This is a genomic window from Gemmatimonas sp. (genome assembly GCF_041689975.1).
GTDB lineage: Bacteria > Gemmatimonadota > Gemmatimonadetes > Gemmatimonadales > Gemmatimonadaceae > Gemmatimonas.
Genome location: NZ_JBDNFF010000008.1, coordinates 1 through 42,016 on the forward strand (window position 1 = coordinate 1; position 42,016 = coordinate 42,016).

General features: G+C 63.5%; 36 protein-coding genes. 11 read left to right on the forward strand and 25 right to left on the reverse strand.

The genetic code is table 11. From position 1 onward, the window contains the following. The 5 genes from ACESNG_RS00315 to ACESNG_RS00335 all read right to left on the reverse strand — a co-directional run. Positions 1-1,106, reverse strand: a 1,106-nt coding sequence (locus tag ACESNG_RS00315) for a family 1 glycosylhydrolase (protein ID WP_373067241.1), incomplete at its 3' end; no start/stop codon positions are given. Next, positions 1,107-2,687: a GMC family oxidoreductase gene (locus ACESNG_RS00320; RefSeq protein ID WP_373067244.1), complete on the reverse strand. Its 1,581-nt coding sequence runs from the start codon at positions 2,685-2,687 to the stop codon at positions 1,107-1,109. After that, positions 2,680-3,318 (reverse strand): gluconate 2-dehydrogenase subunit 3 family protein, encoded by a 639-nt coding sequence (locus ACESNG_RS00325; protein ID WP_373067246.1) that lies wholly within the window; start codon positions 3,316-3,318, stop codon positions 2,680-2,682. The genes ACESNG_RS00320 and ACESNG_RS00325 overlap by 8 nt, the downstream gene beginning before the upstream one ends. 11 nt (positions 3,319-3,329) lie before the next feature. Then, the gene (locus ACESNG_RS00330; RefSeq protein WP_373063268.1) at positions 3,330-3,647 is read right to left on the reverse strand and encodes a hypothetical protein; all 318 of its coding nucleotides are present in this window, start codon (positions 3,645-3,647) and stop codon (positions 3,330-3,332) included. Between the two features lie 128 nt (positions 3,648-3,775). Then, positions 3,776-4,651 (reverse strand): SDR family oxidoreductase, encoded by an 876-nt coding sequence (locus tag ACESNG_RS00335; RefSeq protein ID WP_373063266.1) that lies wholly within the window; start codon positions 4,649-4,651, stop codon positions 3,776-3,778. Between the two features lie 257 nt (positions 4,652-4,908). Here ACESNG_RS00335 and ACESNG_RS00340 point away from each other — a divergent pair, with 257 nt between their 5' ends. After that, positions 4,909-5,277 (forward strand): hypothetical protein, encoded by a 369-nt coding sequence (locus ACESNG_RS00340; protein WP_373067248.1) that lies wholly within the window; start codon positions 4,909-4,911, stop codon positions 5,275-5,277. Positions 5,278-5,713: 436 nt separating this feature from the next. Here ACESNG_RS00340 and ACESNG_RS00345 read toward each other — a convergent pair whose 3' ends face one another. The 3 genes from ACESNG_RS00345 to ACESNG_RS00355 form a co-directional block, all read right to left on the reverse strand. After that, the gene (locus ACESNG_RS00345; RefSeq protein ID WP_373063262.1) at positions 5,714-6,061 is read right to left on the reverse strand and encodes a cupin domain-containing protein; all 348 of its coding nucleotides are present in this window, start codon (positions 6,059-6,061) and stop codon (positions 5,714-5,716) included. Between the two features lie 153 nt (positions 6,062-6,214). Then, positions 6,215-6,373: a hypothetical protein gene (locus ACESNG_RS00350; protein ID WP_373063260.1), complete on the reverse strand. Its 159-nt coding sequence runs from the start codon at positions 6,371-6,373 to the stop codon at positions 6,215-6,217. Positions 6,374-6,844: 471 nt separating this feature from the next. Continuing rightward, complete coding sequence (locus ACESNG_RS00355) at positions 6,845-7,066, reverse strand: hypothetical protein (RefSeq protein WP_373063258.1); 222 nt, start codon at positions 7,064-7,066, stop codon at positions 6,845-6,847. Positions 7,067-7,072: 6 nt separating this feature from the next. Between ACESNG_RS00355 and ACESNG_RS00360 the strand changes: the two genes are divergently transcribed. The 4 genes from ACESNG_RS00360 (at position 7,073) to ACESNG_RS00375 (ending at position 8,875) form a co-directional block, all read left to right on the forward strand. Then, positions 7,073-7,306, forward strand: a complete 234-nt coding sequence (locus ACESNG_RS00360) for a hypothetical protein (RefSeq protein WP_373063256.1) — start codon at positions 7,073-7,075, stop codon at positions 7,304-7,306. Then, complete coding sequence (locus ACESNG_RS00365; protein ID WP_373067251.1) at positions 7,297-7,863, forward strand: hypothetical protein; 567 nt, start codon at positions 7,297-7,299, stop codon at positions 7,861-7,863. The genes ACESNG_RS00360 and ACESNG_RS00365 overlap by 10 nt, the downstream gene beginning before the upstream one ends. A gap of 140 nt (positions 7,864-8,003) precedes the next feature. After that, complete coding sequence (locus tag ACESNG_RS00370) at positions 8,004-8,342, forward strand: hypothetical protein (RefSeq protein ID WP_373067253.1); 339 nt, start codon at positions 8,004-8,006, stop codon at positions 8,340-8,342. Next, a complete protein-coding gene (locus tag ACESNG_RS00375) occupies positions 8,237-8,875 on the forward strand; it encodes a hypothetical protein (RefSeq protein WP_373067256.1) in 639 nt (212 codons plus the stop codon). Before ACESNG_RS00370 ends, ACESNG_RS00375 begins: the two co-directional genes overlap by 106 nt. A 156-nt stretch (positions 8,876-9,031) precedes the next feature. On the opposite strand, the gene ACESNG_RS00380 is transcribed toward ACESNG_RS00375, so the two are convergent. The 3 genes from ACESNG_RS00380 to ACESNG_RS00390 all read right to left on the reverse strand — a co-directional run bounded on the left by ACESNG_RS00380 (position 9,032) and on the right by ACESNG_RS00390 (position 13,797). Continuing rightward, complete coding sequence (locus ACESNG_RS00380; RefSeq protein WP_373063250.1) at positions 9,032-9,301, reverse strand: Uma2 family endonuclease; 270 nt, start codon at positions 9,299-9,301, stop codon at positions 9,032-9,034. A 297-nt stretch (positions 9,302-9,598) separates the two neighbouring features. Further along, a complete protein-coding gene (locus tag ACESNG_RS00385; protein WP_373063248.1) occupies positions 9,599-10,825 on the reverse strand; it encodes a RagB/SusD family nutrient uptake outer membrane protein in 1,227 nt (408 codons plus the stop codon). Then, a complete protein-coding gene (locus ACESNG_RS00390; RefSeq protein WP_373063246.1) occupies positions 10,825-13,797 on the reverse strand; it encodes a SusC/RagA family TonB-linked outer membrane protein in 2,973 nt (990 codons plus the stop codon). Before ACESNG_RS00390 ends, ACESNG_RS00385 begins: the two co-directional genes overlap by 1 nt. Positions 13,798-13,944: 147 nt before the next feature. On the opposite strand from ACESNG_RS00390, the gene ACESNG_RS00395 reads away from it, so the two are divergent. Next, positions 13,945-15,249 (forward strand): M24 family metallopeptidase, encoded by a 1,305-nt coding sequence (locus ACESNG_RS00395; protein ID WP_373063244.1) that lies wholly within the window; start codon positions 13,945-13,947, stop codon positions 15,247-15,249. Between the two features lie 25 nt (positions 15,250-15,274). Here ACESNG_RS00395 and ACESNG_RS00400 read toward each other — a convergent pair whose 3' ends face one another. The 12 genes from ACESNG_RS00400 to tssB all read right to left on the reverse strand — a co-directional run bounded on the left by ACESNG_RS00400 (position 15,275) and on the right by tssB (position 29,894). Beyond that, positions 15,275-15,577: a PAAR domain-containing protein gene (locus tag ACESNG_RS00400; RefSeq protein ID WP_373063242.1), complete on the reverse strand. Its 303-nt coding sequence runs from the start codon at positions 15,575-15,577 to the stop codon at positions 15,275-15,277. 6 nt (positions 15,578-15,583) lie between these two features. Continuing rightward, a complete protein-coding gene (locus tag ACESNG_RS00405) occupies positions 15,584-16,267 on the reverse strand; it encodes a DUF6931 family protein (RefSeq protein ID WP_373063286.1) in 684 nt (227 codons plus the stop codon). Positions 16,268-16,284: 17 nt separating this feature from the next. Next, a complete protein-coding gene (locus ACESNG_RS00410; protein WP_373063240.1) occupies positions 16,285-18,450 on the reverse strand; it encodes a type VI secretion system Vgr family protein in 2,166 nt (721 codons plus the stop codon). A 36-nt stretch (positions 18,451-18,486) separates the two neighbouring features. Next, positions 18,487-21,162, reverse strand: coding sequence for a type VI secretion system ATPase TssH (tssH, locus tag ACESNG_RS00415; RefSeq protein ID WP_373067258.1), 2,676 nt, complete (start codon positions 21,160-21,162; stop codon positions 18,487-18,489). A 63-nt stretch (positions 21,163-21,225) separates the two neighbouring features. Further along, positions 21,226-22,287: a type VI secretion system baseplate subunit TssG gene (gene tssG / locus ACESNG_RS00420; protein ID WP_373061938.1), complete on the reverse strand. Its 1,062-nt coding sequence runs from the start codon at positions 22,285-22,287 to the stop codon at positions 21,226-21,228. Then, positions 22,284-24,143, reverse strand: coding sequence for a type VI secretion system baseplate subunit TssF (tssF, locus tag ACESNG_RS00425; RefSeq protein WP_373061936.1), 1,860 nt, complete (start codon positions 24,141-24,143; stop codon positions 22,284-22,286). Before tssF ends, tssG begins: the two co-directional genes overlap by 4 nt. Continuing rightward, a complete protein-coding gene (tssE, locus tag ACESNG_RS00430) occupies positions 24,143-24,634 on the reverse strand; it encodes a type VI secretion system baseplate subunit TssE (protein WP_373061934.1) in 492 nt (163 codons plus the stop codon). The genes tssF and tssE overlap by 1 nt, the downstream gene beginning before the upstream one ends. A gap of 14 nt (positions 24,635-24,648) precedes the next feature. After that, the gene (gene tssA / locus ACESNG_RS00435; RefSeq protein ID WP_373067261.1) at positions 24,649-26,544 is read right to left on the reverse strand and encodes a type VI secretion system protein TssA; all 1,896 of its coding nucleotides are present in this window, start codon (positions 26,542-26,544) and stop codon (positions 24,649-24,651) included. A gap of 75 nt (positions 26,545-26,619) precedes the next feature. Next, complete coding sequence (locus ACESNG_RS00440; RefSeq protein WP_373061930.1) at positions 26,620-27,321, reverse strand: type VI secretion system accessory protein TagJ; 702 nt, start codon at positions 27,319-27,321, stop codon at positions 26,620-26,622. 15 nt (positions 27,322-27,336) lie between these two features. Beyond that, on the reverse strand, positions 27,337-27,828 hold the full coding sequence (locus tag ACESNG_RS00445) for an Hcp family type VI secretion system effector (RefSeq protein ID WP_373061928.1): 492 nt from the start codon (positions 27,826-27,828) through the stop codon (positions 27,337-27,339). A gap of 79 nt (positions 27,829-27,907) precedes the next feature. Next, positions 27,908-29,386, reverse strand: a complete 1,479-nt coding sequence (gene tssC / locus ACESNG_RS00450) for a type VI secretion system contractile sheath large subunit (RefSeq protein ID WP_373061926.1) — start codon at positions 29,384-29,386, stop codon at positions 27,908-27,910. A gap of 1 nt (position 29,387) precedes the next feature. Then, positions 29,388-29,894: a type VI secretion system contractile sheath small subunit gene (tssB, locus tag ACESNG_RS00455; protein WP_373061924.1), complete on the reverse strand. Its 507-nt coding sequence runs from the start codon at positions 29,892-29,894 to the stop codon at positions 29,388-29,390. Between the two features lie 204 nt (positions 29,895-30,098). On the opposite strand from tssB, the gene tssK (ACESNG_RS00460) reads away from it, so the two are divergent. Further along, positions 30,099-31,445 (forward strand): type VI secretion system baseplate subunit TssK, encoded by a 1,347-nt coding sequence (gene tssK / locus ACESNG_RS00460; RefSeq protein ID WP_373061922.1) that lies wholly within the window; start codon positions 30,099-30,101, stop codon positions 31,443-31,445. A gap of 13 nt (positions 31,446-31,458) precedes the next feature. Here the strand turns inward: tssK (ACESNG_RS00460) and ACESNG_RS00465 are convergent, their stop codons facing one another. Then, a complete protein-coding gene (locus ACESNG_RS00465; RefSeq protein ID WP_373067263.1) occupies positions 31,459-32,940 on the reverse strand; it encodes a hypothetical protein in 1,482 nt (493 codons plus the stop codon). 260 nt (positions 32,941-33,200) lie between these two features. Between ACESNG_RS00465 and tssK (ACESNG_RS00470) the strand changes: the two genes are divergently transcribed. Genes tssK (ACESNG_RS00470) through ACESNG_RS00480 form a run of 3 tightly spaced genes read left to right on the forward strand, consistent with a single transcriptional unit; the run spans position 33,201 to position 38,922 of the window. After that, positions 33,201-34,616, forward strand: a complete 1,416-nt coding sequence (gene tssK, locus ACESNG_RS00470; RefSeq protein ID WP_373061136.1) for a type VI secretion system baseplate subunit TssK — start codon at positions 33,201-33,203, stop codon at positions 34,614-34,616. A gap of 23 nt (positions 34,617-34,639) precedes the next feature. Next, the gene (locus ACESNG_RS00475) at positions 34,640-35,356 is read left to right on the forward strand and encodes a DotU family type IV/VI secretion system protein (RefSeq protein WP_373061135.1); all 717 of its coding nucleotides are present in this window, start codon (positions 34,640-34,642) and stop codon (positions 35,354-35,356) included. Between the two features lie 14 nt (positions 35,357-35,370). Continuing rightward, on the forward strand, positions 35,371-38,922 hold the full coding sequence (locus ACESNG_RS00480; RefSeq protein WP_373061134.1) for an ImcF-related family protein: 3,552 nt from the start codon (positions 35,371-35,373) through the stop codon (positions 38,920-38,922). A gap of 21 nt (positions 38,923-38,943) precedes the next feature. Here ACESNG_RS00480 and ACESNG_RS00485 read toward each other — a convergent pair whose 3' ends face one another. After that, entirely contained in the window at positions 38,944-40,698 is a 1,755-nt protein-coding gene (locus ACESNG_RS00485) for a serine/threonine-protein kinase (protein WP_373061133.1), read from the reverse strand. Between the two features lie 115 nt (positions 40,699-40,813). On the opposite strand from ACESNG_RS00485, the gene ACESNG_RS00490 reads away from it, so the two are divergent. Further along, the gene (locus ACESNG_RS00490; RefSeq protein ID WP_373067266.1) at positions 40,814-41,551 is read left to right on the forward strand and encodes a CsgG/HfaB family protein; all 738 of its coding nucleotides are present in this window, start codon (positions 40,814-40,816) and stop codon (positions 41,549-41,551) included. Positions 41,552-42,016: the final 465 nt, after the last annotated feature.

A 42,016-nucleotide genomic window follows, 5' to 3' on the forward strand; every position in this document is an offset into this window, starting at 1 on the left:
ACGGGAACGTTGTCGGCTCTCATCCTCAACACGTTGATCCACTGCTTCCATAACCATGTCGGCGCTTTTTCCGCTTCGAACACGTTCGTTTCCGTGTACATGACGGGTTTCCGATACCGGTTGTAATACTCCTTTGTGATCAGGTACCATCCCGTTACGTCATCCGCGACAATGGACGTCCCGTCGGGAAGCACAATGCTCTCGTTGCGGCCGTAATAGTCAATCCCCATTACCTGATATCCTGGTGGTTCGCCACGCATGAACCAGTGGTGTTCGTCCCGCGTGAGGCCATTGTCCATCATGTACATGCACATGTCCACGTCCATGTCGTGACCATACAGCAGGTCCAGCGCTACGAAACGCTGCTTGTTGCGCAGGATTATCTCTCGTGTGGGTTCAGAATGCGCATCATGCGCGTATTCAGCACTTTCACTCGTGACGATCACCGCATTCGGGCGAAGTTTGGCCAAGCGGTGCGTGGCCATGATGCTCGCTGCAACAAGATGCTTCATCGCCGTGACGAATGCGCGATCCGTCTTCAGCTGCTCATTCCACAGCCCGTCTTTCGCACTCATGCGTGCGGTGACGTAGATCTCGTTGATAGGCGTGTAGTAGCGCACCCACGGGTAGCGTGTCGCAACTGCCTCCGCATAGTCGGCGAAGTGGCCCGGCAACTCCGGATTCTGAAAGTTTCCGAGCCATTCCGGCACCCCGAAATGCATCAGATCGAGAATCGGGGTGATACCGAGGCGCTGCATCTCGCGCATCACGTTGTCGGCGAAATCCCAGTCGTACACGCCTGCGCTGGTGTTGATGGCGTAATAGGGAAGACCATAGCGCAGCACCTTCAACCCCAGATCATGCACGAGGCCGAGATCCGCCTTCCATCGATCGTAGTGACCGCACTCAGCGAGCTGATCGCGCCGCACGCGGCCGTGCTCGATGGTGGGATACGAACATTCGATTCCGGTGGCGAACATGAAGTTCCCGGGATCCGATGTGGGAAGGCCCTGACCATGCGACCCGGCAGCGCCACCAAACTCATCGCCGGTATTCTGCGCGCTGCCGTTGCGCCGGATCAGGTCGAGAAAACCCAAGGCACTCATCTATGCCTCCCGGCGCGCGGCCCGCGCGAGAAAGTGGTCAGCGGTGCGCAGTGCGATGGCCATGATTGTCAGGGCCGGATTCGCGCTGAGCGCGCTCGGGAACGTCGAATTGTCGGACACCCAGAGATTGGTGATGTCGAAGGCGCGACCGAATGGGTCGACCACGGCGTCAGAAGCGTCGGTACCCATGCGGCAAGTTCCCATGATGTGTGCATTGCGTGGATACGCCCAGACATCGTACGCGCCGGCCGCATGCCAGATGTCGCGCATGATGCGCTCGGCGTGCGTTGTCAGTGCGCGCTCATTCTCGCCGTTCGTGAAATGCACGCGTGGCTTGCGCAATCCACGAGCATCTGTCTCGTCTGACAACTCGAGAAAGTTGGTATCCGACGGCAGGCACTCGCCGAGAATGTTGATGCCGGCGGTGTGATTGTAGCCGCGCATGTGGGTGGTCAGTGCGTCGCCCCACAGGCCGCGTCCGCGTGTCACCTGCGAGGCGTACGTGACAGGCATGACACCGATACTCTGCAGTAGGTAACCGCCGACAAACGACGCACCAACCGGCCGATGCATGTCCTCGGAAATAAGTGCTCCCGGAATGCCCTTGTAGGGACGAACGTCCTCGTCAAAGCGGCCCCAGACCTGGAGCCCGGTGTGCGCCATGAAGTTTCGGCCGATCTGTCCGCTCGAGTTGGCGATGCTGTTCAGCAGCAGAAGGCGCGGTGTCTCGATAGCGCCGGCGCACAGAAACACGTTCGAGCATCGCTGTCGCGCTTCACCGCGCGCCGTCTGGTACACCACGCCGCAAAGTCGCCCTGAGCGATCGAATTCGAACCCGGTCACGAACGATTCAGTCCGCAGTTCGGCGCCAGCCGCCAGCGCAACGGGAATGAATGTGACATCCATGCTCGCCTTGGCGCCGGTGCTGCATCCTGCCTGGCAGAAGCCGCGGTTCGTGCACGCAGCGCGCCACCCAACGCCAGGTGAAAAATACGCTGCCGATAATGCAGCATTCGCGGCCGGCGACGTGCGGATGCCGAGTGCGTCGCACCCGCGTGTCATGAGCTGCGCGGGTCCGTTCAGCGGCAGTGGCGCGAGCGGATAATCCGTTTGACGCGGCGGACCCCACGGGTACGACGACGGACCGGAGACGCCGAGAAACGCTTCCAGCTCGTCGTAATACGGTTCAAGATCGGCATGCGTCAACGGCCAGTCGCGTCCGACACCAAACTCCGTATTGAGCAGGAAGTCGTCCGGCTGGGCGCGCGGCACGAAGGGCGTGTAATGCAGCGTCGACCCGCCAACGCCGATGCCGGAGTTGTTATTGCCAAAGGCGAGCGGATCCGCACCAGCGCTGAGCCGCTCGTCAGTCCAGAACAGCTTGCTCTGTGCTCGCTCGTCGGTCGCAAAGTCGACTGCCGGATTCCAATGTGCTCCTGCCTCGAGTCCCACCACGCGCAGGCCCGCGCGAGCGAGCCGTGCGATGATGGGTGCACCGCCGGCGCCGGTACCCACGACCACGGCATCGACAAGGTCCTCAGCCGCGTACTTCCGTCCGCCGTTCGCCGTTTCTTCACGCATGAGAGGTACGAAGGGGACGTGGTTCGCGATCTTCGAGCGCGTCGAGCGTCAAGGTGGTCCATTGCGGCAGATCGGCCATACCGGCATAGCCGATGTGCTCCTGCATCAGCGGGTGGCTATACGCACACTCTACGACTTCGACTAGCAATTCCTCAAAGAATCGAGCTGGAAATCCAGAAGGCCGAACGGATGGCGCATTACCGATGTGATTCGCCTCTTGAAGCATGTTATCCTGTAAATTGCCATCGAGAAGCGCGAACGGCGCGTCGTGTAGCGCGAGTGACAGCTCATCGATTCGCTTCAGGCCCATGCGATAGCAGTCACCGTCGGAGGGCATATCGTTGAAACGCCATCCGTTGCCCGTGCCGTCTGCCAGGCGCGCGTCGATCATGGCGGCGACCTCTGCACAAATCGACTCGGCTTCAGGCACAAATCTCACGCAGACGCAGCGCAGCGTCGCAAACATCGACGGCTCGAAGAAGCGTGGCTCCGTTGTGGTTGATGTCGCGATCCGCGCCAGTAGCGCCACGCGAGTGGCCGCACTGACGTGCGGGCCGTTAAGCAGGTCCCGCAGCGAACCGGCCGGGTAGCTGACATCTCGCACGGGCAGTGACAGCCGCTCGCGCTGCACGAAGGCGTCGTTCAGGAGTGCGCCATCGCAACGTGGGCAGCTTTTTTCTGTTGCGTCTCTTTCGCCTCTTCATTGCGTTCCGCGTAGGCACCAGCCTCCGGTTCCTTGTCCGGCTTCGCCTCCCACTTGTTGCACGCGCTGGAGCCGCTCACGATCAACGCCAGCGGCGCCAGCTTCGGATGCAGGCACAGCGCCACCCTGGGTGCCATGGCCTCATCGCGATACTCGGTCACTTCCCAGTAGGAGCATGTAAGACACGCGCCCACCGCGTCGTGCTCCGGCAACTCCACCGAGGTCTTGAGCTGCTGGTAGTGATTATAGCTTGGCATTGCCCGTGACTCCTATGTGGATGTATGTGGAGTGAAACGAATCCGTCTTCCGAGATCGTAGGTCAGTTGTACGCCAGCAGTTCAGGACCAACGCTGTGCAGAATTTCTGGCAGCGTACGCCATGACGCTCAGTCGCTGGCCGAGAGTCTGCCGCCGGTCACGTGGACAAGACTGCCGGTGATGAAACTTCCGTCGCTGGACGCGAGCAGCACGTACGCCGGTGCCAGCTCTTCTGGCTGTCCGGGACGCCCCAGTGCGACTTCATGTCCGAAGTGTTCAACGTCTTCGATAGGCATGGTGGCTGGAATGGCGGGCGTCCAGACGGGTCCGGGCACGACGCAATTGACTCGGATGTTGCGTTTTCCCAGATACAGAGCGAGGGATTTAGTGAAGGCGTGTATGGCGCCCTTCGTCGCAGTGTAATCGACGAGAACTGCATGGCCCGTGAGCCCAACGATACTGCCGGTGTTGATGATGGAGTCGCCATCGCTCATGTGCGCAAGAGCGGCCTGAGCCATGAAGAAGTACGCATAGATGTTGGTTCTGAACGTCCGATCCCAGTCCTCTTCAGTAATGTCCTCGAAGCGTGCGTTCGCCATCTGATAGGCAGCGTTATTCACGAGTACGTTGAGGCCCCCGAGCTCGGCGACAGTCTGCGCCACTGCTGACCTGCATTCGTCGGAATTCCGCACATCATTCTTCAGCAAAAGACAGCGTCGTCCTTTTGCCTGCACCATATCTTGCGTCATCTTCGCGTCACCATCGTTTACATCGTAGACGATGGCGACGTCGGCGCCCTCCATGGCAAAAGCAATCGCGACGGCCCTCCCGATTCCGGAATCGCCTCCGGTGATCAGCGCCACTTTGCCGAATAATTTGTCTGCCGCACGATAGTTCGACAGATCGGTGTCGGGCTGCTGATCCATGTCAGCCTGACTGGCCGGAAAGGGCAACTTCTGACCACGAATATCAGACGAACGAGGGCGCGTTTCGACAGCGTTCATATTCTGCTTTTTATCGGATTGCGGTGGATAGCCTTCGTGCCGTAGCTGCTTCGGAGCTCACACTCGGCTTCTACAAGAAGAATGGTCGGGCGTTGGTTTTCGCGTGGATAGCATCGGCCTGGTTATCGTGTGCAACGCTGCAATCTTGGGGTCATACGTTTCACTGGGAACGCGATTGCTGGCAGCACAAAAGCGCGGTCTGGTGCGCAGTAGCAAATTGTGCAAGAAGTGAGCCCTGCGACGCGCTGGACACCGCCTTGCGCCGTGTGATGGCGTCGCTGACGCTCGACTTGAACCGCAGCGTACACCAGCTCAACACACGGCCACTGAAAACGCCTGGCTCTGCCACACCGGCCGCGATGCGTTCTGGACGCGTTGCACCGACCGATAGATTCCGCCGCCGAAATTATTTTTCAGGGACACAATTAGGAACTGTTTTTCCTGCTTTCTTCTTGCTGCCAACTCGTTCGTATCCATCCCAACATGGATCAGCTGCTTTTTTTGATACTCCCTTTTTTGATGCTGCTTTTTTGGGGGAGGCCTTTTTTCTCGATGCTGCTTTTCGGGGGGCGGCCGTTTTAACTGGAGTCATGAGTGTCAGCCAGGATGGGACGGATTCAAGGTAGAGGTTGGCCCCTGACGCAAGCCGCATGCCCTCGACTCGTGCGGCTGGGGGCGCTTGATCCGACAGGGCGCGCGCGGAGCGAAGGTGGTGGGTGGCGCGGGCTGCCGTTCAAACTTTTGGATCGCTGTGTGGACCAGGCGATCGCTGCCGTTACCCAGTACATCGATTAACGCAACGTCAGCCCGACGCCGTTCGTGCCGACCGCCACAGGTCGAAAGTGCCAAAAACGCGATCAGCCCAACAGCTTTCGCGGAGAACTTCCTCTGCACCGGCCTGCTCATCCGCCTGTCGCGGGTTCGATTCCCTCCCTGGCCACTGCGTTATTTACAAGGACTTACGCGAACGGCGCCCCCGAAACACGGGGCGCCGCTAGTCGTTCTGTGCCACAGCAACGGCTCGGTCGTCACGCTCGAGCCGCTAACTCGTGCGCAGGCGCGTCAATCCGCGCGCCCATGCACTTGATAGGGGGGATGCGTGACTTCGATGGCGCTGAAGCTTTCGAGAATGTTGTACGTGTGCTCAGCACCGAGAGGCACGACCCACGAATCTCCCCGTTCGAGCAGCACCATTTGTCCTTCAATGTGCAATTCCGCCCGCCCGTTGAGCACGTAGCCCACGGTTTCGTAATCCCGGCGACTCGCCGGTTTGGCATCGGTCGGCTGCTCGTCGCGCCACATGCGCATGGACAACGACTTTCCCGAGGCAAGGTAGACCTCGCCGTCAGCCCCGACCGGCGAGGTCGATGAATCGATTTTAGTCACAGTGGTATCGGCGCTGCGAGCCATGAAGAGCCTCCTGAAATCGTTCTGGGTGAGTGCGCGGTGTGCGCGGTGAACCTCCGCATACCTCTTGCAAGTTCGGGGCGAGCCCCGGACTGATCGTCATGCGGCGAGGGTATGGCACACGGTCGTCGCGGAGCGCCTCGGCATCCGGTATCATCATCCGGACCCGTCGCGTGCCGGGTCGTGGGCGTTCAACCCGCCCACCACGCGACGACTCGCGCCGAGCCCGTAGGAGTTCGTCCCCACTGGGGCCTGCATCTGTGCCAGCGATGCCGCCGTGACCACGCCGCCGGTCATTCCGCGCCGCAACAGCATGTGCAGTGGTGCTTACCCCGCCGCCTCGACGATCAGGCCAGCCAGCAGGTAGTTGGAGTTGGAGTCGCTCCATGCTTGTCGGGCCGCGAAGAGCAGCGCGCCCAGCATGCGGAGGGTGCGCGAGGGGGACCGATCGACGCCGGATCGGCGAGCATGGAATCGCGATAGCCTGGACTGTCGGTGATATCGAAGACGCCGCTGGTGTAGTTGAGCAGCTGTCGAATCATGTTGGCTGGGTTCACCTGCAGGATCGGCGGCCACCACCGATCGACTCGATCGTCGAGGCCGAGCCGCGGAAGACGCGGATCGTCAGCATGGGCACGTGGGGCTTGGGACCTGACGCGCGCGAGAGACCACGATACCTCCGCTTCACGAAGCGGGCGCGCGGTGGGGCTCGCGTGTGTCCAGCTTGCCAAACCACGACTCCATTCCCGGAATACCCGGCGATACCGCTGCGTCACCGTCACCGCGTCACGGGTGCACTGCGGCCGCGGCAATGACACTGTCCAATCGAGTAAACGGATCATGGTGATGAAACCGGCGGTTCAGGTCCTTCGGTTTTCCTCGCGCGTCCACGAGCGCGCGGCCGTGGCGCGGGATACCGGCACGGTGCACCGTGCACTGCGCCAGCGCATTGACACCTTCGAGGATATGTGGCGCGAAGCGTGAGAGAAAGTCCAGAAACAGCAACATCAAGACATGCGATTTCAGGCGGTCCGAGCGAACAACGAAGGACGGGTGCCGGAAGTGCGTCGTTTCTTTGCGCTCGACTGCTATCGTCTGACGCCGCTGCTGGTTCCGACGCAGTATGACTCACCGGTGGCGCGCCGACCGGTGGCGGCCCAAGTGGATCGAGGTGCGGTGTGCCCGATGGGCTCCCTCCAGATGATGGGGTTCCCCCAGACGAGGGAGAAGCCATCGATATGGCGTTGACGAGCGACGCGGCACGCCAAGTTCGGCGTGCGCGCGACGAACTGATCCGCGACCTGGACGCAGCTGCGATGCGATATCCGGAGCACACGTGGATCGTCGGACAGCAGGTCCGATTCCTTATTGATCAGCAGCAGTTCCAGCGCGCCATCGACGTGGCTGCGGGTTGCGGTGGCAACGACCGGCTCTGCGCAGAACTCCTCGCGCTCGCGCAACACTACGCCGGCAACCTCGTGTCCGCCGATTCTGTATTGCGCATCGCCGACGCGCTCGTACAATCCCCACCAAACGGTGTGGCCGACTGCCTCGGCCAGGATGTCATGCTGCTGTTCGACGTCGGCAAAGCGGCGAAAGTACGCAACCTGTCATGCGTGGAACAGCAGCGGCTGTCGGGCAACTTGTGGTGGCTCAGTGATCCCCTGTGGGCCATCCGGGGCAATGAGCGCTACGTCGCGCACGGCGTCCGGCGAATACAGACTCGGCTGCGCACCGGCATGCCCGGGACGAACAGTACATCTGGACCCGGGACGGCGGCGGCGAGGCCGTGCGGGAAACCGTGATACGCTACGGCTGGCCGAGTTACACGTATTGGCCAGAACCATTGTTCAAGCGCTTTCTCGGGTTTGAGCTCGAGCGGCTCGAGCCGATCGCGGAACCGCGGTCTACGAGGTCTGATTGGCCGCTCTGGCTGGGGAAGTACATGCCCTCCGAGACCACCGCACTAGCGCCGCCCAAACCGTTAAAGGGTGTCCGGAAGTTTCCTGCGCTCGATCTGCAGCCACTCAAGCAGTTCTTTGCGCCGTTCACCACCAAGGAGTACACGCCTGACCGCGCCGCACTGGTGCCGGCGTTCAGCACCTTGCCCGATCCGTTCAGCCTCAACGCGTCGCACTACAACCTGTACAACCCGCCGGCGACGGACCCGGACGACTGGTGGCCCCAAGAGCACATGGCGCGCCGGCGCGTCTGCTGCCGCTCGATGCCGGGCAGGACATTTTCTGGCGCCGGGATACCGTCATTGCGTACCGCCTCGCGGTAGACGATCCGCTGCGCACGCAGCCGGTGGCTGATGCCAGTGCGTATCCGGCGGCGCTCGGTGGGGGCACGTCGGACTTCGATGTGCAGGCGTTCGCGCAATCCGAAGTGCGCGTGGGGCAAGCGTTGCGGTTGTCCGCCGAGCTGCCGTCGACGCCCCTCGTGCTCAGCGCCGAGTTGTTTCTTCGCACGCAACCCGCGCAGGCGTTGCGATATCGCTACGGCGTGCGACCGCCGCCGACACTGCGCGCGATGGGGCCGGCGGAGGTCGCCCTGTCCGGCCTGTTGTTGATGCGGGTGCCAAACCGCACTCTGCCGGCGCCGCACGATCCGGACACGGCGGCACGCTACATGGCCGGCTCGCTCACGTTCGATCGCGCCGCACCGGTGGCGGTGTACTGGGAAAGCTACGGATTGAACCCGGGCGACACGGTCGAAGTGCACGTCGGTGTTCGTCGCGACGACGCGCGCAGTGCCGGCCGCGTCGCGGCGCGACGGTTCTCTCGGCCTCAAAACCGATCATCGGCCGATCACTGACGCTCGACCTCGCGGCACTGCCGGCCGGGCAGTACATGATGAGCATCGAGATGCGCACCCGTGCGGGCGTGGCGGCGAAAAGTGAACGGCGATTCGTACTGAGCGAGTAGGAGTGGGGTGTAGTACGCCGTGACCGATCAGGCCTGCGGCAACTGGCTAGTCATCATCATTCGCTTCGGCAGGTGTGCTCTCGGTGTCGAGTGCGGGGCCGAAGAGTTCGTCGGCGGTCATGATCATCGACGGAGACGCCGCATCCGGCGTCCACGTGAAAAGCTCATACAGCGTTCTGGGGAACTCCGACGCGGCGGTCCACCGCTCGACTGTGCGTGTGGCATCGTCAACCAGCCAGACTTCGCCGACCCCGTGCGCGAGATAGACCGGGCGCTTGCCGTGGCGATCACGCTTGCGCGTAAACGGACTGAGCACTTCAATGGGAGCGGCGTCACCAGCAGCTCGCCGTGCAGAATTTCGTAGCGATTGCCGTCGTCCGGTAACTGTTCCACGTCGTCCACGGTCCAAATGGACCGTTCGGGGAGCGGAGGAGATCCGCCCTGCGAATAACCGTGCAAATGTGGTATAGCCATACGGTCGGCTCGGCGATGGGATGTGCGCAAGGGGCGAACATCCGCCGCGAGGTAAAGCCAGAGGGGAGAGCGGCATCAGCCACTCTCCCCTCTGGCCTTCTACACCGATCTCGGAGCATAGGCCCCGAGAGGCTACTCCTTACTGCGCGCCGCGTACGTTGGGGTTGGCGCCGCGCTCTTCGAGGCTGATCGGAATGCACGTGCTGCGACCCTGCAGCGTGGTGTTCCGTCGTTCGGCCAGCCAGCGACGGAGGTCGAACAAGCGACGACCTTCGAGCCAGAGCACCGCCCCGCGTTCGCGCATGAGGTGCACATATGCCGCGTCGACCGTGGTCGCCGTAAGCGGCGTGAGTGTAGCCGCCGTACGACCCTGATTGATGAATAGCATCGCATTCGCGAGGTCGCTGGCCCTTAGTGCCGCCTCGGCACGAATGAGCAGCATTTCCGTCCCCTTGGCGAGCGCCACGGGATCTCCCAGGGTGATGTACTTCCGCTGGCGGAAGAAGTTGGTGGCACCGTCTTGTCCCCTGGTGATCGTCGTGCCCGTGCGCACGGTGTCGTACGGCACGCGTGGATCGCGATCGGCGACCCACGCGGTGTTCCACACTGTCACTTCACGACGCGAGATGGTCTGAACGGCCAGATCCATATTCTCGCGCGTGGTGTTGAGGGAGAAGATGGCATTGTGGCGGAATGCCACCGGCACCAGCGCCGCATCGGCGGCGGCGTCCGTCCACTTGCCCTGATTGGCGTACACCTGCGCGCGACCGGCAAGCGCCGCGTTGATGAGCGCCGTGTTGTTCGATACGCGGGCAATGGTGAGAGCCCGCGTGAAGAGACTCTCGGCGCGCACGAAGTGCGTACTGCTCGGCAGCGCCGGCCCGCCGGCGAACACTGCGTTGCAGACGTTCTCGCCAAGGAACCGATTGGCGAAGCCGGCATACAGGTAAGCGCGCGGCGTATTGACGTTCGTCTCGAAGCCGGTGCCGAGCACCGTCTTCATACGTTCGAGGCCTGCTTCCGCGACATACCGCGCCGTGTGCATGCGCGCCCAATCGCCGTTCACGTCTTCCGGCGCGATGTCACCAGCCGCGAACTTGCGCTCGGCGGCGAAGTTGCCGGAGTGACGTAGCTCGAGTGCGGCCAGCGAACCACGAGTGAGGTAGTTGCCGATCGCGATCGAAAGATCGCCGCCCATACCGTTCACGAGCGCGGGCACAGCGCTGGCGGTGTTGAGGTTTTCGTCGAGCAGCGGGCCGGGGTTGGTGACCTTGAGGTCACAACCACCGAGCACGGCGGCGAGAGCGATGGTTGCCGCCGGAAGCGCACGGCGTGTCATCGTGGAGAAATCAGTCATAGTGGGCATCAGAAACTCGTCCTCACGCTGAACAAGAACGTGCGATACGTCGAGGTGTTGTAGTAGTCGCGGCGCGAGAACGTGCTGGTCCGTTGGTCGGCCGTTTCCGGATCAGAGCCGGTGTACTTGGTGTTCACGAAGAGATTCCGGCCCGCGAGCGAGACCGTCATGTTGCGCGCCCCGGGTGTGAAGCGCTTCGGCACGTCGTACGAGGCCGACAGACTGCGCAGCTTGAAGAAGTCCGCGCTCTCGACCCAGTAGCTATAGTCACGCTCGGTCGCCGTAATGGAGCAGCGCATGCGATCCTGCGCGTTGATGCCGGCGAGTGCCGAGGCATCACCCGCAGCGGCCGCACGGAGCGCCTTCTGCGCCGCGAAGCAAGGCTGCCAGATCCCAAGACTGGCGTTCTGGAAGCCGGTGCCATTCAGCAGGTTTCCGCCGCGCTGAAATTCACCGACGGCATCAATCGTGAAGTTCTTGAACAGCGTGAGCGTGAACGATGGATTGATGATCTGATCGGGGAACGTAGCGCCAAGAAACTTGTTGGTGTCGACGATGGCAGCTGCGAGGGCGTCGGGGTTCCGCACCTTCAGGCCGACGTAGGCGGGCAGCGGCAAGCCTTCCTGTACGTAACTCCGCGAAAGCGCGTCGAGCGTAAGAACGCGGCCACCGAGATCAACGGCCTTGCCCTTTACGTTCGTGTACTGCAAGCGTGTTTCAAGACGCGCCCAGCTCGTCGGTTCGAAGGTCGCGGTAAGCTGCGCTTCGATGCCCTTGTTCGAAATGGTGCCGACGTTCTCCGGTTGGTTGTTGGCGAAACCCTGTGACGGCGGATAGGCGACGTTGATGATGGCGTCGTTGGTGCGCGCGTTGAAGTACGTGACGACCGCGCCGAGACGACCGCCCCAGAAGCCGGCGTCGAAGCCCACCTCGCTCTCGCGGGTGCGCTCGGGACCGAGATTCGGATTGCCGAGCTGCCCGGGCGTGAAGCCGGAGAGTCCGCCTTCGGCGGCGATCGGATTCCAGGTGCGCGACGCGTCGAACGCGCCTGGCGCTTTGCCGGCTTCGCCGATAGCGCCGCGCAGCTTGAACGTTTCGATGAGATTCGACGGCCAGAACGATTCGTCGGAGATCACATACGACATGCTGAGCTTCGGATACGTCTGGAGACCGAAGCCGGTACCGAAGGCCGAGTTCCCGTCGACGCGGGCGCCGGCGGTCACGAACAAAAGGTCGCGCCAGCCGATCATCTGCTGGGCGAAGAAGCCGGCATTGATTACACGCTGCTGGTTCACATCGGTGATCTGACGAATCGACGCGGAGATCAGCGTGGGAACGCCGGGTCCCGCGAAGTTGTCACCTTGCAGATCAGTGGAGTTGAGACGGCTGTCGAACATCTGGCCACCGACCGACGACGTCCCGGTGAATTTCTTGCCGAACGTCTGCTTCCAGCTGCTCGCGAGGTCGACCGTAATGAGCTGACGGTTCCAGAGCGTCTGGAAGTACTGGCCGGTCGGTGTGCGCGGATAGCCGAACGGATTGATCGTACGCTGATCGTTGTTGTTGTAGTCAATGCCGACGGCCAAGCGGTTGCTGATCGTGGACGTCGGATTCCACGTGGCCGTACCACCGGTGATAAAGTGATCACCACCGATCGTGTTGGACTTCGAGAAGATCGATTCGTTCACGACGCAGGCGATCGTGGTCGTGCTGCAGCCGGTGCCCCTGAAGTTCGAGCCGGGGCCGCGGGACACGTTCAGCAGGAAGGCGTCGGCGCTGTTGCCTTCTGAAAGCATCGCCGTATTCCGGCGCTGCCATGACGTGTTGAGCGCGAGCGTGACGGTCTTCGACGGTGCGAAGCCGATGTTGGCGCGCAGGCCGCCGGTCTTGTTGCTGCCCACGCGGAACACACCGGACTCGTTTTCGAGATTGCCGGAGATCGCGTAGTTGATACCGCTGCCCGAGCCACGCACGCCCAGCGAATAGCGCCCGAGGTAGCCATTCTGCAGCCACGAGCCATTCTCGGGGCAGGTGGCGTCTTCGAAGGCCACGCCGTTGGCGTCCAGCATGTTGGGGCCGCGGCACTCGCGGAGGAACATGCGCGTCGGATCGGAGCGCGGGCCGAAGTCGCCCATGCTGTTGATGCCGCCACTTGCCTCGAGTGTCCACACGGCGGGACCTTCACGGCCACGTTTGGTGAAGATCTGCAGGACGCCACCCGACGCTTCCGTACCGTACAGCGTGGTTGCGGCCGGACCCTTCACGACTTCGATGCGATCGATATCGGAAGCGGGGATGTCATTGAGCGGCGACACGGACTGACGTGACGACACGCCGGTCGGCGAGTTGCCATTGAAGATCCGGATGCCATCGACGTAGATGAGCGGACGATTGCCTTGGGTGATCGAGTTCACGCCACGCAATCGGATGGTACCGCCGGCACCGGGACCGCCGCCGTTCGCCTGAATGGTGACACCCGTGGTGCGGCCCTGCAGGATCTGCTGCGTGTTTGCGACAGCGCCACGCTCGAAGTCGGCGCTGCCGACGGTGGTGATCGCATTGCCGACTTCCTTCTTGCGCTCTTCACCGGTGGCGGTAACGACGATACCAGCCAGTGATACGTTGCTTTTTACCAGCGTGAAATCGATGGTGACCGACGGGCCGGCGGCGAGGGTGATCGCGCGCGACTGCCGCTGATACCCGATGCGGCGTACCGTAACGGTGATGGCACCGGTGGGCACGTTGGCGAGCGTGAAGCGGCCATCGTCACCGGTGGAGCGGCCGAACTGTGTGCCCTCGATGGTGATCTGAGCAGCAGCAACCGGCTGACGGTTGTCCGCATCGATCACGCGGCCGACGATCGTACCAGTGGATTGAGCAGCGAGCGAAGTAGCACCAGCAATCGACAACGCGAGCCCGAACAGGGCTGCGCCGCCGTGCCGTCCTGCCAGCGCTGCGCGCTGAAGGATGGGAAGGAGCAAGAGAATCCTCACGAGATGAAAAGCGATGCGGACACGGGTGGAGGTGCCCGCCTTGAAAAACCGGTGGGGCTGCTGGACTCGACGTCTCGTCGCGTCAGCGGTATTTAAGATAAGGCAATTTGACTCACCTTCACAAAGGATTACCGCATGGCTACGCGTCGTGAGTTTCTGGGCTCGGCCACCGCACTCGTGGCCGGTGCGGTGGTGTCGGTACCGGCGAGGGCCGAGGGTTTGGCGACCGAGGGCTCCGTGACGCAGCCGCCGTCGTCACTGCCACCCGCGATCCGCGCGCTGCGCCCGCTGCGTGACGGCGTCGTGCCTATCTCGGTGGCGGAGCGACAGGGGCGTCTCGAGAAAGCGCGACAGTTCATGCGCGATCAGCGCATCGACGCGCTCATGCTGACCGGCGGCACAAGTATGGAGTACTTCACCGGTATCCGGTGGGGACTCAGCGAGCGACTGCTGGCCGCTGTAATTCCCGTACGCGGTGCGGCGTTTCTGATCACGCCGAAGTTCGAAGAAGAGCGGGCCATGGAGCAGGCGCATCTGGGTCCGCTCGGTCGCGAGGCCGAAGTGATGGCGTGGGAGGAGCACGAGAATCCATACGAACTGCTGCGCAAAGCGCTCGCGTCGCGCGGTCTCTCGACGGCGACGATCGCTGCCGAAGAAACGGTGCGCTTCGTGTTCGCCGATGGTGCCGCGCATGTGCCCGGTGTGACGGTCGTGAGTGGCACGCCCATCACCGCCGGCTGTCGCATGGTGAAGGACGCGCATGAACTCTCACTCATGCGGCATGCCAGCGCCGTCACACTGGCCGCGTACGAAGCGGCGTACAAGTCGTTGAAAGAAGGCATGACGCAGGACGACTTCGCACAGCTCGTGCAGCTCGCACACCAGCAGTTGGGCTACTCCGGGTCGGCGGGCGTGCAGGTCGGCAAATACTCGGCGCTGCCGCACGGCAGTACGACACCGCAAGTGGTACGCGAGGGGAGCATCCTGCTGATCGACGGTGGCTGCAAGGTGGAGGGGTATTCCTCCGACATATCGCGCACCTTCGTGCTGGGCAAGGCCACCCAGCGTATGAAAGACGTGTTCGAGATCGAGCATCGGGCGCAGAGCGCTGCGCTGGCGGCGGCGAAGCCAGGGGTGCACTGCGAGGCAGTGGACGCCGCCGCGCGGAAGGTGATCGTCGACGCTGGCTTCGGTCCGGATTACACCTTCTTCAGCCACCGCGTGGGACACGGCATGGGCATGGACGGGCACGAGTGGCCGTATCTCGTGCGCGGCAACACGCTGCCGCTGCGTCCCGGTATGGTGTTCTCCGACGAACCCGGCATTTACATCCCCGGCGAGTTCGGCATTCGACTGGAGGACGACATGGTGATCACCGAGAACGGTGCCGAACTGTTCACGCCGCAGTCACCGAGTCTGGAGCAGCCCTTCGGACGCTGATCAGCGGTGAACGATTCGCTGACGGTTAGCCGCCGACCAACACGGTTGGCGCGCCGACCACGATAGTGCCGCCGTGCGCGGTGCTGTCCCCGAGTCGTGCGGCCGGAAGACTTCCCATCAGCACCGTCGCCGATCCCTTGATGATGACATCCGGCGGACCGACACAGACGCACATGCTGGTGAGCGTCGCGCTCGGCATCATGGCGATTAACAGCGTGGGGCAGCCTGGCTTCACGATCGGCCCACCTACGTGCGGGATGGGCGGCACGCCAGGCGTCATCATCGGGCAGACGTGCATATCGGTTACGCGCGCGGCGGGCATTCCCATGGGTCACTACCTCGGTGAGGGCGGGTTGATGGCCTGTTCGTACTCGGCTATCTGCCGATGATGGGTGTCGTACGAGAGCTGGAGTGCGGCATCCCAGCCTCCCAGACGCTTCACGATCTCAAGCCCCTGCGCGGCGAACGACAGGAGGGTGGATGGAATGAGGTCGGCGTTGGAATTCGACACGGCGGATAGCAGGATGGCGCCGGAAACGATGGGCATGGCCACGCCGGGGGGTGGCGGCACGGGTGGTACCGACGACGGAGCGATCGTGGTTCCACTCAAAAAGACAGCGGTGGCCACTAAACCGACCGGCGTGTCGAGTCCTGACTTTTCGCCGGCGTCCCAGGCGGCACGACGGGCGGCGTCATCGGGGCGCACGATCCACTGTTCGACGGCGGTCAAGGTGGCGTGCTCTTTCGCTGAGGGCGCTTTACCACCTTCCATCTGCGTGGCGTACCGGGCCGAGACCCACGCCCACCAGATGCTCTCGCGCACCGGGAGCACGGCGACGATGAGTCGAATGGCGGAGACGACGTGTTCGGAGCCCATCCACGTGACGTAGAGCTGTTCGAGCGTGTGTCGGGGGTTGAGCAGCGCAAGCGCCGGCTCATCGGGGGCCGCGCGCTCGAGCAGCCAGCGCATAGGCGGTGTGAGTGACGCGAGCGGATCGGGAGCGATTGCTGGGGGCATGGTCACAGGGTCTCCGATCAGTTGATCATGGTGATGCCGCCCTTGATCATCGTCACGCCGCCACCTTCGACCTTCGCTATGGCGCCGCCTTTCACCTCGGTCATCACTTTGCCGTCGATCTTCACCATCAGCCCTTCGATCGTGACGCCGGTATTATCGATGATGACTTTGCTGGCGCCGACTTTCAACTCGATCGCTTGCATTGCCTCGATGGTGATTTTCCCCATGTCGGCCTTGACGGTGATGTTCCCCATCTTGGCGTTGATATCGATGTTGCCCATCTGCACCACGAGTTTCGAGTTGCCTTGATCGATGGTCGTGGTGTCGTTCTTTTTGACGGTCGTATTCTGCTTGCCGTCAATTGTGACAGTGTTGTTCTGCGTCACCTTGTGAATCTGGTTTGACTTCACGGTGATCGTGCGGTCCTTCGTGACGGTCACCGACTCGTTGCCGTTCACGGTGACCGTGTGCTCCTTCTCGACGTGCAGCGTCCGATTGTTATCGGCCACCGTAATGAACTGCTCGCCCTTCGAGATCGTGGTCTTCTCCCAGCCTTCCGTGACCGTTTTCTCTTCGTTGTTCTTGATGGTCGTCGTACGGTCATGCTGGACGTTTCGGCGTTCGTCGTTTTTCACGAGCGTCTCGAGATCCGTCTGCGCCTGTGTGTAGATGAGCTCCGCGCCTTTGGTATCATCGAAACGCAGCTCGTTGAAATCATCCGCCCCGCCTTTGAGCGTGGACTTGGTGCGGATGCCGCTCGAGTTTCTTTTGCCTGGTAGCGGCCACGGATGCTTGTTGGCGCTGTTGTAGAGACTGCCCGTAATGATCGGATTGTCGGGATTCCCGTCGAGGAATTCGATAATCACTTCGTGTCCGATGCGCGGCAGAAATACACTGCCGAATTGTTGACCCGCCGAGGACGTGGCCACGCGTACCCAGCAGGAGTGCTTGAGATCGAGCTTGTGTTCTTCCTCCCACTTGAACACCACCTGCACGCGGCCCCATTCGTCGGTGTAGATCTCGTCGCCATCAGGACCGACCACGACGGCGGTGTGCGACCCACCGATGCGCGGCCATGGCGACGTGCGCGCCGGACGAAACGGCGTGGCGGCCGGGATGGCCTCAAACTCATTCTCGTACACGTGCGGGGCCGAGTCATTGGCGAAGTAGTCGCCGTTGCTGCCGCGGTGCACGACCTTCGTGATGAAGAGCGACGCGTTCAGACTGGTGTTCGACAGGTTGACCACATCTGACTTGGCGCCGGGCTCGAGGCCAACATACGTGCTCGAACCGTGGTACACCTCGGCGGTCACCTCGGCGAGCTCCTGACGGAGCTTTGAATACACCTTGGCGTCGTACGGCACCTTGTTCGGCGCTAAGGCCGGATCGCGTTGCGCGGCGATCTGCTGGTCGAAGAGATAGGCGGAGACCGAGCTTGGCGCTGTGAAGGCGCCGGTCGACGTCGTGGAGCCATCCACGCTCTTCATCGCCAGAAACTCGCTGGCGGTACGCAGATGCGTTTTCGAGACGAACGGATTGGCGTCAACACCGAGGCCGATCAGGCGAGACGTGTCGTCTGACGCCTCGATGAACGCGAGTTTGCTGACGCCCCATGCCGGCTTGGCCGACGCGACGCTGTCACTCCAGATCAGCTGCGCATCGCCTCCGGTGTGATCGAACCGGAACCACACACCCTCCTGCTCCATCAGTCGCGCCGCGCAGTTCCACCGGCTCTCGCGATACCGGAACGTTGCCGGCCGTTCGTCGATCGTGCGTATTAATTTCCACGAAGTACTGACGCCGGTCATGAGCGCATTGACGATATCACGCGCCGATTTGTTCTGAAAAATTTCGAAGCCTTCGTCGAGGTCGAGCACCCACTGCGGTGGCCGGATCTCGAGTTCGTACGCGACCAAGCCAACTGGCGCCTTGCCACCGCGCCGGATGCGGCTGACCACACCATGAATGGTGCGGTCGGTGCCATCGGGCAGCCGCAACAACAGCGAGACCTTCTTGAGCAGCAGCTCCTTGGCCGAGATGTCGTTGCGTGTGCTCATCGCCGTGACCGTGTAGCGGAACAGCGTGGAAAGGGATTCCTCCCCGCGCCATTCGCGCAGCAACAGCACGTCGGTACCCAACGCTGTGTTCAATCGGTACGGTCGATTGGCTTGTGACCAGGCCATCAGTACATCCCCGGGTGTCCTCGATGTACCGCTGCGTCAGACCGCAGCGGCGTCGACCACGTTCTCGTACGTAAAGTCTCCGTCTTCGGCCACACCAACCCGCAGGGCGGTCGGACGAATGCCCTCGGCCATGGCCGCCAACAACATGCGCGAGATCTCAGGCAGCAGCGTGTTGCTCAGAATGTTGTCGACGTTCCGGGCGCCGCTTTCCACTTCGGTGCACCGCGCGGCCACCTGCGCGATCAACGTTTCGTCGTGGCGCAGTTCGAGACGGTGCGTCTCACGGAGGCGACGGCTGATCTTCCCCACTTTGAGACGAACGATCTGCTTCAGGTTCTCGTCACGCACGGGATAGAACGGCACGATCACCATGCGGCCAAGGAATGCCGGCTTGAAGACGGCGTTGAGCTCCGGCTTGAGCGCCTTCGCCATCGCATCCGGGAACGGCATCGTTTCTGGATCCGCCGTGAGCTTCATGATGGTCTCGGTGCCGGCATTGGTGGTCAAGATGATGATCGTGTTCTTGAAATTGATCTCACGGCCTTCGCCGTCATCCATGACGCCCTTGTCGAACACCTGAAAGAACAGCTCAAGCACGTCAGGGTGTGCCTTTTCGACCTCGTCGAGCAGGACGACGCTGTACGGACGACGACGCACGGCTTCGGTGAGGACACCGCCTTCACCGTATCCCACGTAGCCTGGGGGTGACCCCTTGAGCGTCGAGACCGTATGCGCTTCCTGGAACTCAGACATGTTGATCGTGATGATGTTGCGTTCGCCACCATACAGCAGGTCAGACAGTGCGAGCGCCGTCTCGGTCTTGCCGACACCGCTGGGTCCGACCAGCATGAATACGCCCTTCGGCTTGTTCGGATCCTCGATGCCGGCTTTCGACGTACGCACGCGCCGCGAGATGTCGATCAGCGCATGCTCCTGTCCAATCACCCGGGCGCCGAGATGCTTTTCGAGCTCGAGCATCGTGCCGAGTTCGTCGCTCATCATCTTGCCGACCGGAATGCCGGTCCAGCCGGAGATCACTTCGCCGACGATGGAGGCATCGACGAACACGCGCATGAGCGGCGTCTCGCCCTGGAGGGCTTCGAGCTCGGCGGTGAGGCCGTTCAATTCGGTGCGCAGCGTCTCGGCGGTGGCTTGGTCCGTGTTCTCGGCCTCGGCGATGAGCGCATCACGGACGCTGAGAATCTTCTCGACGAGCAACTTTTCCGAGGCCCAGCGCGTCTCGAGCGCGGCGAGCGATTCCTGCACCTGCGCGCGACGGGTGGCGAGTTCAGCGAGCCGCTCCCGATGATCGGCGCCGGCGACCTGCTCGCGGGTCAGCACGCGTTCCTGCAGCCCGATGTCGTCGAGCGTGCGATGGGCGTCTTCGATCGGTCCCGGCGTGGCGGTCTGTCCGAGGTTGAGTCGGGCGCACGCCGTGTCGAGCACGCTCACGGCTTTGTCGGGCAGCTGGCGATCGGGGAGGTAGCGGTGCGAGAGACGCACGGCGGCCTCCATGCCGCTGTCGAGGATGCGAACGGCGTGGTGCTTCTCGAGCGAAGGCACGACGGCGCGCATCATGATGCAGCACACGTCTTCGGTGGGCTCGTCGATCTTCACCAGCTGGAAGCGCCGCGAGAGTGCCGGATCCTTTTCGAAAAACTTCTTGTATTCGCTCCAGGTGGTGGCCGCGATCGTGCGGAGCTCACCGCGCGCGAGGGCGGGTTTGAGCAGGTTCGCCGCATCGTTCTGTCCGGCGGCGCCACCGGCTCCGATCATCGTATGCGCTTCGTCGATGAAGAGAATGATCGGTGTGGGAGAGTTCTTCACCTCTTCAATCAGTCCCTTCAGGCGATTCTCGAACTCGCCCTTCACACCAGCACCGGCCTGCAGCATCGCCAAATCGAGCGAGCGGAGCGACACGTTGCGAAGTGGAGGCGGCACATCCCCTTCGGCGATACGACGCGCGAAGCCTTCGACCACGGCGGTCTTCCCTACGCCGGCTTCACCGACGAGGATCGGATTGTTTTGCCGACGCCGCGTGAGAATGTCGACGACCTGACGCACCTCGAAATCGCGTCCGAGCACGGCGTCGATCTTGCCGGCCTTCGCGTTTGCTGTGAGGTCGACGGTGTACTGGTCAAGATTCGGCGTGCGTCCACCGGCTTTCGGGGCACCACCGCCGCTCGAGGCGCTGGCACTCGAGGCTGCGTTGTCGATCGCGCCCAACTCGGCTGCTGCTTCCGCCGACGGCGCGGTGATGGTGGCGAAGTCTTTCTTGAGCACATCGGCCGGGATCTTCTCGAACTCCTTGCTGATGTCCTGCGCCATGCGCGCGAGTTCACCGACACTGAGCAGGGCCAGCAGCGCATGCCCGGTACGCACGCGCGGCGCGCCGAACTCGACTGAGCCGAGCATCCAGCCTTCGCTGAGCATGTTCACGAGCGACGGGCTCAGCGTCGGAGTCCGCGCATTACCGGTCTTGATGCGGTCGAGTGCGCGCGCGAGGTCGTCGGCGAGACGCGAGCGATTGATTCCGAAGTGCTTGAGAACGGCCGCGAGGTCACCGTCGTTGGCGTCGAGCACTTTGACGAGGAAGTGTTCGATCTCGACGTCGTAGTTCGTGCGTGACAGGCAAAGCCCCGCGGCCGCTTCGACGGCGCTACGGGTGGGAGCATTCAGCTTGGCGATCAGGCCACGCAGGTTCACAGCCATGACGACTCCGTCAGCGGGAGAGGGAGGGAAGGAAAATTCGGCGGATACACGGGACACACACGGTTAACATAGGATCAGTCGCACATCGTCGGCATCGCGCACGGGGGGATTGGAGCGCAGCCACGTCCCGAATCCGAGCGTCGGCGCGCCGGGAACCCCCAGCGACGACGGCGGAATCTCGTCACGCGCCAACACCAGTTGCGCTTCGACGCCAACTTGGTCGTCAGCATAGAGTCGCGCGAGTTCACGGAGTCGGTCGTGCGCGCGACCACCAGGAAGAAACGTCTGGAACTGCGCGTACGAGAGCGGTCCGAGACGGAGACGCACCCGGGCGAGGGGGTCGTAGACGGCATCACCAAGCACGGCCGAACCGAGCATGCCATCGAGATCATCGTCACCGAGCGCTAGCTGTCCGCCGTGACGCAGCGCTTGCCACTCGCCCACGAACTGTTCGACGGTGGCGTCGACCTGGAAGTGATCGCCGATCATCTGCGCGAGGCCAACGGCTGGCCGCGTGCGAAGGGCGAGCAAGCCCGCATAGTATGCCAACGTGTCGATCGGCACACGACTGTTCTTTTGCACACCGGCGGTGCCGATCCCCGCGAGATCGAGCAGATGGGAGCGCAGCCGGTCTTCGGCACCATGCTCGGCCGCCGCATAGGGCCGGTATCGCTCCCAAGCCCGGTGAAACAACGACAGCGCCCGGTGATTGAAGAGATCGAGAAAGTCGCGGAAGGCGGTGTCGCGCGCGCGGGCGCGCGCGGCCGCGTGCTCGGTGTACATGTGCGGCAATACGCCTTGCGGACCGGTGAGTCCCATGAAGCGCACGGCCATGCGGGCCTGAGTGCGATTCGTGAACTCGCCGGTCATGCCCGTCATCGCATGCTCGTCGGACGCACTGGGGAGCTCGAGCTTTGCAATCTCCGACGGAGGGAACGCAAAGGACGGCGGCACCGAGAGACGGACGACTTCGCGGGCGGGGTCGTCCCAGCCGCCGACCGCGGCGCGGTCGGGATAGAGCCGCATGAGCAGACGCATCGCCTGCACGAAGTCGTAGCCGCTGCCCGACTCTTCGAGGCTGCGGGCCAACGTACGCCGATTGCGGGCGTCCTCGGCCGTGTTCATAGCAGCGTCCGTCCACCGGCGCGGGCCGGCCATTCCGTGACCGGTCGCCGACGTTGCCGCGACCGCACCGCTACCTGCGTAAAACTGTTCATCGACGCGTACAGGGCGAAGAACCGTTCAAGCACGGTGGCCATGAGAAACATGCCGCCGCCGGGGAACTGTTGTTCGTCGAACTCGAGCTCGATGCGGCGACCACGCGCGAAGGCGATGCCGTGCGGGGAGTCGACGCGCGCGAAGGATGGCTCGCTGCTGACTCTGACCAGTCCGTCGATCTGTCGTTCGGCACCGAGATCGTCGCTTATGTTGTGCAGCCGCAGCAGCTCCTGCAAAGCATCAGGCGTTCCATCGACGATCGACAGATGGTTCAGCGAGAGCGACGAGATCATGCGCCAAAGCATCGAGCTGCCGAGCGCGGGCTGCACCGACTTGGTGGGATTGACGATGCAGTAGATGCGATGAACGGGACCAGCGCCGATCAGCTCAAAATCGCCACGGTTGTCGCCGCCAAAGGGCAACAGGCTCGGCAAATCGCCGTTGAAGCAGCTCACGCGTAGCGATGCCACGTCGACATCGGGCGCGCGCACGGTGCCGCTCATGTCGCTGAACGCCAGATGGAGCTCGGTGCCGCCATCGGTGCGCCACGGGGCCGTCCGTCGTGTCACGTGCCAAAAGACATCGTCGCCGGCACCACTGATGTTGTGTTTATGCGAGTACAGCGGCGCGATTTCGCGCGCCTCGCGAGAAACGTGTTCCACGAGCTTCACTTCATCGACGGACCACACCTCGATTTCGAGTCGCTGCCGCACTTCCGCGACGACCAAGTGTTCGAAGCGTCGCTCCGAGAGCAGGATCGGTTCGGCGGATTGCTGGAATAGATTGACAGCGGGTGTGGCATTGGTGCGGAACGACTTTGCCGAGAGCTCGAGTTCGAGCTGCTGCCGACGATCCGCGCGCTCGAACGAGCTCACCAGAAAGCTCACATCGACCCGATCCACGGCGCCCAGCGCACGCACGGCGTCGCCGAAGCCCTCGAGGTCGACGAAGTGAAATTTCTGCGGAAACGCAAACAGCTCCATGAGCAGACTGTGTCCGCCGAAGGTGCGGTTCGGATACGGCAGCATACTCTCGTTCTCGCCGAAACCCAGCGCCTTCACTGCACCGGGTTTGATCACGATCGGTGGCTGGTGCGGCCGATCGGGATTGCGCACCACGACCTGCATGGTGTTGTTGAGCAGCAACTCGTACAGCGTATCGACGACACCGGTGCCACCAGCGAGGTGAAGTCGAAGCGCATCGATGGTGAGGTCGGCGAGCCTGACGCCCTCGAATGCCCGGATCTCGAGCCAAATGGCACCCACCGCATCGCGGGTACTCGCGCCTGCGCCCGCGCGGTCTGGCGTGGTCCACTCCGCATTCGTGATCGTGAGCGGCCACAGCGTGGTGTTGTACACCGTGCGGAACGTACAGCGCACGCGATTGACCTGCTGTGTCTGCAGCACACTGCCGCGCGGCACGAAATGACCATCCGGCAGACGACCTTGCGCCGGATCGAGCGGCATGTCAACGATACACATCGACGGTACGGGCCGGACGAATTGCGGGTGCAGCATCTCCAGCAGCGCTTCGGAGATTTCCGGAAAATCGTCGTCAAGGCGCCGATGCACGCGGGCGGCCAGAAAGGCGAAGCCCTCGAGCAGACGCTCGACGTGCGGATCTTCCGTTTTACTGGTTTCGAGCTGTAGGCGCGACGCGATCTTGGGATACCGCTGCGCAAACTCGGCTCCGAGCTTACGGAGATACGTCAGCTCGAACTCGTAGTAGTCCTTGAGTTCGCGTTGTTCGCGCTCCTTAGCCATCAGCCGTTCTCGTCCACGGCGTACGAGCCGCTGGCAATTTCCAAGACGGTATCGAAGACGATCTGTTCGGGACTCGGGTCCATGCGCAGCGTGGCCTCGATGGCGAAGCACACCTGTGGCGTCCGCACTTGATCGCTGTCGGTGAGACGCACGGTCACGTTCATGAGCCGGGGCTCGAACCGCTGCAGGGCATCCTTGATGTCATCGGTGAGGAGCTTGCGCCCCGCGACGGTGCCGACCGCCAATCCGGTGGTGTCTGGGATGCCGTATTCATGCACCGACCGGCGGAGTTCGGCGTGTGCCGGGCCGATCTCGACGATGCACCGTCGCGTGTTGAGTAACGATTCCACGTCACGCTGCACCGCCTGACGGAACCGACGTACCGATTCCTCGCGTGAGACGGCGACGTCGCCGCTGACTTGAGGCGCCTCGTCGGTGAGACGATCGAGCAACGAGGGTTGAACCGCGCGATCGAGTTCGGTGCGTGCCATGCCGAATGCGGTCCTCAACCCTGCTGCAGGGCGAGCGCCTGCAGCGGATCGAGACGGCAAATTCGCAGATACAGCTTGTATCGCCGGGCTGAATCGTCATCGGTTCGCGTGAGCACCGTGTGCATCAAGGCGAGCGGCTGCGCGACCAGCGCACCCGCCTCCCAGTCTTCAAGCTTCCGGTCGTCGATGATTTCGAGCAAACGCTCGAGAATCGGCTCCGCGACCTGATTGAGCCCGGCCTCGACCATGATGTAGGCGATCTGCGTCTGGCGGACGAAGCGCCCGCGTTCCGACTGATCGCGCGCGAGTTCCGTCATCAGGCGCTCGATGGCCTTGTTCGGTCGGCCGGCGCTCAGCTCGGCGCGAGCGATGTCGAACGGATCACGTCCGGTGGCGACGGGTGCGCGGCGCTGACGCGTAGCGCGCAATCCGCCTTGGCTCGCAGTAGCCTCGTCGTCGGCCAGCGCCTCGCCAAGCAGTTCCGCGCCGTCGCCGATGGCGCTGTCGGGGGCGGAGTCGTCAGCGCTCGCGACCTCGGCTTCCGCCGCCTCTGGGGGAGCGTCGAGTCCGTTGGCGGACAGCCAGGCCTTGGTTTCGTCGTTGGCAGACGGCGTGTCATCCATGAGCGTCATTCCCGGGAGCTGTGGCAGGGCGCGCAGCAACGCCTGCAGTTCGCTGCGAATGATGGCCGCCACTGGATCGAATCCGCTGCCCAGATTGGCGCAGGCAGTCAGCGAGTAGCGCTGCAGGTCGAGCCAGCCGCGACCTTGGGCCGTGCCCATGAGCCCTTCGCACTGTTCAAGGAGATCGGCCCACCGATTGTCGAGCAGCAACGACTTGAGCCGCGCGCGCATAGGTGTGGCCGGCGCTTCGAGCAACCGTGGATCGAGATCGGGCGCGCGCACGCGCAATTCACCCCAGCGGAAGGCCCGCAGCATGGCGTACGGCGCCGGGCTGGTGGCGTCCTGCCCACGTAGCCACTTGGCGACGACGATGACGCGCTGCGCAGCATCCTGCTTGTTGACGGGCTCGGGGGTCTGCGGTCCGTCGCTTGGTGTGTCGGCGACACCGGACGCTTCCGTCTCGAACACTTCTTCGATCGGATCGGGGTCGAGCTCGAGCTTTCGGGCGAGCGTACTGCCGGCGAAGCGTCGCAGTTCAACGAGTCCATTACGCAGACCGGTGTACGCGGGCGCCTCGCGGCCGAAGCGATCGTCGGACATCGCCTCGAGCGCGGCGAGGCCGGCCACGGCCGTATCGATATCGACGACCAGTACTTTGTAGAAGACCTTGCCGGTGTTCTCAATCGCGGCGTCGGCCGCTTCAGGCATCGTCTTGCCCAACGCCTCCGCTTCACTGCGGGCCGACTTGAGGCTCTTTTGGGTCTCGTAGTCGGCGGCACTGATCGCGACTTCCGTGGGAATGCCACGCGACGTGTTGTAATTGAGCAGCGAAAGGCCGCCCGATGCGATCGTGAGCTGCTGCAACGGGAGCGTCAGCTTGTTGCCGATCCACTCCAACGGGCCGCTGCGGAGTTCGAAGTCGCCGTCTTCTCCTTCCGGATAACAGGTATCCCAGTACTGCTCGAGGATACCACGCAGCAGTTCGATCCCGGTATGCAACCCGGACACGCCTTGGCGCTGCAAGAGCACCTCGGTCATCCACGCCGCGAGCTGCAGGTCCTTGGTGGACTTGTTCAGCAGTTGGGTGCCGATGGCGGCGGCGCGATTCCAGTCGGGCACCTTCCGGTCGGCCAACATGTTGCCGTCTTTGTCGGGGACCGCGAGCTCTTCCCGCCGCGCTTCCTTGAAGGTGTCGTACTGCGGATCGTAACGCATATCGCTGCCGGCGGGATTGTCTCCCGGAATCGGCGCGAGCAGCGTCGTGAGCAGCTCGGAGTTTACTGGCATGTCGAGAAAGAGAAACGGAAACGTCGACACCGTCACCGCACAACGCGGTGACGGTCTGGTACCGACGGGCGTCGGTTAGGACGCGATGACGAGTTCCCGCACATCCACGAGCGGCACGAGCCGATCGTCGACGCGCAGCAACTTCTGGCCAACGGGAGCGAAGTCACCGGACGGGAGATCCTCCCAGTCGGTGGCCCGTCCGAGCCGGATTTCGTCCTCGGCATGGCGCCACGCGCCGACCGAGAGGGTAGGCAGGAGGATTTCGCCGAGTTCCTTGTCGGCCACGGAGGGCCCGGTGCGCAGCTGTGCCGGCGCCCAGTGCAGGTCGCGCAGGCGCGCGGGCGCAGGCGTGGACCACGACGCGAGATGCGCGAACGGGATCCAGAGATAGCGTCCGCCGGCGATCACTTCGAGTCGGGCGCCCAGCCGGGGATCGGCGTCTTCGATCGAGGAAAACGGTTCGCCGTTGAGCATCCCACTGACCGGTGACGGGGCAGTGGTGGTCGGAAAGTCACCTGTGTCGAACATGTGTTCACGAACGCGCTCGGCCTCGATGGCCGAGCGATAAAGCATCGTGCCTGCTTCGGCCATGTGGCCGTTCTTGGCGAGCACGTCGAGCTGCTTCTGCGCCCGCGACCAGTCGCCTGCGAAGGTGAGCAGCTCGAACAGAAACGTGCGCCGTTGGGCGTCGGCCGGAAAATTCCGGAGCTCGACGCCCAACGCTTCGATTGCCGCGCCGAGCTGGCCGGCCGCGTAGAGCGCTTGCGAGGAGGCCATGGCGCGGACCTCGCCTTACGCCGACACCTTGGTGCTGTCCCACGAGGCCTGACCGGCCACCGCGAGCTTACCCTTGTCGTCCTGCGTCTTATACTCGATTTCGACCTTCGCGAACGCGAGCGTGAGCGACTCGGACGGCGTGTCGTCGCCACCGCTCGAACCCGACCATTGCACGGACTCGACCATCACGTCGGTGAACGTATAGGTCAGGAAGATATCCTGGCCGCCGGTGCCGGTGGCCTTGCGCATCGAGACCGTCGCCTTGTCGAAGTGCTGACCCGTGCAGCACGCCGCGAAGAGCGCGGCCGACGACTTCTCGGTCTTCTTACTGACCATGAAGCTGGACACCGCCACGCGGCCGGCGGAGAGGCCGTCACGGCCCGGTCCGACCGACGTCGGGTTGGAGGCACCCCAGCTGAACGCGTAGATCTCAATTTTCTTTTCGAAGCCGGCCGCCGTGCACTCACCGACGACACCGGTGATATCGAGATACGTATCGAATGCCATGTGCGTGATACTCCAGGGTAAATGAAGAATGAACGATCGGGAACGTACGACCTACGGTACCACCAGACGAGCGACGAGACTACTTCGCGGCGGCGGGGAGCTCGGCCACCAGTCTCATCGACACGGCCAGCTCGTCGAGCTGGTAGTGCGGACGCAGGAACGCGACGGCGCGATAGGCTCCCGGCTTGCCCGGGATTTCCACCACATCGACACGTGCTTCCGACAACGGCTTCTTCGCCTTGATGGAGGCCGTGGCGCCTTCGACGGCGACGTAGTTCTGGATCCAGCGATTCAGGAACGAATCGACTTCGGCGCGTGACGTGTACCCGCCGATCTTGTCGCGCATCATCACCTTGAGATAGTGCGCGAAGCGCGACGTGGCGAAGATGTACGGCAGCTGCGCGGACAACTTCGCGGCGGAGGTCGCGCCTGGCGAGTCGTACGTCTTGGGCTTCTGGGCCGACTGTACCGAGAAGAAGGCGGCGTTGGCGGTGCCCTTTTGGTGAACGAGCGGTGCGAAGCCGAGGTCGGCGAGTTCCTTTTCGCGACGATCGGTGATCTGCACTTCGGTTGGGCACTTCATGGCGAGTTCACCCGACTCCATCCGAAAGTTATGGATGGGGAGCCCTTCCACCAGTCCACCGCTTTCGACACCGCGGATCTGTGCACACCAGCCGTACATGGCGAACGCCTTGTTGACGTTTGCTGCCATAGCGTACGCGGCGTTGCCCCAGCAATAGTGCTCGTGATTTGAGCCGTCAACGCGCTCTTCGTAATTGAAGGCTTCCACCGGTACGGTGGCGGAGCCGTAGGGTTCGCGCATGAGCACGCGCGGCGCGGCGAGCGCGACATAACGGGCATCTTCGCTCGAGCGGAACGCCTTCCAGCGGGCGTACTCGGTACTGTCGAAGATCTTGGCGAGATCGCGCGGCGTGTCGAGGTCGGTCCAGCTCTGCAGGTTGAGCATGTCGTGTGACGCCGCCGTCATGAACGGTGCGTGCGCGGCGGCGGCCACGTTGGAGATCTTTTCGAGCAGCTCGATGTCCTGACCGCTCTTGTCGAACTGATAGTCGCCAACGAGCGCGCCGAAGGGCGTTCCACCGAACACGCCGTACTCTTCCTCGTACGCCTTCTTGAAAAGCGCACTCTGGTCGAACTCGGGTGCGCGCTGCAGATCGCGCAGCAGATCTTTCTTGGAGACGTTGAGCACCTTGATCTTGAGCATGGCGCTCGTCTCGCTTTGTTTCATCAAGAACTGCAGACCACGCCACGATCCCTCAAGCTTCTGGAAGTCGGGGTGGTGTATGATCTCGTTGACCTGGAGCGACAGCAGATGATCGATCTGCGCGATACGCGCGTTGATCATCGTTTCCGTGTCGCGATTGATCGTGATCGCGCCCTCAAGGACTTCGCTCACGAACCGCTTGACCAGATCCTTGCCGCGACTCTTCGTCTCAGCGTCCTTGCCCATCTTGCCCTGTTCGACGATCTGGTCGAGCAGGGAGAGTTCGGCGTCGGTCGTGACGGCTTGCGCGCCCGCCTTCTGTGCTTCGGCCATGTTAGCTCTCCAACCCGAGTTCGGCCTTCAGCCTGGCCATTTTGTCGGCGTCGCCCAGTGTGTCCTGCAGGACTTCGTCGAGCTTCTCGTTCGTCTGCAGATTGGCGCGCAGGTTCGCGAGTTCGGTCCGCAGCTCGAGCAGCTCGCGGAGCGGCTTGACCTGCTTGGCGACGGCGTCAGGCGAGAAGTCGTCCATGCTGCGGAAGTTCAGTTCGATACCAAGCTTTGGAGCATCCGCGTCTTCGCTCAGCTTGTTTTCCACGGAGAACTGCAGACGCGGCTTCATGCTGGCGAGCGTATCGTCAAAGTTGTCAGGCGTGATCTCGACGAACTTCCGATCCTTCAACCGCGCGAGGGGTTCCGCGGGGTTACCGCTGAAGTCACCAAGCACGCCCATGAGGAACGGGAGCTCCTTCATTTCAATCGCGCCACCGGTTTCGACCTCGTACGAGATTTGGATGCGAGGCGGACGGACTCGTTCGAGTTTTTTCTGCGTACTTTCGGCCATACAACACTCCGGCGCGATTGGACTTGAGGGGAGAGTTCGTGATTGTCCAACGGGAGAGCAAGTGTCCTACTGAAGGGCCCGCTTGTCAAGTCTTCACCACGTCAACCTGACGCCCCGGTCCTCCCGCGTTACGATCCGTCAGGAAAGGGCGGAGGAGTTGCCGACGACTCTGACGAGACGGGGGGTGTTGGGATACGTTGGGGGATGCGCCACTCACCGCCGGTACTTTGGACCAAGGGCGTCCTGCTTACGCCGCAGCATCTGCAGGCGCAGGATCGACATCACGAGGAAACGCTCGCCTTTCAGGTTGACGCGCTCGCCTTCAGCCCGTGGGGGCTGTCGCACTTGTCCCTGGATCTGGCCGCGCTTGCCGGAGGTACGCTCGTCACTACGACGATTGCCGGTCGCTTCGCGGACGGCTTGCTGTTCGACGCGCCGATTGCCGGTGCGACGCCACCACCCAAAGCGCTGAACGGCGCGTTTGGTCCCGATCAGGACACGCTGCTCGCGTACGTCGCGGTGCCGGAGTATCGACCGGGCGCGCGCAACGTGGCTCGGCGCGGTGAGTCTGCGTCAGCACGATGGCAGGCCGACGAACAGCTGCTGCGTGATGAAACGACTGGGCTGACCGAGCGGCCGATTCAAGTGTCACCGCCGTCGTTACGGTTGCTGCTGGAAGGGGAAAGCCTGGAAGGCTATACGGCGATGCCCATCGCCCGGCTGCGTCGTGCAGCCTCCGGTGACGTGACGCTGGATTCCCAGTTTGTTCCCCCCTTGCTCGACCTCTCGGCGAGTGAGGTCATGATGGGGATGATGCGTCGGCTCACCGAGCGTCTATCGGCGCGCAGTGCGTCGCTTTCGGGTAGCCGACGTCAGCGCAATCAGGGATTGGCCGATTTTACGGTCGCCGACGTGGGCAGTTTTTGGCTGCTGTATACGGTCAACACGCACCTGCCGGCGATCCGGCATTTGCATGAGGTGAGACGGGGGCATCCTGCCGCCCTGTGGGAAGCGATGCTAGCGCTGGTCGGCGCCTTGTCCGCTTTTTCGACCAGCGGCGACGCGCGGTCGTTGCCGACCTACGATCACCTGCGCTTGGGCGAAGGCTTTTTCGAGCTCGAGCGTCGGCTGTATGAGCTACTGGATGGTGCGGTGGTCGATACGGCCGTCGCGTCGCCGCTCAAGCCGGTGCGTGCCACGCTGCACGCGGTGGCCATCGAGCAAGTGCAGTGGCTGGAGGCGCCGCAGTGGTTTCTTGCGGTCAGTGCCCCGCTGCGCCAGCAGGAGCTGATTCCGAAGGTGCTGCAGGGGTGTAAGGTGGGCGCCGCCGACGTGGTCGACACCTTGATCCGTCAGGCGCTCCCGGGCATCGAGCTCGCGCACATTTCGTCGCCCCCCTCGGCGGTGCCGGTAAAGCTGGACTTTCAGTACTTCGCGATCCGGAAGGCGGGGAGCGCGTGGGACGCGATCGCGCGCGCGCGCAACCTGGCCGTGTACGTCCCGGCCGAACTGGTCGACGCGCGCTTCGAACTGGTGATCGTCCTCCGATAGCGCGGAGGATAGGTCATTTCAACGCGGGCGCGCTGACGGACGGCACTTTGGGCACCGCGGGCTTGGACGGCATGCTGGGCTGAGGCTTCCGCAGTACGAAGACGATGACAATGACGGCAAGTAGAATGACCGTATTAATGACGACGATCAGCCCCATCGGAATGGTGCGTTTGGCCGGTGTGGCGATCGTGACCGGCTTGGCGGCGGCCGGCGTGGAAGCCAACGGGACGACGGGGGCGGCGGCCTGACTGATCAGGCGTGTAAAATCACTCGGTCCGGTGGCCTTGGGCGCGGCCCCGCCCATCGGCGAGAGCGGCGTTGCGCCTCCCTGACCAAATATCGGCGGTGGCAGCACGCCGGGCGGAAGTCCGGCGACACCGCCGATCGGTAACGAACCCATGGGTGAGGCACCAAGGGGTGACGTGCTCATGGGCGAAGCGCCGATCCCGCCGCTGAGAGGGGGAACAGAGGGCGTGAACGGGAGCGGCGCCATGGGCGCGCTGGATGCAGGCACCGAGGAACCGAACAGCGGCGAGTGATCGAACACCGGGGACCCGTGGCTAGGTGACGGAGCGGTGGCGGCGACCGGCGCCGGCGGCATACACGCCGCCATGAAGCTGGGCGGCGTGAGAATGCCCAGCATAGACGCTGGTGGCTGCACACGGGGTGGTGGCGCGCTTCCGAGGGGTGACACGGGTGCTACGGGGGACAGGGGTATCGTGTCCGGAAGCGGTGCGACGGTGGCCGGCGCCGAGAACATTAATGTGAAGTCACCCGGCCCCGTTGTGGGTGGCGGGGGCGTTGGCGCGGGCGGCAATGGGGGAACGGAGGCCGGTAGCACGACTTGTTCGGTGGGCGGTTTTTGGACCGGAATGCCACCTTGTGTCGTGTTTAATGACGGATATTGCTCTAGTGATGGCGTCTCTTTCGCCAATATAGGTGGGACGCCGCGCATGGATTCCGACACGGGAGCCGCGAGTATGCTTGGCGCGCCAAACATTTGGGTAAACGCACCGGGGGCGGCTGGCACCGGGGCAGCGGGTGCGATTGGCGGAGGCACCGCCGATGTGACGGCGGCGGGCGCCGTGGGAATACCGGGCGCGTCAAACATCTGCGTGAACGCACCCGGTGCGGGGGCCGCCACCGGCGGCACGGTCGGCGCCGGTGGTGCCGGTTCGGCTATCGGCGGCACCTCGCTTGGTGGTACGCGGGCGGCCAGCCAGTCGAGGAACGACGTCAGTCCGGGCAGGAACTCGGTCACGACCGCGAAGCCTGACGGCAGTGTGGCCGTTTCGAGTACGCGGTTCTTGTCCGCGCCCGGCAGGCGGGTCAGCATCGCCCGTAAGCGATCGACCTGTTCCGGGCCGGCGGCGTCGGCGAGGTGCACCATGACGACACGGCCGGTCACCAGCTCTTGGGCGTTGTGGCTGCGAATACCGTCGTCTACCGCCACGCACTTCAGGAGGCGATAGCGGGCATTGAAATCTTCGCTCATGGTCGGGAAGTACCGGAAGAGTGCACGGGTGCGCCGGAACGACGCGACAACCGCACCGCTGGTGTATTCTTAAATTGTTCACGCGCTCTCGGCCACGCGCAATGCACAACGCGTAATGCAGCTGTTTCGCACACGCTGCCCCGTGCCGTGCGTGGCCGTTCCTGTCGGCGAGTGTTTGCAGGTTCACGACGCACCCCCCCCGCCTGTGCATGCCCTGCCGATCGTACGCCCGTCCGGCCTGACACGATGCACCTGATGCCATGCAACTGACCTCACCGCCGTCGCGCCGTGTTGTCTGGGAAGACGGCATGCATCTCGCGCCGCAGCATTTTCAGGCGCAGCGTCGCTATCAGGAAGACCAATCGACCCGTACACTCGACCTGCTCTTCCCGTTCGCCTATGGCTTGTCGGCGGTCGCGTTGGATAGCGATGCACTCCAGAACGGCACCCTGGCGCTAATCCATGCCCGTGGGGTGCTTCCCGACGGTACGGTGTTCCATACGCCAGACGCCGATCCGTCGCCGTCGCCCAGTGCGATCGCCGAACGTTTCTCGCCGACGCGTGATGCGCAGGTCGTGTTCCTCGCGCTGCCGCACTGGCGCCCCGACGCCGCGAACGTGGATCACCTCGACGGCGATGCCGAGGCGCACCGACCCTTTGATGCGAACGCCACCCCGCGGCGTTTTCAGGCCGTCGACAAGCTGGTGATCGACGAATCGACGGGGGCGGATCCGATGCGTGTGCGTTTCGCCGCCAGGAATTTGCGATTGTTGCTGGATGACGAACTTACCGACGCCTTCGTGTCTATGCCGATCGGTCGGATCCGTCGCGATGGACGCGGACAGTTTCAGGTGGACGGCGACTTCATCCCACCGGTGCTGCAACTTTCGGCCTGCGATGCGCTGCTGGAACTCACCCGTCGCACGGTGAGCCTGCTCGAGGCGAAGGGCAGCGCCTTGTCGGCGACCATCTCGAGTGCGCCGTCGGGTGCAGCGGGCGGGGCGGCGGGGTATGCAGGCAACGAACTCGCCACGCGCTGGCTGTTGCACGCGGTGCGATCGGCCGATGCCCCATTGCGGCACCTGCTGCTCACGCGACGGGCGCATCCGGAGCGATTGTTTCTCGAACTGTCACGACTGGCCGGCGCGCTGTCGACCTTCGCGATGGGCGGACATCCCCGCGAGCTACCGACCTACGATCACGATCATCTCACCGACGTGTTCGCGGCGCTTGAACTCCAGCTGCGCGCGCATCTCGACGTGGTGATCTCGGCCCGCGCAATTGTGGTGCCCCTGGTCGCGGCCTCAGAGGTGCTGCAGGTGGCCGTGCTGTCCGATCCGCGCTGCTTCGAGCCTGGTACGCGTTGGTTTCTGGGCGTCCGCGCTGATGTGGGACGCGCCGAACTGGTGGACCGCGTCCCGCGGCTCATGAAAACGTGCGCCAGCAAGTTCGTCCTTGAGCTGGTCCGTCGCGCCCTCAACGGACTTCCCACCGAGCATGTCCCGAGCCCTCCGGCTGGGCTCGCGCCGAAGCCCGATCTGACGTATTTCGAGCTCACGCTGAGCGGTCCATGCGCCCTCTCGCTGACCGACAGCCGCGAGATTGGCGTGTACGTGCCGGATGCGTTGCCGAGCGTCTATCTGGAAGTGGCGATCCTGTTGCCGTCGTCGTCGTAACCCAATCGTGTTGAGGAACATCCGTGTCTGCTTCGACTATGATGGCGCCCGGTCGTCTGGCGAGTGCGCTGCAGGAATCGATCACCGCCGTGGTTCGCCTGCGGGCGGATCGTCAGCCGGTCACCGATGCGACGGCGTTTCGCGCCCAAATCATTCAATTGTTGACGCGCGCCGAGCAGGAGGCGCTGCAGGCGGGGTTCACGGCCGCCGACGCACGATTGGCGATCTTCGCCGTCGTGGCATTCCTCGATGAATCCGTGCTCAATACGCGTACCGCGGCGCTGGCTGATTGGGCACGCCGTCCATTGCAGGACGAACTCTTCGGCGGCCACATGGGCGGCGAATGGTTTTTTCAGCATCTCGATCAACTGTTGGCGCGACCAGACTCCCCGGAGCTCGGTGATCTGCTGGAAGTGCACCAGCTCTGTCTGCTGCTGGGCTTCCTCGGCAAGTACGGCGCGGGCGACAATGGACAGTTGCACGCAACGACGTCGCGAGTGGCTGAGCGGCTGGGCCGACTGCGTGGGGCGCCGGGTGAACTGGCCCCACATTGGCATCCGCCGGCCGACCACGTCGAGGCGAAGGATCCCTGGCTCCGTCGGCTCACCCTCGCCGCCATCGCAAGCGCAGTGCTACTCGCCGTGTTGTGGGCCACGTATGCGTTGACGCTGCGCAGCGCCGCCAGCGACCTTCGCACGTTAGCGCCGGTGGCGTCGATCTCCGCGACCACCACTCGATAACCCCGGATCTTCTTATGGCGTCTCGCAAGCCGTTCGTCCGGTGGGTTCTCGCCGCCGCCGTGCTATTGATGTTCATTCTCGCGATCGTGCTCATCGAGCGCTCCGCCGCGCTTGATGCGTTGTCCACGTGGGGCCTTCGCGCTGGGCTGCTGGTGTTGGGGCTGATCCTCGCCGGTGCGATCCTCTGGTATTTGCGTCCGCCGAATGCGGAGCCGGTGCTCGATACTGGTGACGATGTGCTGCTCGCGATCGCTGCGGCGCGGGCCCGGTTACCGCGCGGGGCGTTCTTCAATCGTGCGATGGTGCTCGTGCTCGGTCCTGAGGGCGGCGCAAAGACCACGATGATCGCCCGCTCTGGTGGCGATCCCGAGTTGTTGGCGGGGGATGCACCGGCCGCGACAACCGACGCCCCGACGCCTACAAAGACCGCCAATGTCTGGGCACTCAGTCAGGCGGTCATCACTGAACTTGGTGGTGCGCTGCTCACCGATGCCCGGCGCTGGTCGAAAGTGGTGCGCGCGTTGCGGGCGCCCCGTGTGGCGGCGGCGGTGGGGCAGGGTGACGCGGCAGCACGGGCGATCGTGCTGTGCGTGCCGTGTGATCTGTTTTACGCCGGTGGCAACGGGCAGCAGCTCGAGCTGCTGGCGCAGTCGCTCCGGCAGCGGCTGGCCCAAGCGTCGCGCGAACTGGGGCTGGCCGTGCCGGTGTATGTCATGTTCACCAAGATGGATCGCCTACCGCACTTCCAGCCGTGGATCAGCGTGTTCACGAAAGACGAACTGCGTGCACCCCTTGGCGCCACGCTGCCCTTCGACCCGGCGTCGAACAGCGGCAGTTACGCGGAGCGGCTCACGCCGCGACTCGATGTTGCATTCCGCGAGATCATTGAGGGGATCGCTTTGCGCCGTTCTGAACTGCTGGGACGTGAAAGCGCGATCGATCGTCGCTATTCGTCGTACGAGTTGCCACGCGAGCTGCGCAAGCTGCAGCCGTCGGTGACGTCGTTGCTGTTGGAAGTGTGTCGTCCCACGCAGATCGGCTCGAGTCCGCAGCTGCGCGGCTTCTACTTTATGGGTGCGCGTCCGGTCGTGGTGACCGATGTCGCGCCGGCGTCGCCGCGTGCGCTCGTCGCCGCCGTGCCGTTGGCAACCGATGCCACGGGCATCTTCCGTCAGCCGGCGGTTGCCGCCGCCTCTCCGCTGGTCGCCGCAATACCGACTGCGCGCAAAGTGCCCGAGTGGGTGTTCCTCGATCGGTTCCTGCGTGACGTGGTGCTGGCCGACCCGAGCGCGGCGTCGGTGGCACGCGGTGGCGTGGGTGTGCAGCGTACGCGTCGTGCGATGTTGGGCGCGGTCACGGCGGCCGCGCTGCTGTTGCTCACGGGTGTGACGGTATCGTGGCTCGGCAATCGGGCCATCAGTAATAGGGTGGCCGAGGCCGCCCGGGCGGTGTCAGCGCTGCCAGTGGTTCAGTCGGCGCCCGGCACGATCGCCCTGCCGTCACCGGACGCGCTGCGCCGGCTCGATGCGCTGCGTGCGCAGCTCGATACATTGCGTGGACTCATCCAGGACGGTCCGCCGTGGCGTTTGCGATTTGGCTTGTGGAGTGGTCCGACGGTGTACGACGCGGCTCGTCCGGTGTGGTACGATGGGTTCCGCAAGCAACTCTTCGCTGACGGCCAGGGCGCGCTGATCGATTCGCTGAAGGCGCTGCCGGATGCCCCCTCGCCGGGGGATGACTACGGTACGACGTACGCACGACTGAAGGGCTATCTCATCACTACGTCGTCGCCCGACAAGAGCACATCGGCGTTTCTCGCGCCGGTGCTGCTCACGAGCTGGCAGCGCGGCATTACGACCGATGCCGATGTCACGGGGCTCGCCCGTCGTCAGTTCGAGTTCTATGCGAGCGAACTGCCCACGTACAATCCGTGGCCGAACGCTGCCAACGCGTCGCTGGTGACACAGGCGCGCGAGTTCCTCTCGCGCTTTACGGGTGGTGACCAGATTTATGCGAACATGCTGTCGGAAGCAAACAAGTCAGTGCCACCGGTGAAGGTGCCGCAGTCACCCGGCACCGTCGTGGCTCCGCCGGAAGTCGCCGGCGCGTTCAGTGCGAACGGCGCGAAGTTCATGGTCGACGCCTTCCGGAATTCCGACCGCTACTTTCAGGGTGAAACGTGGGTGGTCGGTGATTCGACCGCCGCGAAGTCGGTCGATCGCGACGCGATTATCGCTGCCATTCGCACGCGCTATCATGATGACTACCTGCGCTCGTGGCGTCAGGTCGTGCAGGGTACGAACGTGGCGCGTGCGTCGAACGTGAAGGACGCTGCCGCCAAGCTCGATGTGATCGCCGGGATGCAATCGCCGCTGCTGCAGTTATTGCGCACGGTGGCGGTGCACACGGATACCGATTCGAGTACGCGGGCCGCGTTTCAGCCGGTGCACGCGGTGACGCCGCCGGCGATCGTCGACAAGTACGTGTCGGAAAAGAACCAGCCGTACATGGATGGTCTGCTTGGATTGCAGGGCATGCTGACCCAGATCGGCAATCTGCCATCCGCCACCGATACGACCTCGACGCTGGTGCTCGTGCAGGCGGCACAGCTGGCCGGCGGTGATGTCACGAAAGCGCGCGTGGCAGCCAAGCGCGTGTCGCAGGGTTTCGCTGTGAGTGCCGAGGCGTCGTCTATGGCGAGTGCGGTGGAGCAGCTGCTGCTGGCGCCAATCGTGGGCGCCGAAGCGGTGCTCCGGACGGTGGCATCGGCCCGTCCGCCGGCGAAGCGCATGGTAGCGGTGGCGCCGCCGCCCCCGGTCGGTGGTGGTGGCGGTGGTGGTGGTGGTGGCGTGGCCGCAGCGGAGATCGCGGCGCTCAACGAGCGCGGTGTTGCACTGTGCTCGAAAGTCGATGCATCGCTCACGTCAAAATTTCCGTTTAACGCCGACGCGACAGCCGATGCCACGATCGCCGATGTGAAGGCGATCCTGACGCCCGATACCGGTGAGTTGTGGACGTTCTACGCCGATCGGCTGGCCAAGTACCTCACGAAGTCGGGCCTGAAGTACGTGGCGAAGCTGGTGGATGGTGTGGAGCTCTCAGAGAGCTTCGTCGGCTTCTTCAACAAGGCGGCGGAAGTGTCCGACGCGCTGTTCGCCGAGGATCCTGCCAATCCACATGTCACGTGGAACGTGAGCGGTATGATCACGGAGACGACACCGCTGGTCATCCTCAAGAACAACGGCCTCGAAGCGCGACTCGACAAGCAATCGTTTAAGAACGTGGTGGAGTGGCCGGCCACGTCGGGACGTCAGGCTGAATTGCTGGCGCGGTTCAAGAAGAACAAGGAGCTCCGTGTGAAGCTCACTACCGGCGAGTGGGCGATCTTCCGGTTGGTCGCCAGCGGCGATGCCTTCCAAGGATCGCTGGTGACGTGGAATGCGGCCGGTCTCAAAGACGCGGAGCCGGTACGGCTGCGCTTCGATGCGCAGCAGCGTGAGGCCGCATCGGTGCTGACGCGTGGATGGATGGGACGCATGAGCTGCGTCGCGCGGGTGACGAAGTAATCGACACCCGCGGGGTCGGCACTACTGCCCGCAGCTGAGTTGGGTGGTGTAGTCGCTGACCACGCGCGCTTGAGACATGGATTGGGCGAGGCCGCGGGCGTTGCGCAGCGCGGTGCAGGCGGCCTTCACTTCGTCCATGAGCAAGTGTGCTTCGGCAATGCGGATGTAGGCCCACGCGCTGTCTCCCGCCCCGGTCATCCGAGTGAGCAGTCCACGAATGGCAGGAATGGCCACTCGTGCGACCGCTTCATCGGCGGTGAGTGGGTCGAGCGCCTTCGTGATGCTGTCCAGCGAAAAACGCGCCGATGCGCCTGACGGCGACGCGGTGGGAGCGGTCGGCCTGGGTGCCGCGGCCGCGTTGGCTGGGGCATCGGACGGCGTGGTCGGCGCCGGAGTCCGACCACCCGACGGCACCGGATCGGGCGTTGAGGTGCTCGTTGAGCCGATCGCCTTTTGCGCGTTGGCTGCTGCCGACTGTGAACCGTCGATCAACGATCCGCCCGCATTCTTCGCAGCGTCCACGAGGTTCGTGACGTCCTGCACCCGTGGCGGCCGCTGCTTGTTGTAGAACCAGATCCCGCCACCGACGACCAGAATCAAGCCGAGGCTGGGCAGGCGAACACGTGGCCAGGGGAAGCTTCGACGGCGCGCCATCGGCTCGTCAAGATCTTCGTTCAGCGGGACCTGCTGGTTGGACTCGGAAACGGGTTTGACGGGCCTTGCGGGCGGAGTGACGACTCCCCCCCGCGCCTCGACCTCGTTCTTGATGTCTCCCCGAGACACGGTCGCGATCTGGCGCGCTGCGGCCGGTGCTTCGGCCTCGACGTTCGCTGCCACGGCCGGCGCCGCACCCGGCGCCGCACCCGGGACCGGTCCGGCGATGACAAACTCCAGCGCCTTAGCGAAGGCGCCAGCCGACGAGGTACGCTTGGTGGGCTCTCGCTCCAGCGCCTGATCGAGCACTTCTTGCAAGCCACCCGGCCACTGCAGGTCGTTGCGAACCAAGGCCAGCGGGCGCGGCGCGCTCATGAGGCGCGCGGTCATGCCACGATCGGGCGTGTTTCGGTCGAATGGGAGATCGAGCGTGAGGCAGGTATACGCGACCAGCGCGAGCGCGTACACGTCGCTGCGATGATCGAGCTCCGTGCCAAGCAGCTGCTCGGGGCTCATGAACTCGGGCGTACCGACCACGAAGCCGGTGCGGGTGAGGCCCGCTTCTTTGTCGTTCCCGCCCACCGCTTTTGCGATGCCGAAGTCCACCACTTTGCACCGATCCACGCCATTTTCGTCGACGGTGACCAGAATGTTGTCGGGCTTGAGGTCGCGGTGTACGATGCTTATGCGATGCGCGGCATCGAGTCCGTCGGCAACCTGCCGGATCAACACGGCTGTTCGCTGCAGGGTGAGTGGCCCCTCCTTTTCCAGCACTTCCTTGAGTGTCCGGCCGGAGACGTACTCCATGGCCAAATACACCGTGCCGTCGCTCGTTTCGCCGAAGTCGAAGACGCGGGCCACGTTCGCATGCTCGATGCGGCTGGCGTTGGCGGCCTCGCGATTGAAGCGGGCAACCGACGCAGCATCTTTGAGCAGTTCCGCGCGTAGCACCTTAATCGCGGCTTGCAGCGGCAGGCGCACGTGCCGGGCTAGGTATACCTTGCCCATGCCGCCTTCGCCCAGCAGGTCGGTAACCAGATACCGGTCGGCGACCACACTGCCGATCAGGTCACCATCGGAGTCGGCCGCGCGAAGCGTACTGCCGTCAGACGGGCAGAACACGTTCGGATCGGGGTAGCTTGTGCCACACACGGGACAGACTTTCGGCATACAAACCTGAACGAAATGGACGTCCGACAGTAAGTTCTGGGAATCTCACCCTTCGGAGAATACCCGCATGATCGCAGCCTCGCTCGTTCGCCGCACTCGCAGGGCCTTGGCCGTTACGACACTCGCTCTGCCTCTGGCGTTCGCTTCGGCCGGTGCCCAAGGCACCCCGTCAACCCGTCCGACCGTCGCCGTTCTGTACTTCACGAACGGCGCGATCAGCAACAATGTGGAATATGCGCCGCTCAGCAAGGGACTCGCGGAAATGATGATTACGGAATTGTCGGCCAACACGAATATCCGCGTGGTTGAGCGCGACCGGTTGCAGGCGTTGCTGGCCGAGCAGGATCTGGGCGCTACAGGCCGCGTGGAGAAAGAAACGGCGGCCAAGATCGGCCGGACGCTGGGCGCGCTGCACATGCTGATGGGCAGCTTTGTGATCGACTCGAAGCAGCGCATCCGCATGGACGTCCGCGCGATCAATACCGAAACGTCGGAGCTCGAGTACGCTACGTCGGTGACGGGCAAGGCGGACAACATGCTCGAGCTGCTCGGCGCACTCGGTGCCAAGCTGAATGCTGGACTCAAGCTTCCGGCGGTGCCGGCCGGCGTTCAGGAAGGGGCGGCGGTGGGTGCGAGGGGCCCCAACCAGCTTCGTTCGATGATGCTGATCAGTCGTGCCATCGAAGCGCAGGACCAAAAGAATTTGACGCAGGCGATCGCGCTGTACAAGGAAGCGGTCCAGGCGAATCCGAACAACGCGCGGGCGAAGACGCTGCTGGCCTCGGCCGAGCGCAGCGTGAAGTAACGAGGCCATGATTAAGAAACGCGGGGCGCGATCACTCGATCGCGCCCCGCGTTCATTGTGTGCCCAGCATGGGCGATGGTCGGGCGGTGCGAGTCCTCGCGGAACTTGGTCGTAGGAACCGAAGCGAACCGCAAGGCGCCAACCGTGAGGGGAGCGCTAAAAGAGGCGGGGTAGCGAACCCGTTGAGCCAGCGAACAGAAACCGGATATGCGGCAATGCCGCGCAGGGCGAGCGGGCCAATGACCGCGAAGCTCTCACGACCAACGCTCGATGCTGTAGATCCGGCGGTTGTGCGGTGAAGGCCATCGTTCTCACTAGGTCTTTGACCGTATGAATACTTGCTTAATTAATCTGGCAATCGACCGGGGCATCTCTGTATTGGGGAATGCCACGACCTCCTCTGCCGTTTCGACTGAAGCCGTCCGATGTTGCGACGTTGGACACCTTGATGCACGGCGGTGTCCA

Coding starts and splice junctions, on each gene's coding strand:
- tssA (WP_373067261.1), bottom strand. CDS start 26,544: ATGCCAGTAAACTCCGAGCTGCTCACGACGCTGCTCGCGCCGATTCCG.
- ACESNG_RS00355 (WP_373063258.1), bottom strand. CDS start 7,066: ATGTTGCTGTTTCTGGACTTTCTCTCACGCTTCGCGCCACATATCCTC.
- tssH (WP_373067258.1), bottom strand. CDS start 21,162: ATGGCTGTGAACCTGCGTGGCCTGATCGCCAAGCTGAATGCTCCCACC.
- tssB (WP_373061924.1), bottom strand. CDS start 29,894: ATGGCCGAAAGTACGCAGAAAAAACTCGAACGAGTCCGTCCGCCTCGC.
- ACESNG_RS00330 (WP_373063268.1), bottom strand. CDS start 3,647: ATGCCAAGCTATAATCACTACCAGCAGCTCAAGACCTCGGTGGAGTTG.
- ACESNG_RS00335 (WP_373063266.1), bottom strand. CDS start 4,651: ATGAACGCTGTCGAAACGCGCCCTCGTTCGTCTGATATTCGTGGTCAG.
- ACESNG_RS00445 (WP_373061928.1), bottom strand. CDS start 27,828: ATGGCATTCGATACGTATCTCGATATCACCGGTGTCGTCGGTGAGTGC.
- ACESNG_RS00365 (WP_373067251.1), top strand. CDS start 7,297: ATGGCGTTGACGAGCGACGCGGCACGCCAAGTTCGGCGTGCGCGCGAC.
- tssK (WP_373061922.1), top strand. CDS start 30,099: ATGCGCCACTCACCGCCGGTACTTTGGACCAAGGGCGTCCTGCTTACG.
- tssE (WP_373061934.1), bottom strand. CDS start 24,634: ATGGCACGCACCGAACTCGATCGCGCGGTTCAACCCTCGTTGCTCGAT.
- ACESNG_RS00480 (WP_373061134.1), top strand. CDS start 35,371: ATGGCGTCTCGCAAGCCGTTCGTCCGGTGGGTTCTCGCCGCCGCCGTG.
- ACESNG_RS00395 (WP_373063244.1), top strand. CDS start 13,945: ATGGCTACGCGTCGTGAGTTTCTGGGCTCGGCCACCGCACTCGTGGCC.
- ACESNG_RS00370 (WP_373067253.1), top strand. CDS start 8,004: ATGCCCTCCGAGACCACCGCACTAGCGCCGCCCAAACCGTTAAAGGGT.
- tssK (WP_373061136.1), top strand. CDS start 33,201: ATGCAACTGACCTCACCGCCGTCGCGCCGTGTTGTCTGGGAAGACGGC.
- ACESNG_RS00400 (WP_373063242.1), bottom strand. CDS start 15,577: ATGGGAATGCCCGCCGCGCGCGTAACCGATATGCACGTCTGCCCGATG.
- ACESNG_RS00350 (WP_373063260.1), bottom strand. CDS start 6,373: ATGCTGTTGCGGCGCGGAATGACCGGCGGCGTGGTCACGGCGGCATCG.
- ACESNG_RS00440 (WP_373061930.1), bottom strand. CDS start 27,321: ATGGCCTCCTCGCAAGCGCTCTACGCGGCCGGCCAGCTCGGCGCGGCA.
- ACESNG_RS00345 (WP_373063262.1), bottom strand. CDS start 6,061: ATGGCTCGCAGCGCCGATACCACTGTGACTAAAATCGATTCATCGACC.
- ACESNG_RS00405 (WP_373063286.1), bottom strand. CDS start 16,267: ATGCCCCCAGCAATCGCTCCCGATCCGCTCGCGTCACTCACACCGCCT.
- tssF (WP_373061936.1), bottom strand. CDS start 24,143: ATGGCTAAGGAGCGCGAACAACGCGAACTCAAGGACTACTACGAGTTC.
- tssC (WP_373061926.1), bottom strand. CDS start 29,386: ATGGCCGAAGCACAGAAGGCGGGCGCGCAAGCCGTCACGACCGACGCC.
- ACESNG_RS00410 (WP_373063240.1), bottom strand. CDS start 18,450: ATGGCCTGGTCACAAGCCAATCGACCGTACCGATTGAACACAGCGTTG.
- ACESNG_RS00490 (WP_373067266.1), top strand. CDS start 40,814: ATGATCGCAGCCTCGCTCGTTCGCCGCACTCGCAGGGCCTTGGCCGTT.
- ACESNG_RS00320 (WP_373067244.1), bottom strand. CDS start 2,687: ATGCGTGAAGAAACGGCGAACGGCGGACGGAAGTACGCGGCTGAGGAC.
- tssG (WP_373061938.1), bottom strand. CDS start 22,287: ATGAACACGGCCGAGGACGCCCGCAATCGGCGTACGTTGGCCCGCAGC.
- ACESNG_RS00385 (WP_373063248.1), bottom strand. CDS start 10,825: ATGCCCACTATGACTGATTTCTCCACGATGACACGCCGTGCGCTTCCG.
- ACESNG_RS00360 (WP_373063256.1), top strand. CDS start 7,073: ATGCGATTTCAGGCGGTCCGAGCGAACAACGAAGGACGGGTGCCGGAA.
- ACESNG_RS00465 (WP_373067263.1), bottom strand. CDS start 32,940: ATGAGCGAAGATTTCAATGCCCGCTATCGCCTCCTGAAGTGCGTGGCG.